Genomic DNA, 55,572 nt, shown 5'->3' on the forward strand with positions numbered 1-55,572 from the left:
GATATCGGCAAGCACATCGTCGAGGCGTGTATCTGATGGATGTTCTAAGCCTTATCGGCATCATCATGGCGTTCGTCGCCATCATCGGCGGCAACTACCTTGAAGGTGGTCACCTCGGCGCGCTGGCCAACGGCCCGGCGGCCCTGATCGTAATTGGCGGCACGGTGGGGGCCGCACTGTTGCAATCGCCGATGAGCGCGTTCAAACGCGCGATGCAGATTCTTGCCTGGATTTTCTTTCCGCCGCGTGTGGACCTGGCGGGCGGCATCGACCGCGTCGTCAACTGGAGCCTCACTGCGCGCAAGGAAGGCTTGCTCGGCCTGGAAGGGGTGGCCGACGCCGAACCCGACAGCTACTCGCGCAAAGGCCTGCAATTGCTGGTCGATGGCGCCGAGCCGGAAGCGATTCGCAGCATCCTGGAAGTGGATTTCTACACCCAGGAAGCGCGCGACATCGAAGCCTCCAAAGTTTTTGAAAGCATGGGCGGCTACGCGCCCACCATCGGCATCATCGGTGCGGTGATGGGCCTGATCCACGTGATGGGCAACCTCGCCGACCCGAGCCAACTGGGCAGCGGCATCGCCGTGGCTTTCGTCGCGACGATTTACGGCGTGGCGAGTGCCAACCTGATCCTGCTGCCGGTGGCGGCCAAGCTGAAGTCAATCGCGTTGCGGCAGTCGCGTTATCGCGAAATGTTGCTGGAAGGAATTCTGTCGATCGCCGAAGGTGAAAACCCTCGTTCCATTGAGTTGAAGCTGCAAGGCTTCATGGATTAAGGGAAGAACCTCATGGCTCGTCGCAGGCATCAGGAAGAGCATGTAAACCACGAACGCTGGCTGGTTTCCTACGCTGACTTCATCACGCTGCTGTTCGCATTCTTCGTGGTGATGTACTCGATCTCGTCGATCAACGAAGGCAAGTACAAGGTCATTTCCGAAGCGCTGATCGGTGTCTTCACCGATTCCGACCGTGCGCTCAAGCCGATTCCGATTGGCGAGGAGCGGCCGAAAACCGTGACCCCGGCCAAGCCGCTGGTCAAGGACGCCGAGCAGGTTGACGCCGGCATTGCCGGGGCCAGCGATCCGCTGAAAAGCATCGCCGATGACATCAGTGCAGCGTTCGGTGACTTGATCAGCTCCAACCAGATGACCGTGCGCGGCAACGAGTTGTGGGTCGAAATCGAACTCAACTCCAGCCTGTTGTTCGGCAGCGGCGACGCCATGCCCAGCGACATCGCTTTCACCATCATCGACAAGGTTGCATCCATTCTGAAACCGTTCGACAACCCGATTCACGTCGAAGGTTTCACCGACGATCAACCGATCCGCACCGCGCAGTACCCGACCAACTGGGAACTGTCTTCGGCGCGTTCGGCGAGCATCGTGCGCATGCTGGCGATGCAGGGCGTGAACCCTGGCCGGCTGGCGTCGGTGGGCTATGGCGAATTCCAGCCCGTGGCCAACAACGCCACGGTGGAAGGTCGCGCGAAAAACCGCCGTGTGGTGTTGGTGGTGTCGCGAAATCTTGATGTGCGCCGTAGCCTCACGGGGACCGGAACCGCCAACGCGAAACCGGACGCCGCTCTGAAGCGCGCTGGCACACAAACTGCACCGACCCCGGTCAAGACGCCGGGACGCGAGAGTGCCGTCAATTCTCCGTCGCCCGCATTAATACGCTGAGCCATGTCTCGGTCGAGCATCTCGACCGGGAGGAACGAACTGAATGAGAGTCTGGGCAGTCGCCAATCAAAAGGGTGGTGTTGGTAAAACCACATCCTCCATCGCTTTAGCCGGATTGCTGGCCGAGGCGGGCAAGCGCGTGGTTGTGGTCGATCTCGACCCGCACGGCTCGATGACCAGCTATTTCGGCTACGACCCCGACAGCCTGGAACACAGCAACTACGACCTGTTTCTGCACAAGGGCAGCGTGCCGCAAGGCCTGCCGGGGCAGTTGCTGTTGTCGACCAGCGACGAGCGCATTTCTTTGCTGCCCTCGAGCACCGCACTGGCCACCCTTGAGCGCCAGTCGCCAGGGCAAAGCGGCCTGGGCCTGGTGATCGCCAAGAGTCTGGCGCAGCTGTGGCAGGACTTCGATTACGCGATCATCGACAGCCCGCCGTTGCTCGGTGTGCTGATGGTCAATGCCCTCGCCGCGAGCCAGCAACTGGTGATCCCGGTGCAGACCGAACACCTGGCCGTCAAAGGGCTGGAACGCATGGTCAACACACTGGCGATGATCAACCGTTCGCGCAAACAGGCGCTGCCGTTCAGCATCGTGCCGACGTTGTTTGACCGCCGCACGCAAGCCTCTATGAGCACCTTGCGCGTGCTGCGCGACAAATTCCCGGACGATATCTGGCACGGTTACATTCCGGTCGATACACGTCTGCGCGACGCCAGCCGAGCCGGCGTCACACCTTCGCAATTCGATGGCAAGAGCCGTGGCGTGCTGGCCTACCGCGCGCTGCTCAAGCACCTGTTGGCGCAACAGCTCGTTCCACAGGTGGCGTGAGATGATTTCGATCCGGTCGCATATTTGCTGCTTGCACGAACCCTGTGGGAGCGAGCCTGCTCGCGAAGCGGACAACGCCGTTTTCCCGTCAGGCGCCAATCACCGATGAACCGCCCAGTGAAACTCACGTCGCGTCCGCAACAGGCCTTGCAGTCTTATCTGGAAGACTTGCTGCAGGACGTGCCCGAAGAACTGGCGCCACCGGTCGAGGCGCTGCCTCAGGTCGTGGAACAGGCGCAGCCTGAAGTGATTGAAAGTGCTGCGGCGCTCGATGAGTTCCAGGCCGCGGTGCTGGAAGAGCAGGCCCGTGACGCGCAGAAGGCGGCCGCTCCGGTTGCCGCGCCTGCCGCCGCCCCCGTCGCCAAGGCCCCCGTCGCGTTGATCGACGAGCCGCGCGCACCGTTGTCGACGCTGGCACCGCTGCTGCAAACGCAATTGTTGACAGTGCCAGAGCCCGCGCCTGCACCCGCGCCGCAAGTGTCGGAACCACAGGTTCTGGTCCCGCCGGTGGTCGAAGTGCACCTGCCACCGAATAACCCGCCGCCACCGGTGGAAACCGATGGTCGTCCGGCCTGGGCTGCCGAAGCCTTCGAATGTCTGCTGTTCGACGTCGCCGGGCTGACACTCGCGGTGCCGCTGGTGTGCCTGGGCTCGATCTATTCGCTGGCCGGCCACGAGCTGACGCCGCTATTCGGTCAGCCGGAGTGGTTCCTTGGCATTCTGCCCAGCCAGGCCGGCAATCTGAAAGTCCTGGACACTGCGCGCTGGGTCATGCCGGATCGTTATCGCGATGACTTCCGTCAGGGCCTGCAGTACGTGATTTCGGTACAAGGTTACGAGTGGGGGCTGGCGGTGCATCAGGTCAGCCGCTCGTTGCGCCTGGACCCGAATGAAATCAAATGGAGAAGTCACCGGGGTCAGCGGCCATGGCTCGCCGGCACCGTGATTGAGCACATGTGTGCATTGCTTGACGTGTCCGCGCTGGCCGAGTTGATCGCCAGCGGCGGGGCAAAGCACCTGGGCGGCAACAAGCCGCTACATAAACCGACATAGCAGCCGACATAACAATCAGGCGATGGCATTTTTCCAATGCCACCACACAGAACACACACCGCCCAGGGCGGTTTTTTCGAGGGGTCAGGGTATGAGTAGTCAGGCGTCGAATGCAAAAGGTTCTGAAGATCCGATCCTGCAATGGGTAACCTTCAAACTGGATAACGAAACCTACGGCATCAACGTGATGCGCGTTCAGGAAGTGTTGCGCTACACCGAGATCGCTCCGGTGCCGGGCGCGCCGAGCTACGTGCTGGGTATCATCAACCTGCGCGGTAATGTGGTCACCGTGATCGACACCCGTCAGCGCTTCGGCCTGACCACCGGTGAGATCAGCGACAACACCCGTATCGTCATCATCGAAGCCGACAAGCAGGTCGTCGGGATCATGGTCGACAGCGTGGCAGAAGTGGTTTATCTGCGTCAGTCGGAAATCGAAACCGCGCCGAACGTCGGTAACGAAGAATCGGCCAAGTTCATTCAGGGCGTTTGCAACAAGAACAACGAGCTGTTGATTCTGGTCGAGCTGGACAAGATGATGAGCGAAGAAGAATGGTCGGAACTGGAGAGCATCTGATTTGATTCTCGAGGTTGCAGTCATTGTCCTGTTCCTGTTCTGGGCAGGCACGCTGGCGATGTTCGTGTCGTACATCAAGGCGCAGCGAGTGATCGCTGCGCAGCAGGCCCAGGGCGATGCGCTGCGTGATCAGCGCATCAAGGAACTGGCCAAGCGCGTCGACGATTACCAGAACGGCAACGTGCGCATGGGCGAAGCGCTGCACGAACTGCGTGCGGTGGTGGGGCCGTTGCCGGACAAGATCGTTGCGCTGGAACAGCGCGATCCATCGAGCCTGTCATTCGCCCAGGCGGCGAAACTGGTGGGCATGGGCGCGAGCGTTGATGAGCTGACTCAGTCCTGCGGGTTGACCCAGGCTGAGGCCGAGCTGATGCGCAAACTTCACAAGAACTGAGTTTTGCGCTGAGGCTAATGGCCTATTCGCGAGCAGGCTCGCTCCCACATTCGACCGTACTCCACAATTGGATCACGGTCTGATGTGGGAGCGAGCCTGCTCGCGAAGGCGTCTTTGAAACCTCAGTAATCATCCCCGCGATCGGTGATGTCTTTCTCGACCATCGGCGCGTCCGGGTCTTGTCCTTCGGGGAATTTGCCCTTCAGATTCCACGCGAACGCGATGATCTCGGCGATTGTGCGATAGAGCTCTTCGGGGATGCTGTCGCCCAGTTCCATTCGCGCCAACAACCGCACCAGTTCAGCGTTCTCGTAGATCGGCACTTCGTAATCGCGGGCGATGCGCAGGATTTCTTCGGCCAGTTCCTCGTCGCCCTTGGCGGTCAGGGTCGGGGCGTGGTTGCCGTCGTACTTGAGAACGATGGCCTGGCGTGGGGCAGTGGAATCGTTCATGCGGTTTCGTCGACCCAGCGGTGTTCGAGGCGGGTTTGGTTGCCTTGCGGCGGAGTGCCGAGGTGGCAGTCGAGGTCGCCGACGTTCAGTCCGGAATCGAGCAGGCGTTGGCGCAGGGCAAACAGATTGTTTTCGATCAGGTCAGCCGTGTATGGCCGTTCGGCCCACAGCTGACTCGACAGGCTGCCTGCGATCAATTGCGCCTGAATCTGCATCGGCCCGAGGGGTTCCAGATCAAAGGCCAGATCGACGCGCCACAGTTGCTGTTTCGGTTCGCGTTCATCACGGCGTTCATGGGGTTGCGGTTCTCGCTCCGGCGCCTCTTCGCGCTGGAACTTGACCTGCAGCGGTACGATATCCTGCAAATTGCGCATAGGGATTTCCAGCTGCCAGGTGCTGAGCAAGCGACCATCGTCGGTGACGCCGGTCTGTTCCAGGCTCGACAGTTGATGGCTCTGCAGGCGCGACACCGCTGCAGCAGCGAGGCGCAGCAACTGTTCGAGGTCACCTTCGCCTTCCAGATTTGCGAGCAGGCGCTCGGGCAGCGGGAAGCTGCTCGGCACGGGTTTCGCGCTGACTTGGCCAAGGGTGCCGAGCGCATTACGGACGAAGCTCGGCAGCGCCTGCGCCAATGTGTTTGCAGCAATGATCGCGTTGAAATTGGTATTGCTCGGCAGGCCCGGGGTCAGTTGCGCGATCAGTTTGAGCAGATCGGCTTTCATGTCCGGGGCTAGCGTCGGGTTTTGTCCGGTCAGCAATTTGGCTTCCAGAAACGCGCCGCTGTTGGCCAGGGCCAGCGCCACGCCTTTGGCGGTGCTCATTTGCTGCACGTCCGGCAGGCTGGCGAGCAGCTTGTCGACCACCGCGCGCAAATTGGCCGAGGTTTGATCGGTAGCCGGCGGCAGGTTCTGCAGGGTTTTCAGCAGACCTTCGAGCGAGGCCTGCCGACTTTGCTGGCCGAGTAGTTGCTGACTCACGGCCAGTTGTTCCTGGCGGCTGCTCAGCGGCACGAATTTGAGGGTTTGCGAGTCCTGCACCTGCGCCGACAGCAGTGTGCCGATGCGCAGCGGTTGCGGGCTGTCAACGGTCAAGGTGCTGCCGCTCAACGCAGTGTTGAGCAGGGTGACCATCGAGCGAAAAACCGCCGCTTGCCCCGGCGTTTGCGGCAGGGCCTGCGAGGTCAGTACTTTGCCTTGCACCAGCGTGCCCGCCGGCAGTTGCGCGGTATCGATGCGGGTGAGGGTGGCGACACTGCTGGCGATCGCTTGCTGCACGGTGATCGCCAGATTGCCGGCAGACGGCTGGGTAATCGCCAGATTCGTGCCCTGTGGCAGCGGCAGATTGCTGCTGGCCTGCACGGTGGTCTGGCGGCCGCTGTCGAGAGTCACCTTCAATAGCAATTCAAAGGTCTGATCCGCCTGTTTGAGCGACAACACCTCGGCCTTGGCGCTTTGCCCGGCGCCAATCAAACCCTCGACCGGCGTCAGCAGCTTGAGCAATTCGCCCATTTGCGGGCGAGCGCTCGCCGGCACGGTGGGCGGCAGCGGGAGGATGTTCATTTCGCCTGTCATACGCGGACACAACCTGAGGAAATTGCACTCTTGAGAGTAAGGCCCGGCATGTATAATGCCGCGCGTCTTGCGCTTCGTTCAAAAAACATAGCAATTGTTTGATCCAGCTCGCCAGATCGGGCGATCAAAGCATCTATGCTGCATCTCTTTAACGGCCGCGTCAGAGCCGACTTGAACCGTATAAGGCCCGTGATCCCTTGACCAGTCCTGTCCTGCAAACCGTTGCCCTGGCGTGTGAACGCGACCTCAGGCTGCTCTTCGAAAACCTCGAATTGCGCCTGGCCAGTGGCGACATGGTGCAGATCAGCGGTCCCAACGGCAGCGGTAAAACCAGTCTTTTACGTCTGCTGGCCGGATTGATGCAACCCACCGATGGCCAGGTGCTGCTCAACGGTCAGCCTTTGGCCGGGCAACGCAGCGGACTTGCCCGCAATCTGTTGTGGATCGGCCATGCCGCCGGGATCAAGGATCTGCTGACCCCGGAAGAAAACCTCTCATGGCTCTGCGCCCTGCATCAGCCCGCCGAACGCGACGCGATCTGGGAAGCGCTGGCAGCAGTAGGATTGCGCGGATTCGAAGACGTTCCCTGCCACAGTCTTTCCGCCGGTCAACAGCGTCGCGTGGCACTGGCGCGGTTGTACCTGGACAGTCCGCCGTTGTGGATCCTTGATGAGCCGTTCACCGCGCTCGACAAGCAGGGCGTGGCACAACTCGAAGAACATCTGGCCGGCCACTGCGAGCGCGGCGGTCTGGTGGTGCTGACCACGCACCATACGCTGACCCGGATGCCGGCCGGTTATCGCGACATCGATCTGGGGAAATGGGCGGTATGAGTGTGTTCGGCCTGCTGCTTGCCCGCGAATCGCGTCTGCTGTTCCGCCGCCCGGCGGAGCTGGCCAATCCGCTGATTTTCTTTGCCATCGTCATTGCGCTGTTCCCGCTGGCCGTCGGCCCGGAAACTCAAGTCTTGCAAAACCTGTCCCCGGGGTTAGTCTGGGTGGCGGCATTGCTGTCGGTCCTGCTTTCATTGGACGGATTGTTTCGCAGTGATTTCGAAGATGGCTCGCTGGAGCAGTGGGTCCTTTCGTCGCACCCGCTGCCTCTTCTGGTCCTGGCCAAGGTGCTGGCACACTGGCTTTTCTCAGGTCTGGCGCTGGTGTTGCTGTCGCCCTTGCTGGCGTTGATGCTCGGTCTGCCCGTCGCGTGTCTGCCGGTGTTGCTGTTGTCGTTGCTGCTGGGCACGCCGGTGCTGAGTTTGCTCGGCGCAGTGGGCGCGGCGCTGACGGTCGGTCTGAAACGCGGTGGCCTGTTGCTGGCGCTGCTGATTCTGCCGTTGTACATCCCGGTGTTGATCCTCGGCAGCGGCGCGTTGCAAGCGGCGTTGCAGGGCATGCCGGCGACCGGATACCTGTTGTGGATGGCCAGCCTGACAGCGTTGGCGATCACCCTGACACCCTTTGCAATAGCCGCTGGCCTGAAGATCAGCGTCGGCGAATAATAATGAGGCCTGGTCAAAAATTGACCACTTCTTTCAGAAGAAAGGCATGACCCTTTGCCAGCTCGCGATGATGAGCGGCAACCGTGATGGAAACAGTATGAACTGGACCTGGTTTCACAAGCTCGGCTCGCCCAAGTGGTTCTACGGCATCAGCGGCAGGTTTCTGCCGTGGTTGAGCCTGGCTGCGTTGCTGCTGATCGGTGTCGGCATCGTTTGGGGCCTGGCATTTGCGCCGCCGGATTATCAGCAAGGCAACAGCTTTCGCATCATCTACATCCACGTTCCCGCCGCGATGCTCGCTCAGTCGATCTACGTGATGCTGGCCGTGTGCGGCGTGGTCGGTCTGGTATGGAAGATGAAACTGGCCGATGTCGCCCTGCAATGCGCCGCGCCGATCGGCGCGTGGATGACCGCCGTGGCGCTGGTCACCGGGGCGATCTGGGGCAAACCGACCTGGGGTTCGTGGTGGGTCTGGGATGCGCGCCTGACCTCAATGCTGATTCTGCTGTTTTTGTATTTCGGCCTGATCGCGCTGGGTAACGCCATCAGCAACCGCGACAGCGCCGCCAAGGCCTGCGCGGTGCTGGCCATCGTCGGTGTGATCAACATTCCGATCATCAAGTATTCGGTGGAGTGGTGGAACACGCTGCATCAGGGCGCGACCTTCACCCTCACGGAAAAACCGGCGATGCCTGCAGAAATGTGGCTGCCGCTGTTGCTGACGGTGTTGGGTTTCTATTGCTTCTTTGGCGCTGTGCTGTTGCTGCGCATGCGCCTTGAAGTGCTCAAGCGCGAAGCCCGTGCCAGTTGGGTCAAGGCCGAAGTGCAGCAGAGTCTGGAGGCGGCGCGATGAGTTTTGCTTCATTCGGCGACTTCCTCGCCATGGGCCATCACGGCCTGTATGTCTGGTCGGCCTACGGCATCTGCCTGGCGGTGCTGGCCCTCAACGTGGTGGCGCCGATTGCGGCCCGCAAGCGTTATCTGCAACAAGAGGCGCGTCGTCTGCGCCGGGAGAACGGCAAGTGAATCCGCTGCGCAAAAAACGTCTGATCATCATCCTGGCGATTCTGGTCGGGGTGGGCGCTGCCGTCGGCCTGGCCCTGAGCGCGTTGCAGGAAAACATCAACCTGTTTTACACGCCGACCCAGATCGCCAACGGCGAAGCGCCGCAAGACACGCGCATTCGCGCAGGCGGCATGGTCGAGGCCGGTTCGCTGCAGCGTTCCCCGGATTCGCTGGACGTGAAATTCGTCGTCACCGATTTCAAAAAATCCGTAACCATCGCCTACCGCGGCATCCTCCCGGATCTGTTCCGCGAAGGGCAGGGCATCGTTGCCCTCGGCAAGCTCAACGCAGACGGCGTGGTCGTGGCTGATGAAGTGCTGGCCAAGCATGACGAGAAGTACATGCCGCCGGAAGTGACCAAAGCGCTGAAAGACAGCGGTCAATCCGCGCCAACGCCTGTGAAGGAGGGTTGATCGATGGCTTCCGCATTGTATGTTCCTGAGTTGGGCCATCTGGCGATGATTCTGGCGCTGTGTTTCGCGCTGGTTCAATCCGTGGTGCCGATGCTCGGCGCCTGGCGCGGCGACCGTTTATGGATGAGCCTGGCGCAACCGGCGGCGTGGGGCCAGTTTGCCTTTCTGCTGTTCGCCTTTGGCTGCCTGACCTACGCGTTCATGGCCGACGACTTTTCTGTCGCCTACGTGGCGATGAACTCCAACAGCGCGCTGCCGTGGTACTACAAGTTCAGTGCCGTGTGGGGAGCGCACGAAGGTTCGTTGCTGTTGTGGGCGCTGATCCTCGGTGGCTGGACCTTCGCCGTGTCGGTGTTCTCGCGCCAGTTACCGCAAGTCATGCTCGCGCGCGTACTGGCGGTGATGGGCATGATCAGCACCGGTTTCCTGCTGTTCCTGATCCTTACCTCGAATCCGTTCTCGCGCATCCTGCCGCAGATTCCGGCCGACGGCCGCGACCTCAATCCACTGCTGCAGGACATCGGCCTGATCGTGCATCCGCCGATGCTGTACATGGGTTACGTCGGCTTCTCCGTGGCGTTCGCTTTCGCGATCGCCGCGCTGCTCGGCGGTCGGCTTGATGCGGCCTGGGCGCGCTGGTCGCGGCCGTGGACCATCGTCGCCTGGGCCTTCCTCGGCATCGGCATCACCCTCGGTTCGTGGTGGGCGTATTACGAACTCGGCTGGGGCGGCTGGTGGTTCTGGGATCCGGTGGAAAACGCCTCGTTCATGCCTTGGCTGGTCGGCACTGCGCTGATCCACTCGCTGGCCGTCACCGAAAAACGGGGTGTGTTCAAGAGCTGGACGGTCTTGCTGGCGATTGCCGCATTCTCGCTGAGCCTGCTCGGCACTTTCCTCGTACGCTCGGGCGTGCTGACGTCGGTGCACGCGTTTGCCTCGGATCCCGAGCGCGGCGTGTTCATTCTGATTTTCCTGCTGTTCGTGGTTGGCGGTTCGCTGACGCTGTTTGCCCTGCGCGCGCCGGTGGTCAAGAGTCAGGTCGGCTTCAACCTCTGGTCACGGGAAACCCTGCTGCTGGGCAACAACCTGGTATTGGTCGTCGCCGCCTCGATGATCCTCCTCGGCACCCTGTATCCGCTGATCCTCGATGCGATCAGCGGCGCCAAGCTGTCCGTCGGCCCGCCGTACTTCAATGCGCTGTTCATTCCGCTGATGGCGCTGTTGATGATGGTGATGGCGGTCGGCGTGATCGTGCGCTGGAAGGACACCCCGGTGAAATGGCTGGCGAGCATGCTCACGCCCGTCTTGTTGGGCAGCGTCGCATTCGCGGTGGTCGCCGGCGTGGCTTACGGCGATTTCAACTGGGCGGTGATCGCGACTTTCCTGCTTGCCGCGTGGGTGTTGCTCGCGGGCGTTCGCGACCTGTTCGACAAGACCCGCCACAAAGGCCTGATCAAAGGCTTGCCGACGCTGACCCGCAGCTACTGGGGCATGCAGATCGCTCACCTCGGCATCGCCGTGTGCGCGCTGGGCGTGGTGTTATCGAGCCAGAACAGTGCCGAACGTGACTTGCGCCTGGCACCGGGCGAGTCGATGGACCTGGGCGGATATCAGTTTGTCTTCGAAGGCGCCAGGCACTTCGAGGGGCCGAATTTCACCTCGGACAAAGGCACCATTCGGGTGATTCGCGACGGCAAGGAAATCAGCGTCCTGCACCCGGAAAAACGTCTGTACACCGTGCAGAACTCAGTGATGACCGAGGCCGGCATCGACGCAGGTTTTACCCGCGATCTTTACGTGGCTCTCGGCGAGCCGCTGGAAAACGGCGCGTGGGCGGTGCGTGTGCACGTCAAACCGTTCGTGCGCTGGATCTGGTTCGGTGGCTTGCTCACCGGGTTCGGTGGTTTGCTGGCAGCGCTGGACCGGCGTTATCGGGTCAAAGTTAAATCCAAGGTGCGTGAAGCACTGGGTATGCCTGCACCGGGAGTTAATTGATGAGTGTGAATGGTAAACGTTGGTTATTAGTCGCATTTATCGCTTTCGTGCTCGGATGTTTTGCCACGATAGTTGTTACGCAGTTGAAGAAGGGCGATCCGAGTGAACTGCCGTCTGCGTTAATAGGAAAGCCATTCCCGGAGTTTTCCCTGCCAAATGTGCAGGGTGACAAGACGCTGACCAAAGCCGACATTCTCGGCAAACCAGCGCTGGTCAACGTTTGGGGCACATGGTGCATCTCCTGCCGGGTCGAGCACCCGGTGCTGAACAAACTGGCCGAGCGCGGTGTGGTGATCTACGGCATCAACTACAAGGACGTCAACGCCGACGCCTTGAAGTGGCTCGCCGAATTTCATAATCCCTACGCGCTGGACATCCGTGACGACGAAGGCTCGCTGGGGCTCAACCTCGGCGTGTACGGCGCACCGGAAACGTTTTTCATCGACGCCAAAGGCATCATCCGCGACAAGTTCGTCGGCGTGATCGACGAGCAGGTCTGGCGCGAAAAGCTCGCGGCCAAGTATCAGGCGCTGGTCGATGAGGCCCAGCCATGAAGCGCTTTGTCGCGGCCATTGTTCTGGGTTTGAGCCTGACCGGCGTGGCACATGCCGCGATCGACACGTATGAATTTGCCAAAGAGGGTGATCGGGAGCGTTTTCGTGAGCTGACCAAGGAACTGCGCTGCCCCAAGTGCCAGAACCAGGATATCGCCGATTCCAACGCGCCGATCGCCGCCGACCTGCGCAAGGAGATTTTCCGCATGCTCGGCGAGGGCAAGGACAATCAGCAGATCATCGACTTCATGGTCGATCGCTACGGTGATTTCGTCCGCTACAAACCGGCGCTGAACGGCAAGACTGCGCTGTTGTGGTTCGGCCCTGCCGGGCTGTTGCTCGGCGGTTTTGTGGTCATCGCAGTGATCGTCCGTCGGCGGCGCGGACAACGTGCCGAGACACCGTCATCGCTGTCCGCCGAAGAACGTCAGCGCCTCGACCAACTGTTGGATAAACCCCAAGAATGATTGATTTCTGGCTTGCCGCAGGGCTGTTGCTTCTGGTCGCCCTGAGTTTTCTGTTGATCCCGGTGCTGCGTGAGCGGCGCGTGCAGCGTGAAGAAGATCGTACTGCCCTGAACGTCGCGCTGTATCAGGAGCGTGTTGCCGAGCTGCAAGCGCAGCAGGCCGAGGGCGTGCTCGATGCCGCGCAACTGGACAGCGGCCGCGCGGAAGCGGCGCGTGAACTGCTCGCCGATACCGAAGGCGTTGCGGCGCCGCGTGTATCGCGACTGGGCAAGCCGTTGCCGTTGTTGGCCGCGATCCTGGTGCCGGTGTTGGGCCTGGGCCTGTACCTGCATTTTGGTGCTGCCGACAAGGTCGAACTGACCCGCGAGTTCGCTCAGGCACCGCGCTCGATGGAAGAGATGACCCTGCGTCTGGAGCGTGCCGTTGCGGCGCAGCCGGATTCGGCTGAAGGCCTGTATTTCCTCGGTCGCACCTACATGGCTCAGGAGCGTCCGGCAGAGGCGGCGAAGTTGTTCGAGCGCGCCGCCAACCTCTCTGGCCGCCAGCCCGAGCTGCTCGGCCAATGGGCGCAGGCGCAGTATTTTGCTGACGGTAAAAAATGGTCGGACAAGATTCAGGCACTGACTGATGAAGCGTTGAAGGCCGATCCGAAAGAAGTCACCAGCCTGGGCCTGCTCGGTATTGCCGCGTTCGAAGGCGAGCGTTATCAAGAAGCCATCGATTACTGGAATCGTCTACTTGCGCAATTGCCGGCGGACGACAAATCCCGCGAGGCGCTGCAGGGTGGCATCGCTCGCGCCGCCGAGAAGCTGCAAGCCAGTGGCGGAAAAGTTGCCCAGGCAATTGCGCCGAAATCCGCCGTGCTGAAAGTCAGCGTCAACCTCGCCAGCGAACTCAAAGGCAAGGTGCAACCGGGCGACAGCGTGTTCATTTTTGCCCGCGCTACATCTGGCCCGCCAGCCCCGCTGGCAGCCAGGCGCCTGACGGTGGCTGACTTGCCGGTGACCTTAGAACTGAGCGATGCGGACGCAATGATGCCGCAGTTGAAACTGTCCAACTTCCCTGAAGTCCAACTGGTGGCGCGCATTTCCCGAGCCGGTCAACCGACCGCCGGCGAATGGATCGGTCGCAGCGGCCCGTTGGCCAGCAGCACCACCGCGCCACAAACCTTGACCATCGACAGCCCGGACAAATAACCGGAACCACAGGAAAGCACCGCCATGCACACCATCGCCCGTATCACAGTCCTCACACTGGCCCTGGGCTTGAGTGCATGTGCGGTGCAACGACCGGAACCGACGACCAATCTGCCCCCGATCCCGCCGTCCCAACCGGGCCCGACGCCGTCGACTTCGCCGACACCGGGCAAAAGCATCCCGGCCAAACCGGCAAAACCGGTTCCGCGTACTTCCGCCAGCTTCGCCCCGCCACCAGGCGGCAACAGTCACTGGGACCAGAAGCTCGGCGTCTACGTACTCGACGACCAGACCAACACTTTTTACCGCCAGCGCACCTACTACCGCTGGAACAACGGCTGGAGCCGCTCGGTCAGCCCCAACGGCCCGTGGGAAGACACCAACATCCACGGCGTCCCGCCGGGGCTGGGCAAGAAATTCGGGCAGTGAATGCGAACGGCGATCTTTGGATCGCCGTTTTTTTTCGATTTGATTCACGCTTTGTAAAACATCCAACCGTCACTCCACCCAATTCTATGCTTGAGTAAAGATAACTCTAGAGTTATCTTAAGGCCGAGGCAGGGAGCATTGGGTGCAAAGCAGGTTACTGATCAAGGAGATGGAGGAGGCCGGCTGGACGCTGGATCGGGTCACCGGCAGTCACCATCTCTTCACTCATCGTTACAACCCGAACACGATCGCCGTTCCGCATCCGAAAAAGGATTTACCGCTGGGGACGGTCAAGAGCATCAGGCGGCGTGCGGGGCTGTTCAGCCCACCGACCCGTCGTGAAGGAGATCCGTAATGCAATATCCAATCTGCATCGAGTGGGGTGACGAGAACACTGCCATCGGTATTCAGATCCCCGATATTCCCGGCGCAGTCACGGCCGGGGACAGTTTTGAGGAAGCGTACAACGCTGCCGTGGAAGTCGCGCACCTCATGTTGCAAGAGATCGCGGCAGCCGGGCAGGCGATTCCGATGCCGGCCTCGGCGGTTGCGCACCGCAACAATCCGGATTTCGCCGAAATGGGCTGGGGCATGCTGGAGCTGGATATCTCGCCATACCTGGGCAAGACCGAAAAGGTCAACGTCACGCTGCCCGGTTATGTCATTCAGCGCATCGACCGCTACGTGCGTGAGCATAACGTCAAAAGCCGTTCCTCCTTTCTGGCGGATGCGGCGATGGAAAAACTGGTTCGGTACTGAGGCGTGCCCACGTGTAGGAGCGAGCCTGCTCGCGAGGGCGTCTGGTCAGGCAATCCATCTGCGGCTGACCCTGCGCTTTCGTGAGCAGGCTCGCTCCCACACTGAAATCATCTCAGGGAGTGATTCTGCGTTCCGCAAGCGAACCGCTTTGAGCCGCACACAAAAACCGCAACAACGCCAACAGCGGAAACACGCTGCCGACAATCACAATCCACAACCAGCCGCCGTGCTCGTACACCGCACTGGCGATCGACGAGCCGAAGGCGCCGCCAATGAAGATGCTGGTCATGTACAGCGCGTTCAGGCGGCCGCGGCTTTTCGCGTCCAGTGAGTAAACGGCGCGCTGGCCGAGGACCATGTTCATCTGCACGCAGAAGTCGAGGACCACGCCGGTCACGGCCAGGCCGATGACGCTGTAGGCGGGGTGGATGAAGGCGGGCAGGAAGCTCAGGCTGGCGAACAGCATGGCCAGCAGCGAGGCAATGCGTGTGTGGCCGGCATCGGCGAGGCGGCCGCTGATTGGTGCGGCGATGGCACCGATGGCGCCGACCAGGGCGAAAATCGCAATTTCGCTTTGCGACAGGCCATGGTTGCGCGCCAGCTCCAGCGGCACGGCGGTCCAGAACAGGCTGAACGTGGCGAACATGCAGCCCTGATAGAACGCACGCTGGCGCAACACCGGTTGCTGGCGCAGCAGCGTCCACAGCGAGCCGATCAACTGGCCGTACGTGGCGCTGTGATCCGGTTGGCGCTTGGGCACGGTCAGCGCCAGCACTACACTGATCGCCGCCATCAACGCGGCGGCGATCATGAACATCGCCCGCCAGCCCAAGTGATCGGCGACCAGGCTCGACACCGGTCGCGCCAGCAGAATACCCAACAGCAGACCGCCCATGATCCCGCCGACCACCCGGCCGCGGGACTCTTCCGGCGCAAGATGTGCGGCCAGCGGAATCAGGATCTGCACCGACACCGAGCTGAACCCCACCAGCAACGAGATCAGCAGAAACACGTTAGGCTGCTCGGTAAACGCCGCACCCAACAGGCTGGCAATCGCCACCACCGTGGTGATGATCATCAACCGACGGTTCTCCAGCAGATCACCCAGCGGCACCAGAAAAAACAGGCCCAGCGCATAGCCGATCTGGGTCAGCGAGACGATGAAACTGGCCATGGTGTCTGAGAGGCCGATGTCGGGCGCGATCAGGCCGATGATAGGTTGGGCGTAGTAAATGTTGGCAACGATGGCGCCGCAGCAGAACGCGAACAGCAAAACCATGCCTCGGGTCATGGCGTGAGGAGTGGTGGTCATAGGAATACTCGGGTCGGGCACAGGGGAAAGCGGTGAGGCTAATTGACAATGCGGATGGGCAGAAGACGCTTTCGGATGATAACTCTTATTACGTTGTGTAATGACTCGACGTGCAATGCACTTCTGGAACGAAAAAAGGCGACTTTTCGGGCCGCCTTTTTCATTGCCGATTACGCCTTACTGCCCGGTGTAAATCTGATCAAATACCCCGCCGTCATTGAAGTGGGTTTTCTGCACCGTGCGCCAGTCACCGAAGGTCTTCTCGACGGACAGGAAATCCACTTTCGGGAAGCGGTCGGTGTACTTCGCCAGCACCGCCGGATCACGCGGACGCAAGTAGTTGGCCGCAGCGATTTCCTGACCTTCCGGCGACCACAGATACTTCAAGTATTCACCCGCCGCCGCGCGCGAGCCTTTTTTGTCGACGACTTTATCGACCACGGTAACCGGCGGTTCGGCCTCGGCGGAAACACTCGGGTAGACCACTTCGAACTGATCGCGGCCAAACTCGCGGGCGATCATTTCCGCTTCGTTTTCGAACGTCACCAGCACGTCACCGATCTGGTTGGTCATGAACGTGGTAGTGGCGGCGCGGCCACCGGTGTCCAGCACGGGCGCCTGCTTGAACAGCTTGCCGACGAAGTCCTTGGCCTTGTTCTCGTCGCCGCCGTTTTTCAGCACGTAGCCCCATGCCGACAGGTAGGTGTAGCGGCCGTTACCCGAGGTTTTCGGGTTCGGCACGATCACCTGCACGCCATCCTTGAGCAGGTCCGGCCAGTCCTTCAGGGCTTTCGGGTTGCCTTTGCGGACGATGAACACAGTGGCCGAGGTGAACGGTGCGCTGTTGTTCGGCAGACGCGTGACCCAGTTCTCCGGCACCAGTTTGCCGTTATCGGCGAGGGCGTTGATGTCGGTGGCCATGTTCATGGTGATGACGTCAGCCGGGAGGCCGTCGATCACCGAACGCGCCTGTTTGCTGGAGCCGCCAAACGACATCTGCACGGTGATGTTTTCGTTGTGCTCGGCTTTCCAGTGTTTCTGGAAGGCAGTGTTGTAGTCCTTGTAGAAATCACGCATCACGTCGTAGGAAACGTTGAGCAGCGTCGGGGCAGCCTGAGCGATGTTGGCCAGCGCCAGGCCAGCGGCGAGAAGTGAGGCGCCAAAGAGTTTTTTCACTGCGCATTCCTTGTTGTTGATCGTGTAAACGGGGGTGATGTTCAATTGCCACCGACTATAACGGGCCACGCATAGTCGCTTAAAGATTAAAAAGCTCTGTGCTTATTCCACTTTCTTGAACAGCGCGTTGCCGCAACGCGAGCAGAACGCAGCGCTTTGTTCGTGACTCTTTTTCTGGCACACCGGGCAGTCGTGCTGCAGCTGTTCGCCGCGCATGGCGTTGGCCAGTTCGGCCGTGAAAATACCCGTCGGTACGGCGATGATCGAGTAGCCGGTGATCATCACCAGCGACGAAATCACCTGGCCCAGCGGCGTCTTCGGCACGATGTCGCCGAAGCCCACGGTGGTCAAGGTAACGATAGCCCAGTAGATGCCTTTGGGGATGCTGGTGAAACCGTGTTCCGGGCCTTCGATCACATACATCAGCGTGCCGAATACCGTCACCAGCGTGCAGACGCTGACCAGAAACACGACGATTTTTTGTTTGCTGCCGCGCAACGCCGACATCAAATAGTTGGCTTGCTTGAGGTACGGGCTGAGCTTGAGCACGCGGAAAATCCGCAGCATCCGGATGATTCGAATGATCAGCAGGTACTGCGCATCGCTGTAATACAGCGCCAGAATCCCGGGCACGATCGCCAGCAAATCCACCAGCCCGTAAAAGCTGAAGGCGTAGCGCAGCGGCTTGGGCGAGCAGTACAGGCGCAGGATGTATTCACCGAGGAAAATCGCCGTGAAGCCCCACTCGATGTACGCCAGCAGACCGGCGTAGTTCTGGTGGATGCTGTCGATGCTGTCGAGCATCACCACCACCAGGCTGGCGAGGATGATTAACAGCAGGATGCCGTCGAAGCGACGCCCAGCGCGGGTGTCGCTCTGGAAAATCATGACGAAAAGCCGTTCACGCCAATTGTTGCTGCTGTCCATGGATAACGCCTGAATCAAAGATCAGCGCAGCCTAGGTTGATTCTCTCCATGAACGCAAGACGCGCGCTCGCCGTCGGCCTTGCCGAGCATTTGCACGCCGGCACGGATCAGCCAGCAAGCGAGAATGAACGGCGCGGTCAGCGTCGCCAATCCAAGAGCAGCAAACAGTGGCGTCACCAGCAGCGCCAGGACAATGCCGAGCAGCGGCAGCCACGGATGTTGTCGCTGGCCGCTGAAGGCGAGCGCGGCGAGCACGGCGTTGTAGCTGCCCAGACCGAGCAAGGCAATGCCGGGTTCGTGTTGCAGCAGGCTGGAGGCCAGACCGATCGCTGAAGCAAGCAGCGCCCAGCAGAAAGCGCGGCGGTCAGCGATCAGCAATCCAGCGGCAATCAACGCGCCGGCCAGTGGATGGTCGAGAAACATCACCTGGCCCAACCCTCGCAATTGCGCCGCCAACAGATTGAGCGTGTTCATCTCCAGATGAACCAGCGCAGGGGACGGTTCGGCGAACAGCAACAGCACCCAGCTCATGCCGACGAACGGCGAGGTGTATGCCGGTATGGCTCGGCTGCGGTACACACGTTTGAGCCATTGCTGAGTGACCATCGCGCTTAACCCCCCGGCGGCGAGAATCAGCGGTGGCAGCAGCGGTGACCACGGGAAATACAGGCTCAGCAGCAAACCGAGCAGCACGCCGTTGTAGCTGAACAGGCCGGCCTGGCGATCAGCCTTGGCGTAGTTGCGCCGTTGCGCGGTGAGCAACCCGGCGACGCCGCCCAGCAGCGCCCCGGCAAACAGCACCGGCGCGGTGAGCAGAATGGCCAGCAGGCACAGCAGACCGCACAGCGGGTGGCGCTGCAGGAAAATCTGACTGAAGCCGTTGAGCAAAGCCTCGGCCCAGTCGGGGCAGTGGGTGGTGAAGTGATTGGCAGGCATGTAAGAAATCTGGGCAGTGGAAAATCAATGGGTCGTGCAGGCAACTGTGGCGAGGGAGCTTGCTCCCGTTGGGCCGCGAAACGGCCCCAAATTGCGATTTCTCTGGGGAAACCGTCATGCCCAAACAGCGACGACCGCTGCGCTGCCGAGCGGGAGCAAGCTCCCTCGCCACAGGTTTTGTAGCGTTTGTTAGATCAACGTCTCGATTCGCAGCGAATTGGTCGACCCAGGTTGCCCGAACGGCACGCCGGCGGTGATCAGCAGCGTGTCGCCACGCTCGGCCATGCCCTGCGCCTGAGCGATCTCCAGCGCGGTCGAGCAGACTTCGTCGACCTGACGCAGGCGATCGTTGACCACCGAGTGAATCCCCCACGCCACGCTCAGGCGCCGTGCGGTCTGCAGGTTCGGCGTCAGGTTGAGGATCGGCGCTTTCGGCCGCTCCCGCGATGCGCGAAGGGTCGATGCGCCTGACTCGCTGTAGTTGACCAGCACCGCCACCGGCAGCACGTTGCTGATACGGCGGATCGCGCAGCTGATCGCGTCGGAAACGGTCGCCTCGGCTTTCGGTCGGCTGACGTCGAGTTGCGTCTGATAATCCGGGCCGTTTTCCACCTGACGGATGATCTTGCTCATCATCTGCACGGCTTCCAGCGGGTACTCGCCGGAAGCGGTTTCCGCCGACAGCATCACCGCATCGGCGCCTTCGGCGACTGCGTTGGCGACGTCAGTCACCTCGGCGCGGGTCGGGGCAGGGGAGAAGCGCATCGACTCCAGCATCTGCGTGGCCACCACTACCGGTTTGCCGAGCTCACGGCAGGTGCTGATGATGTTTTTCTGAATCTGCGGCACGCTCTCGGCGGGCACTTCGACGCCCAGATCGCCGCGCGCTACCATGATCGCGTCGCTCAGTTCGGCGATTTCACGCAGTTGCTCGACCGCTGAAGGCTTCTCGATTTTCGCCATCAAAAAGGCTTTATCACCGATCAGCGCGCGGGCTTCGACGATGTCTTGCGGACGCTGCACGAACGACAGCGCAACCCAGTCCACGCCCAGCTCCAGACCGAAGCTCAGATCACGGCGATCCTTGGCGGTCAGCGGGCTGAGGTCGAGCACGGCTTGGGGCACGTTCACGCCTTTGCGATCCGACAGTTCGCCGCCGTTGAGCACCGTGGTCTCGATCGCATCAGCGTATTGGGTGACCACGCGCAGGCGCAGTTTGCCGTCGTCGAGCAGTAGATCCATGCCGGCTTCCAGCGCCGCGATGATCTCCGGATGCGGCAGGTTCACCCGGCGCTCGTCGCCCGGTGTCGCATCGAGATCGAGACGGAACGCCTGGCCGCGATGCAACTGCACTTTGCCGTCGGCGAACTTGCCGACGCGCAGTTTCGGCCCTTGCAGATCCATCAAAATGCCCAGCGGATAGTTGAGCTGACGCTCGACTTCGCGGATCCACTGATAGCGCTTGGCGTGGTCGGCATGGTCGCCGTGGCTGAAGTTCAGGCGGAAAATATTCACCCCCGCCTCGACCAGCGCGCGGATGTCGTCGATGTCATCGACCGCCGGCCCGAGGGTGGCGAGGATTTTGACCTTTTTATCAGGCGTCATGATTTGGAACTCTCGAGGATCAGAATGGCGCGGAAGTCGTTGACGTTAGTGCGCGTCGGCTCGGTGACGATCAATGCATCGAGCGCCTGGAAGTAGCCGTAGCCGTTGTTGTTATCCAGTTCGTCGCTGGCGCTCAGGCCGAGGGCGACAGCGCGGGCGTAGCTGTCCGGGGTCATGATTGCACCGGCGTTGTCTTCCGAGCCGTCGATGCCGTCGGTATCACCGGCCAGTGCGTAGACGCCGGGCTGGCCTTTCAGGCTGTCGGTTAGGCTGAGAAGGAATTCGGCGTTGCGCCCGCCACGGCCATTGCCGCGCACGGTCACCGTGGTTTCGCCACCGGAGAGAATCACGCACGGCGCTGCCAGAGGCTGGCCGTGGTTGATGATCTGACGGGCGATGCCGGCATGCACTTTCGCCACTTCGCGGGACTCGCCTTCGAGATCGCCGAGGATCAGTGTGCTGAAACCGGCCTGACGGCATTTCACCGCCGCCGCATCCAGCGATTGCTGAGGGCGGGCGATCAATTGGAAATGGCTGCGCGCCAGACTCGGGTCGCCGGGTTTTACGGTCTCTGACTCAGGGCTTTGCAGCCAGGTGCGCACCGAGGCCGGGATGTCGATGCCGTAGCGTTTGATGATCGCCAGGGCTTCGGCCGAGGTGCTCGGATCGGCCACGGTCGGGCCGGAGGCGATGACCGCGGCGAGGTCGCCCGGTACATCGGAAATGGCGTAGGTGTACACAGTGGCTGGCCAGCAGGCCTTGCCGAGACGGCCGCCCTTGATCGCCGAAAGGTGCTTGCGCACACAGTTCATCTCGCCGATGGTGGCGCCGGATTTGAGCAGGGCTTTGTTGATCGATTGCTTATCGGCGAGGGTGATGCCTTCGGCCGGAAGCGCCAGCAGGGCAGAACCGCCGCCGGAGAGCAGGAAGATCACCCGGTCGTCTTCGGTCAGGTTGCTGACCAGTTCCAGCACGCGTTTGGCGACCGCCAGACCGGCTGCGTCCGGCACCGGGTGCGCGGCTTCGACCACTTCGATTTTTTCGCACGGGGCGCCGTGACCGTAACGGGTCACCACCAGGCCTGAGACTTCACCTTCCCAGCTGCGCTCGACCACTTGCGCCATCGCGGCGGCGGCTTTGCCTGCGCCGATGACGATCACTCGACCGCTGCGGTCGGCGGGCAGGTGGGCTTCGAGGACTTGCTGCGGATGGGCCGCGTCAATGGCTGTGGCAAACAGCTCGCGCAGCAGTTGTTGCGGATCGACCGACATGGCGGGCTCCCGGAATTCTTGTTATTCGAAAGGGCAACTCAGGTCCCTGTGGGAGCGAGCCTGCTCGCGAATGCGGTATTTCAGCCAACAGGGATGTTGAGTGTGAAATCGCTTTCGCGAGCAGGCTCGCTCTCACGGGATTTTGCGCAGGGCTTAGTTTTTCTCGCGAATCGAGAAGTTGGCCATGTGCTCCAGGCCCTTGATCAGCGCCGAGTGGTCCCAGTTGCTGCCACCGATCGCCGCGCAGGTGCTGAACACTTGCTGGGCGTTGGCGGTGTTCGGCAGGTTGATGTTCAGTTCTTTGGCGCCTTGCAGGGCCAGGTTCAGGTCCTTCTGGTGCAGGCTGATACGGAAGCCCGGATCGAACGTGCCCTTGATCATCCGCTCGCCGTGCACTTCAAGGATCTTCGAGGAGGCGAAACCACCCATCAGCGCTTCACGCACCTTGGCGGGATCGGCACCGTTTTTCGAGGCGAACAACAGGGCTTCAGCCACCGCTTGAATGTTCAGCGCGACGATGATCTGGTTGGCGACCTTGGCGGTCTGACCGTCGCCGTTGCCGCCGACCAGCGTGATGTTTTTACCCATGGCCTGGAACAGCGGCAGGGCGCGTTCGAAGGCATCGGGGTCGCCACCGATCATGATGCTCAGGGTCGCGGCCTTGGCGCCGACTTCACCGCCGGACACTGGCGCGTCGAGGTATTGCGCGCCTTTTTCGTTGATCTTCGCCGCGAAAGCCTTGGTGGCGGTTGGCGAAATCGAGCTCATGTCGATGACGATTTTGCCTTTGCCGATACCGGCTGCCACGCCGTCGGCGCGGAACAGCACGTCATCGACTTGCGGGGTGTCCGGCACCATGACGATGATGAATTCGGCTTCCTGCGCCACTTCGCGCGGGTTGGCCAGGGCGACGGCGCCAGCGGCGACCAGATCAGCCGGGGCGGCGTCGTGATGCTGCGACAGGAACAGGCTGTGACCGGCTTTCTGCAGGTTCGCCGCCATTGGGTGGCCCATGATGCCGGTGCCGATAAATCCGATTTTAGCCATGAGAAAATCCTCTTGTTTTTATTGCTGCTTCAAGCAAAAAGGGAGCTGTTTTTAATGTGGGAGCGAGCCTGCTCGCGAATGCGGTTTGCCAGGCAATGTTGATGTTGAATGTGCTGGCCTCTTCGCGAGCAGGCTCGCTCCCACAGGGTTCTTGCAGTGTTCTTAAATTGCGTTGTGGGTTTTCAGCCAGCCCAGACCCGCTTCGGTGGTGGTCAGCGGCTTGTATTCGCAACCGACCCAGCCCTGATAACCGATGCGGTCGAGGTGTTCGAACAGGAAGCGATAGTTGATCTCGCCGGTGCCGGGCTCGTTGCGCCCCGGGTTGTCCGCGAGCTGCACATGGTTGATCTCGCCCAGGTGCGATTGCAGGGTGCGGGCCAGATCGCCTTCCATGATTTGCATGTGATAGATGTCGTATTGCAGGAACAGATTGGCGCTGCCGACCTGCTCGCGAATCGACAGGGCCTGCGCCGTGTTGTTCAGGTAGAAACCCGGGATGTCGCGGGTGTTGATCGCTTCCATCACCAGCTTGATGCCCACCGCCTGCAGCTTGTCGGCGGCGTATTTCAGGTTGGCGACGAAGGTCTTTTCCACCGTGGCATCGTCGATGCCTTGCGGACGGATACCGGCCAGACAGTTGACCTGGGTGTTGCCCAGCACTTGCGCATAAGCGATCGCCAGATCGACGCCGCCACGGAACTCTTCAACCCGGTCCGGCAGGCACGCGATCCCGCGCTCGCCTTTGGCCCAGTCACCGGCCGGCAGGTTGAACAGCACTTGGGTCAGGCCGTTGGCGTCCAGTTTTGCCTTGATTTCGGCAGAGCTGAAGTCATACGGGAACAGGTATTCCACGCCACTGAAACCGGCCTTGGCGGCGGCGTCGAAACGGGCAAGGAAATCCTGTTCGGTGAACAGCATGGACAGGTTGGCTGCGAAACGCGGCATGGTGGTCTCCCGTTTTGGATGCTCGTTCCCACGCTCTGCGTGGGAATGCCTCTATGGACGCTCTGCGTCCGCTTTGGGACGCAGAGCGTCCCGGGCTGCGTTCCCACGCAGAGCGTGGGAACGATCAAACGATCAGCAGTCAGCAGTCAATCAAGCAACGAAATCGCCGTCGGCGCGTCGTTGCCGACCAGCGCCAGGTCTTCGAACTCGTTGACCGCGTTGATCTCGGTGCCCATGGAGATGTTGGTGACACGCTCCAGAATGATCTCGACGATCACCGGCACCTTGAACTCTTCGATCATCTGTTCGGCCTTGCGCAGGGCAGGGGCGATTTCCGATGGCTCGAACACACGCAGCGCCTTGCAGCCGAGGCCTTCGGCAACCGCGACGTGGTCGACACCGTAACCGTTGAGTTCCGGCGCGTTCAGGTTATCGAAGGACAACTGCACGCAGTAGTCCATCTCGAACCCGCGCTGCGCCTGACGGATCAGGCCCAGGTACGAGTTATTTACCACGACGTGGATGTAAGGCAGTTTGAACTGAGCGCCGACCGCCAGTTCTTCGATCATGAACTGAAAATCATAGTCCCCCGACAGGGCCACGACTTTCCGTTTCGGATCGGCCTTCACCACGCCCAGCGCTGCCGGAATCGTCCAGCCCAACGGGCCGGCCTGACCACAGTTGATCCAGTGACGCGGCTTGTAGACGTGCAGGAACTGCGCGCCGGCAATCTGCGACAGACCAATGGTGCTGACGTAGCAGGTGTCCTTGCCGAACACCTGGTTCATTTCTTCATAAACGCGTTGCGGCTTGACCGGCACGTTGTCGAAGTGGGTCTTGCGATGCAGGCTGGCCTTGCGCTGCTGGCAATCCTGTAGCCAGGCGCTGCGGTTTTTCAGCTTGCCGGCCGCTTGCCATTCACGGGCGACTTCGATGAACACGGTCAGCGCGGCGGCCGCATCCGACACGATGCCCAGATCCGGCGTGAACACGCGGCCGATCTGCGTACCTTCGATATCGACGTGAATGAACTTGCGACCTTCGGTGTACACCTCCACCGAACCGGTGTGGCGGTTGGCCCAACGGTTGCCGATGCCCAGCACCACGTCGGATTTGAGCATCGTCGCGTTGCCGTACCGGTGCGACGTCTGCAGACCGACCATGCCGACCATCAGTGGGTGGTCGTCCGGGATGGTGCCCCAGCCCATCAGCGTCGGGATGACTGGAATGCCGGTCAGCTCGGCGAATTCAACCAGCAAGTCGCTGGCGTCGGCATTGATGATGCCGCCACCGGCCACCAGCAACGGGCGCTCGGCCTGATCGAGCAGGGCCAACGCCTTCTCGACCTGAACGCGGGTCGCGGTCGGTTTGGCCAGCGGCAGTGGCTGATAAGCATCGATATCGAATTCGATTTCGGCCATCTGTACATCGAATGGCAAGTCGATCAGCACCGGGCCCGGGCGGCCGGAGCGCATTTCGAAGAAGGCTTTCTGGAACGCGTAAGGCACCTGACCCGGCTCCAGAACAGTGGTTGCCCACTTGGTGACTGGCTTGACGATGCTGGTGATGTCGACGGCCTGGAAGTCTTCCTTGTGCATACGGGCGCGGGGTGCTTGCCCTGTGATGCAGAGGATTGGAATCGAGTCGGCCGAGGCGCTGTAGAGCCCGGTGACCATGTCGGTGCCGGCCGGGCCGGAAGTACCGATGCACACGCCGATGTTGCCGGCCTTGGTGCGGGTGTAGCCCTCGGCCATGTGCGAGGCGCCTTCAACGTGGCGAGCAAGGACGTGATCGATGCCACCGACCTTTTGCAGGGCGGAGTACAGCGGGTTGATCGCTGCGCCCGGGATGCCAAAAGCGGTATCAACCCCTTCACGGCGCATCACCAGAACGGCGGCTTCGATTGCTCTCATTTTGCTCATGTTTTGTGCCTCTTTACGTTTTGTAATTGTATACAAGTGGCTTTGCGCAGAGTGTATTCACGGCGGACGGCGCAGGTCAATCCATTTTCTCAAGCGTCTGTTTCATTCGTCGGAAGCCAGTTGTGCTGTGGCTTTTCGTCGCATGCAGCGCTTTTCGATAATTATTGTATACAAAAAAATAGCTCATTGTGTTCTATTTGTGTGATCGGCCTGTGGCAGAAATGCACAGTTCCACGACTTTCCCTATAACAAAATGAGGACGGCACCATGAGCGCTTTAACCTTGAAAGTCGCAGTCAACCTGGTCAGCGAAGCCATCAATGCAGGGCGCGGCATCAACGCCGCACCGCTGACCATCGCGGTACTCGATACCGGCGGCCACCTGATCGCCCTGCAACGCGAAGACGGCGCCAGCCTGTTGCGCCCCGACATCGCCATCGGCAAAGCCTGGGGCGCCATCGCGCTCGGCAAAGGCTCACGGCTGCTCGCCCAGGACGCCCAGCAACGCCCAGCCTTTTTTTCTTCGTTGAACAGCATGGGGCAGGGCAGCGTTGTGCCGGCACCGGGTGGTGTGTTGATTCGCAATCAGGCGGGTGAAGTGCTGGGCGCGATTGGGATCAGTGGGGATTTGTCGGATGTGGATGAGCAAGTGGCGATCAGGGCGGTTGAGGCGCTGGATTTGAGGGCGGATGGCGGGGTGGCTGTTTGAATGTCAGCGTTTGAATAACCGCTTTCGCGAGCAGGCTCGCTCCCACATTGGTTTGTGGCCGGACACAAAATGTCTGAATCCGTTAAGCCCCCTGTGGGAGCGAGCCTGCTCGCGAATACGATCTTCGCTACACATCCTGCTATAACCCTGACGCTCCCTTTGTCATCTCCACAGCTAGCCTTCTCATGATCAAAATATGAGAAGGCAACGGAATGCCGGGTCTATCTGCTTCACATCGCTTGCGCATCGGACGCTATTCAGAACACAACCGCATCTATCTTTTGACTGCCAATACCGCCGGGAGAGAACCCATATTCAGCGATTTTTTCCTTGGCAGATTGCTTGTAAGTCAATTCCGCGCGGCTGAAGAAATGGGATCGGCCAATTCTCTGGCCTGGGTGGTCATGCCAGATCATTTTCATTGGCTGATCGAACTGAAAAGAGGCTCGCTCGGCGAGTTGATGCAGCGAACCAAGTCTTTCAGTACCAAAGCGGTAAAGCTTTCGACCGGTCGCAAGGCCAGCCTTTGGCAGCCGGGTTTCCATGACCGGGCACTGCGCAAAGAGGAGAATCTGGAGAAGATGGCTCGGTATGTCATTGCCAACCCGTTGCGGGCAGGGCTGGTCGATAGACTTGGCGACTATCCGTTGTGGGATTCGATCTGGTTATGAATCGAGGTTTGAGTTGCCGCCATTCGCGAGCAGGCTCGCTCCCACAGGTGATCTGAGAGCACCATAGATCCCAATGTGGGAGCGAGCCTGCTCGCGAAGCGGTCGCCCCGATATCACTGATCCGGCTCACACCCTCTAAGCACTAACCGAATGATCGTCTGCGCCGCCGCTTCGTAGTCCTCTTCATCCAGCTTGTCCTTGCCGGTGACGGCAGAAATCTGCCAGTCGAAGTCGGCGTAGGTCTGGGTGGCCGCCCAGATGCTGAACATCAGGTGGTTGGGGTCGATCGGGGCGATCTGGCCGCGGTCGATCCAGCTCTGGATGCAATCGATGTTGTGCCGGGCCTGCGCGTTCAGCTGCTCTACCAGGTCGGCGCTCAGGTGCGGGGCGCCGTGCATGATTTCGCTGGCGAATACCTTGGAGGCGTAGGGCAAATCGCGGGAAATGCGGATTTTCGAGCGGATGTAGCCGCTGAGCACTTCACTCGGCACGCCGTCCAGGTTGAACGGGGTCGAGGCTTGCAGGATCGGCTCGATGATGCTTTCCAGGACCTCGCGGTAGAGGTTTTCCTTGGATTTGAAGTAGTAGTAGACGTTGGGTTTCGGCAATCCTGCCTTGGCGGCGATGTCGCTGGTTTTGGTCGCCGCGAAGCCTTTGTCGGCAAACTCTTCGCTGGCGGCGCGCAGGATCAATTGTTTGTTACGCTCGCGGATCGTGCTCATAAACCCGGTGATTCCTTGCCTGTTCTGGCGGTTGCGCATGGTAGCACCGGCCTTGAGCGGCGCTCAACAATGCACCCTGTGGCCTGCGGTCGCGTTATGCTTGGCAACATTCATACACAGAAGGAACAGGATTCATGGCAGGAAGCAGTTTGCTGGTGCTGATCGACGATATCGCCACCGTTCTGGACGATGTTGCGTTGATGACCAAAATGGCTGCCAAGAAGACCGCTGGCGTGCTCGGCGACGACTTGGCGCTCAACGCCCAGCAGGTCTCCGGCGTGCGCGCCGAGCGGGAAATTCCCGTGGTCTGGGCGGTGGCCAAGGGCTCGTTCGTCAACAAACTGATCCTGGTGCCGTCGGCATTGGCGATCAGTGCCTTCGTGCCATGGCTGGTGACGCCGCTGTTGATGGTCGGTGGTGCTTACTTGTGTTTCGAAGGGTTCGAGAAGCTCGCGCACAAATTCTTGCACAGCAAAGAGGAAGACGAGGCCGGGCATGCGCAACTGACCGAAGCCGTGGCCGATCCGGCTACCGATCTGGTGGCGTACGAGAAGGACAAGATCAAAGGCGCGATCCGCACTGACTTCATTCTGTCCGCAGAAATCATCGCGATCACCCTGGGCACGGTGGCAGATGCTCCGCTGACTCAGCAAGTGACTGTCATGTCCGGCATCGCCATTGTCATGACCGTCGGCGTTTACGGTCTGGTGGCGGGCATCGTCAAACTCGACGACCTGGGTCTGTGGCTGACACAGAAGCCCGGGCAGATGGCCAAAAAAATCGGCGGCGGCATCCTCAGCGCAGCGCCCTACATGATGAAAACCCTGTCGGTGGTCGGCACGGCGGCGATGTTCCTGGTGGGCGGCGGCATCCTCACCCATGGCGTGCCGGTGCTGCATCACTGGATCGAAGGCGTGGGCGCTGCGGCGGGCAGCGTCGGGTTTGCGGTGCCGATGTTGCTCAATGGCGTGGCGGGGATTATCGCGGGGGCGGTGGTGTTGGCGGTTGTTTCTGTGGTCGGCAAGGTCTGGCGCGCAATCAAAGGTTGAACACAGCCCCTCTGTAGGAGTTGTGTCAGTAAAAAGGGCCATTCAGTTTTCACTGAATGGCCCTTTTTTTTGTACCCGCCGAAATTTACTCGGCGATCTGCAACTTGCGCGCTTCGGTATACACGTAACGCACTTTCTCGTACTCGAACGGCGAGTTCATCTGACCGTAGCGGAAGCTGGTCTGGTAGCGCTTGTCGATCGCGCGCAGGGCCCAGACTTCCGGGTGGTTGGAGCTGACTTCCGCAACGTTGAGGAAGTTGATTGCAGTGTCGGCGGTGTAGTCCACGGCCAGGCCTGCAGTGTCACGGATGTTCGACGGGCCGAAGATCGGCAGCACGAAATAGGCGCCGCCCGGTACGCCGTAGAAACCCAAGGTCTGACCGAAGTCTTCGTTCTGGCGCGGCAAGCCCATGGCGGTGGCCGGGTCCCACAGGCCGGCGATGCCGATCGTGGTGTTGAGCAACAGGCGCGCGGTGGTTTCCATCGAGCGCTGGCCTTTGAACTGCAGCAGGCTGTTGACCAGGTTCGGCACGTCGCCAATGTTGTTGAAAAAGTTGCTCACGCCGGTGCGCAGAAAGCTTGGCGTGATATAGCGGTAGCCATCGACCACCGGCAGGAAGACCCATTGGTCGAACCGGTAGTTGAAGTGATAGACCCGGCGGTTCCACGACTCCAATGGGTCGTAGACGTTCAACGCATTGAGCGTCGAGCGTTCGAACTCACGCTGGTCCAGGCCCGGGTTGAACTTGAGTTTGGTCAGCGGCTGCTTGAAGCCGTCGCTGTCGACCACCACCGGTGCATCGGCTTTACTGTTGTCGGCCTGGGCCACGCCTGCACAGAGGAACGCTGCAATCAGCAGGAGATATTTAGCCACGGAAGAACTCCAGCATGGCGTCGCTGTTGACGCGGTAGTTAAGGTTGCCGCAGTGGCCGCCCAGTGGGTAAACGGTCAGACGATCACCGAATGTCTTGCGCAGAAAGCCCAGGTCGCCAGGGCCGAGGATCACGTCGTCGGCGTTGTGCATCACGGCAATTTTCTTGCTTTCGTGCAGGTAATCCTTGAGGGCGTACAGGCTGACCTGATCGATCAGTTGCAGCAGGCTGCCGCCGTCGGTGCGCGCACGCCACATCGGAATCACTTGCTCGGTGATGTAGCAGTCGAAGTCGCATTGCAGCGCACGCTTGAGGAACGGCGTGAGGCTGGTGCCTTCGGTGATCGGGAATTTCGGCGGAGTGATCAGGCCGCGACGGTTGACCAGGTCCGACGTGTAGGCAATGTCGGCCGCCGAGAAGCGGAACGAAGTGCCGATCAGCATGGCCATCTGTTCGTTGGTCAGGTGCTGCTTGGACTGCTGGAAGTCATACAGAAGCGCATCGTTGAGGTCGATGTAGCCTTTTTGCTGGAAGTATCGGGTCAGCTTGGTCAGTACCAATTCATAGAAGGTGGTGCTGCTGTTGATGCCCTTCACCTCGGTCTGTACCAGCTTGTCGAGGTTGGTCACTGAGGTATAGAGGTTCACCGGCGGGTTAAGCAGCAGCACTTTCTTGAAATTGAAGCTGCGACGGGTCTCGTCCAGGTGCGCAACGAACGCGGCGTCGAGGGCGCCGAGGCTGTAACCGGTCAGGTAGTACTCGGTAACCGGCAGTTTCGGGTTTTGCGCCCGCACGGCCTGCATCACCCGATACATGTCTTCGGCGTCTTCCTTGGTGACGCCCGGCGTGGCGAAACGCGAAGCGGCGCTGATGAAGTCGAAACTGGTCGGCGACGACAGTTGCACGACGTGATAGCCGGCCTTGTAATAAAGCTTTTTCAGGTATTCGTTGAGCGTGCTGTCAAAGCGCGCGCCGGTTCCGGCAATCAGGAAAATCAGCGGTGCCGGTTTGTCCTGGGTGGCGATGCGATAGGTGAGTTTCTTCACTGCCCAGAAATTGTCCGGCAGCTGGAACTCGCGCTCCGGACGCAGCGTAAGGCTCTTGTCCGACTGGTTGATGTCGTCGTCCAGCGGCAACTCCGGACGCAGGTCCGGCGGAGTCGTGGCGATGGTCGCCTCGAACGGGTTGGTCAGCGGGTAGCCATAACTGGCGGCGTCGATATCCACCGCCAGTGCGGACGCACTCAAAATAAGGCCGCTGAACAGCGCGGCGAAGCGCAAGGAACGGAGCATGACTAGATCCCTTAGAGGAAGGTACCGATTGAAGTTCGCAGGCTATGACCACCGGCCGTGCACCAAAGTGCCATGCTGCGGCACTAAACAGGCGGAATTCGGGGTAATAGTAGCTGGACGATACACGTTGCGAGGGCTCGCTGAACAGTTAACAGTTGTTAGTGCTTGCCAACGAGGGTTGGCAGATTAAGCTGGCCGCCGATTTCTGTAGATTGGAGTGGTCCATGTCCTGCCGTTTCCCCCTGATTGTGCTGCTCCTTTTGATGCCTTTGTGGCTGGCCGCCAGTTATGGCGCGCGTTATGGCTTTATGGAAGATGGGCGCTGGGTGGGCATCTGCGTGGATGAGGCCAGCCGCTGGGAATGTCTGGTGCGCTCGAACCTTGGGCTGATGATTCATTTCAAGGTGCTGGGCTGGGCAGCGGTGGCCGCAGCGGTGTCGGCTTTCGTCGTGCCGGGACGGGCAGGGTGGTGGCTGGCGGTGCTGGCGCTGATGCTCGGGTTGCCCGCATTGGCGCTGTACAACACAACGTTGGCTGTGTTTGCAGTGGTGATTGCCGGGTTGCGGTTGGTCAGATCCTCACGCAGCATCTGATAGCGAGTCTTCGCGAGCAGGCTCGCTCCCACAGGAGCATGCATACCAACTGTGGGAGCGAGCCTGCTCGCGAAGAAGCCGGTATGGCCAAAACTACTGTGGCCGCACCCGCAGGCAGCGCCATAACGCCGCCACCATCAACCCGCTGACAACCGCCCAACCCCATGCCTGCTGATTCAGCAATCCTTCCTGATATAACTGCGGCGCGATCCCCGCTCCGACGATAAAGGTCAGCAGCGCAATCTCCCGACGCGGCACGTTTACCGGGCGGCACAGGTAAACCAGCGCCGGCAGTACGAACGCCATACTGGCGAAACTGCGATAACGCGGATCGAAGACCATCTCCAGCATCATGACTGCCGCCGCAAAGCCTGCCGCCGCGACCAGCCAGCCGGCACGGCGCTCAAGGAAATCGAATGCGCGTGAGCGCCAACCCGTACGCGCGCTGAGCGTCAGCGCGGCATGCGCGAGCACCGACAGGTTCAACGCGGTCAGCAAGCCGACCCACAGCCACTCGCTGGGAAACCGCGTGGTCAGTCGCGCCAAGTCACCCCAGGCGCCAATCGAACAAGCGGCCAGTGCGCCCAGTAATGGCAATATCAATGCCGAGCGCGTTGTGCGCACGCGACCGCCAAGGATCAGCGTGCCAAGGAAAATCACGCCACCGACCGCCAGCCATTCTTTCCAGTAGGGCACATTGGACACCGGTCCGGCGAGCACGCCTTTGTCTTGGCGATCCGCGTCGAACAATCCCCAATAGCCGCCTACAGCGCCTTCACTCCCGCGTTTCCACGGCTGGTCGAAGGCTTCGATCAAGTTGTAATGCCAGCCTTCCTGCTCGGCCATCGCGACAAAGCCCCGAATGAACTTCGCCTCATTGACCCGGCTCGGCACGGCCGTTTCGCGCTGGCGGCCCTCGCTCGGCCAGCCGGTTTCGCCAATCATCACGTCTTTCGGGGCGAATTTGTTGCCGAACACCTGGCGTACATTGGCCACATGTTGCAGGGCGACGTCGATGTTCGACGGATCATCTTCCCAGTAAGGCAGCAAGTGAATGGTCAGGAAATCCACGGCCGGTGCGACTTCAGGGTGCTTGAGCCAGAATTCCCAGACGTCGGCGTAAGTCACCGGTTGCCTGATCTGGCTTTTGACCTTGCTGATCAGGCTGACCAGTTGCGCGCCGGTGACCTCTTTGCGAAGCAAGGCCTCGTTGCCGACGATCACTGCGCTGACGACATCCGGGTTGGCGTTGGCCGAGGCAATCAACAGGTCGACCTCTTTCTCGCTGTCCACCGGGTTGCTGTTGACCCAGGCGCCGATCATCAGCTTCAGACCATGCTTGCGCGCAAGGCCCGGCAGCGCTTCCAGGCCGGTCATCGAGTAGGTGCGGATGCATTCGAAACGCGTCGCCAGCAGCGCGAGGTCGGCGTCCATGCGCTCGGGGCGCAATTTGAGCGGCACATCGAAAGGCGATTGGTCTTTGTCGAACGGTGTATAGGAGGCGCATTGCAGCTTGTGCGTCGGCGTGGCGGCGTCCGGCAGTACCACCGGTTTACCGAGGCCGTACCAAAAACCGCTGAGGGCAAACAGCCCGAGCAGGCAGGCGAATAGATAAGGCAGAAGAGGCAAACGGGAGGTCGCGGGCATGGTCAGGTCGAGTGGCTGCAAAGCGACGCATGTTACCTGCATTTATAGAGGGGCAGGTGGGTCGCACGCTTTGCCCATGCAAAGTTCGGGCGGATTGTCCGGCGCCAATTATTCAGGCGTGATTAATGGCTTTCTGATGTCGTTTCTCGTTGCCTTGAGGTCGCTGACAGAGCAGGTCGCCTGCGGCGTGAGGTTGATGATCAGGCATCAGTACCCTTTCTGAAAAATCGGCTGATGATCGAGTGTGTTTGCGGTTCGGCGTGATGGGGGCGCTGAGCACCATAACAATACGTTGACGATGCCCGGCATCCGTCGGGCGCAGTATTTCGGGGAAGTAACGATGAAGATGCGACGACTTTTAGGCGCAGGTGCCGCGCTGGCGCTTGCGATGAGTGCCACTTTCGCCAACGCTGAAAAACAGACCCTGAACATCGGTTACGTTGACGGCTGGTCCGACAGCGTCGCGACCACCCACGTGGCGGCCGAAGTGATCAAGCAGAAACTCGGCTATGACGTGAAGCTGCAAGCGGTCGCCACCGGGATCATGTGGCAGGGCGTGGCCACCGGCAAACTCGACGCCATGCTCTCGGCCTGGCTTCCAGTGACCCACGGCGAATACTGGACGAAGAACAAGGATCAGGTCGTCGATTACGGCCCGAACTTCAAGGATGCAAAAATCGGCCTGATCGTGCCGGAGTACGTCAAGGCCAAGTCGATTGAAGACCTGAAAACCGACGACACCTTCAAAAATCGCATTGTCGGCATCGACGCCGGTTCAGGCGTGATGCTCAAGACCGATCAGGCGATCAAGGATTACGGTCTCGACAAATACAACCTCAAGGCCAGTTCCGGCGCCGGCATGATTGCCGAGCTGACCCGTGCCGAGAAGAAAAACGAATCCATCGCCGTTACCGGTTGGGTGCCGCACTGGATGTTCGCCAAATGGAAACTGCGCTTCCTCGACGACCCGAAAGGTGTTTACGGCGCGGCTGAAACCGTGAACAGCATCGGCAGCAAGGGCCTGGAAGCCAAGGCACCGGAAGTCGCCAAATTCCTGAAAAACTTCCAGTGGGCTTCCAAGGATGAAATCGGCGAAGTGATGCTGGCGATTCAGGACGGCGCCAAACCCGATGCCGCCGCCAAGGCCTGGGTCGCCAAACACCCGGAGCGCGTGGCTGACTGGACTAAATAACCACCACACGGCCTGACCCACTGTGGGAGCGAGCCTGCTCGCGAAGACGATCTGTCAGTTGCTGTGATATCGACTGACACGACGCCTTCGCGAGCAGGCTCGCTCCCACAGTTTTTTGTTGTGCACTCAAGAATGGCAAAAACATCATGGCCATCTACTACTAAGGTCGTCTGGAACCTCTCTCGCAGCCGCATACATTAGCTACGTTCCAACAATAATCTGTGCTGCGAGGATAAAAACAATGAACGACAGCATTTACCTCTCGATTCAAAACAGTCCCCGATTCAAGGAGCTGGTGCGAAAAAGGGAAAAGTTCGCCTGGATACTCTCGGCGATCATGCTTGGGCTGTACTCCGGATTCATCCTTCTGATTGCTTACGGGCCGCATGTTCTGGGCGCGAAGATCAGTCCCGAGTCTTCTATCACCTGGGGCATTCCGATCGGTGTCGGGCTGATCATCTCGGCATTCATCCTGACCGGTATCTACGTGCGCCGCGCCAATGGCGAGTTTGACGACCTGAACAATGCGATTCTCAAGGAGGCTCAGCAATGATCCGGCGTCTACTTTCTGTATTGAGCATTGCAGCGTTCGCGCCGGGTGCCTGGGCGGCTGACGCCCTGACCGGTGAGGTGGCCAGGCAGCCGCTGAACATTCCGGCGATCCTGATGTTCGTGGCCTTCGTCGGCGCGACGCTGTACATCACGTACTGGGCTTCGAAGAAAAACAACTCGGCTGCCGACTACTATGCGGCGGGCGGCAAGATCACCGGTTTCCAGAACGGTCTGGCAATTGCCGGTGACTACATGTCGGCGGCGTCCTTCCTGGGGATTTCCGCGCTGGTGTTCACCTCCGGTTACGATGGCTTGATCTACTCGATCGGCTTCCTGGTGGGCTGGCCGATCATCCTGTTCCTGATCGCCGAGCGTCTGCGTAACCTGGGCAAGTACACCTTCGCCGATGTGGCGTCCTACCGCCTCGGGCAAACCCAGATTCGCACCTTGTCTGCCTGCGGTTCGCTGGTCGTGGTGGCGTTCTACCTGATCGCGCAAATGGTCGGTGCGGGCAAGCTGATCCAGTTGCTGTTCGGTCTGGACTACCACGTTGCGGTGATTCTGGTCGGTGTGCTGATGTGCCTGTACGTGCTGTTCGGCGGCATGCTGGCGACTACCTGGGTGCAGATCATCAAGGCCGTGTTGCTCCTGTCTGGCGCATCGTTCATGGCGTTGATGGTGATGAAGCACGTCGGCTTCGACTTCAACATGCTGTTCTCCGAAGCTATCAAGGTTCACGCCAAAGGCGAGGCGATCATGAGCCCGGGCGGTCTGGTCAAGGACCCGATCTCGGCCTTCTCGCTGGGTCTGGCCTTGATGTTCGGTACTGCGGGCCTGCCACACATTCTGATGCGCTTCTTCACCGTGAGTGATGCAAAAGAAGCCCGCAAGAGTGTGCTGTACGCGACCGGTTTCATTGGTTACTTCTACATCCTGACCTTCATCATCGGCTTCGGCGCGATTCTGCTGGTGAGCACCAATCCTGCGTTCAAAGACGCGGCCGGCGCTCTGCTCGGTGGTAATAACATGGCGGCAGTGCACCTGGCCAACGCGGTGGGTGGCAGCATCTTCCTCGGCTTCATCTCGGCAGTGGCTTTCGCGACCATCCTCGCGGTGGTGGCAGGCCTGACGCTGGCCGGTGCTTCGGCGGTTTCTCACGACCTGTACGCCAGCGTGATCAAGAAGGGTAAGGCGAACGAGAAGGACGAGATTCGCGTCTCGAAGATCACCACCATCGCCCTGGCGGTGCTGGCGATTGGTCTGGGCATCCTGTTCGAAAGCCAGAACATCGCCTTCATGGTGGGCCTGGCGTTCTCGATCGCGGCGAGTTGCAACTTCCCGGTGCTGCTGCTTTCGATGTACTGGAAGAAGCTGACCACCCGTGGCGCGATGATCGGCGGCTGGCTGGGTCTGTTGAGTGCAGTGGGCCTGATGGTGCTTGGCCCGACCATCTGGGTGCAGATTCTGCATCATGAGAAGGCGATTTTCCCTTATGAGTATCCGGCTTTGTTCTCGATGATCATTGCTTTTGTGGGGATCTGGTTCTTCTCGATCACGGACAAGTCGGCGGCCGCGGACAAAGAGCGGGCGCTGTTCTTCCCGCAATTTGTGCGTTCGCAGACTGGGTTGGGGGCGAGTGGGGCGGTTTCGCACTAAGGCTTCTGGATCGATTGGGTAAGTGGGTTAGACAGAAATGCCCCGGTTGAGAGATCGGGGCATTTTTTGTGGGCGGTTATCGCGCAGACTGTATTTTTGGTGTGGATCGTGTACATATCCGTTGCTGCGGTGACGGCGGCTTAGGGTTCCGCCCTTACGGCGGGTCACTTTTGACAAACGCCTCAAAAGTAACCAAAAACGCTTGCTCCTACGTACGGCCCGCTCGCTGGGGCTCGGGATTCCTTCGCTGCGGGATCGATCCGGGCGCAGCGTTTCCGGTTGGCTTCGCTGCACCTCCTTCCGCTGTGTCTGGCTGCGCCAGACGGTCGCTGCGCTCCCACGCCCGGATCAATCCCTCCACTCAGCCTTCCGACGTCGCCCGTGGATCAAGATCAAGAGCAGTACTCGAGCTAACGCTCATTGTGTTGAGTGGTGAGAAGCAAAGGCGGTTTGCTTTTGTTTCTCTGTGGGAGCGAGCCTGCTCGCGAAGACGGCCTGACAGCCGACCTGTTCTTGAGGTGGCACGCGATCCCAATGTAGGAGCTGCCGAAGGCTGCGATCTTTTGATCTCGCTCCTGATTTGGCTTTTGCTTCGGCTTTTGATCTTTCGCCCCTTCGGCAGGCTTCGTTACGGGATCGATCCGGGTGTGGGAGCGCAGCGACCGTACGACGCAGTCGTACACAGCGAGTGTAGGTGCAGCGAAGCCAACCGGAGCCGCTGCGCCCGGATCGGTCCCGTAACGAAGGTACCCCGAGCCCCAGCGAGCGGGCCGTACGCCGGGGCAAAGCCTTTTGGGTTACCTTTCGCTGGGCCGGCATTCCGGCGTTTGGAAAAGGTGACTCGCTGTAAGAGCGAAACCGCCAGCGGCACCACCCGCAGAAACGGATATGCCCCCAATCCCCAATCCCAATCCCAAACCACGCACAAACAAAAACGGCCCCTACATAAATAGAGGCCGTTCCCGGTACAACTCAAAACTTCATCGCAAGACAGAGCTTATTTGCGATCTTCCAGCGAAGTAATGTCACGCGACTCGTAACCCGTATAAAGCTGGCGCGGACGGCCAATCTTGTAGGGGCTCGAAAGCATTTCCTTCCAGTGCGAAATCCAGCCAACAGTACGTGCCAGCGCGAAAATCACGGTGAACATGCTGGTCGGAATGCCGATCGCTTTAAGGATGATCCCCGAATAGAAATCGACGTTCGGGTACAGCGAGCGTTCGATGAAATACGGGTCGGTCAGGGCGATCTCTTCCAGGCGCATGGCCAGTTCGAGTTGTGGATCGTTGTTGATGCCCAGTTCCTTCAACACTTCATCGCAGGTCTGCTTCATCACGGTCGCGCGTGGGTCACGGTTCTTGTAAACCCGGTGACCGAAGCCCATCAACTTGAACGGATCGTTCTTGTCCTTGGCCTTGGCGATGAACTTGTCGATGTTCGACACATCGCCAATCTCGTCGAGCATGGTCAGCACGGCTTCGTTCGCACCGCCGTGGGCAGGGCCCCACAGTGCGGCGATACCGGCGGCGATGCAGGCGAACGGGTTGGCACCCGAAGAGCCGGCCAGGCGTACGGTGGAGGTCGAAGCGTTCTGCTCGTGGTCGGCGTGGAGGATGAAGATCCGGTCCATGGCCTTGGCGAGTACCGGGCTGATCGGTTTGATCTCGCACGGGGTGTTGAACATCATGTGCAGGAAGTTTTCCGCGTACGTCAGGTCGTTGCGCGGGTACATCATGGGTTGGCCCATGGAGTACTTGTAAACCATCGCTGCCAGGGTCGGCATCTTGGCAACCAGACGGATCGCGGAAATTTCGCGATGCTGCGGGTTATTGATGTCCAGGGAGTCGTGGTAGAAGGCCGAGAGGGCGCCGACTACACCGCACATGACCGCCATCGGGTGGGCGTCGCGACGGAAGCCGTTGAAAAAGGTTTTCAGCTGCTCGTGAACCATGGTGTGGTTTTTCACGGTGCTGACAAACTGGGCCTTCTGTTCTGCGGTCGGCAGCTCGCCATTGAGCAGCAGGTAGCAGGTTTCCAGATAGTCCGACTTTTCAGCCAGCTGTTCGATCGGGTAGCCGCGGTGCAACAAAATGCCGTTGTCGCCGTCGATATAGGTAATCTTCGATTCGCACGAGGCGGTCGACATGAAACCCGGGTCGAAAGTGAAGCGGCCCGTGGCCGTCAGGCCCCGAACATCGATTACATCGGGACCAACGGTGCCGGTTAAAATGGGCAGCTCGACGGGGGCTGCGCCCTCGATGATCAACTGCGCTTTTTTGTCAGCCATGTGGCCTCCTATTTATGCTTGAACCATCAGACAGACCCCCCACGCAGGGCCCGCACCACTATAGTGAGATAAATTCGAATGTCAATTTGCCTAAAGTCTTGCTCCAGAAGGCTTTAAGCCGACTTTTTCCTCGAAATTGCCTGCCATTTACGCCTTTTATGCAACTTGTGCAATCCGCTATTGGGGGTAGGTGAACGCGTTGTCATTAGTAGCCTAACTGTCTATACTCGGCCACCGACCGCCAAGGGCTTTTGGGCTTGCTTTCATTGGGGGTCGCATCCCTGGGTGGTGGTTACCTGACCAGTGCACTCCCCAACAACTTTGCCCTGATTGTTAGGGGCTCTTCAGTGTGAAAAAAAAGCCGTGAAAAGCCAACGACCTGTAAACCTAGACCTAAGGACCATCAAACTCCCAGTCACTGCTTACACGTCCATTCTTCACCGTATCTCCGGTGTCATCCTCTTCGTGTGCCTTGCCATCATGCTTTACGCATTGGACAAGTCGCTGAGCTCCGAGGAAGGCTTCGGCCAGGTGAAAGCGTGTCTGACCAGTCCGCTAGCCAAGCTAGTGATTTGGGGCATCCTGTCCGCTCTGCTGTATCACCTGGTAGCCGGTGTGCGCCACTTGATCATGGACATGGGCATCGGTGAGACGCTGGAAGGCGGCAAACTGGGCTCGAAAATCGTTATCGCCGTTTCCGTGGTGGTAATCGTTCTGGCAGGAGTCTGGATATGGTAACTAACGTCACTAACCTGTCGCGTTCGGGCCTCTATGACTGGATGGCACAGCGTGTGTCTGCGGTCGTTCTCGCGGCTTACTTCATCTTTCTGATCGGATACATCGTCGCCAACCCTGGCCTCGAGTATGCCCAGTGGCATGAACTGTTCGCCCACAACGGAATGCGTATTTTCAGCCTGCTGGCCCTTGTTGCTCTGGGCGCTCACGCCTGGGTCGGCATGTGGACCATCGCGACCGACTACCTGACGCCAATGGCGTTCGGCAAGTCCGCAACGGCGATACGTTTCCTTTTCCAGGCAGTATGCGGCGTTGCGATGTTCGCTTACTTCGTCTGGGGTGTGCAGATTCTCTGGGGTATCTGAGTCATGGCTAACATTCCAACGATTTCTTTTGACGCCATCATTATTGGTGGTGGCGGTGCCGGCATGCGCGCTGCGCTGCAGCTGGCACAGGGCGGCCACAAGACTGCGGTGATCACCAAGGTTTTCCCGACCCGTTCGCACACTGTGTCCGCACAGGGCGGCATCACGTGCGCAATCGCGTCCGCTGACCCGAACGATGACTGGCGCTGGCACATGTACGATACCGTCAAGGGTTCCGACTACATCGGTGACCAGGACGCTATCGAATACATGTGTCAGGAAGGCCCGGCTGCCGTGTTCGAGCTGGACCACATGGGTCTGCCATTCTCGCGTACCGAGCAGGGCCGCATCTATCAGCGTCCGTTCGGTGGTCAGTCCAAGGACTACGGCAAGGGCGGTCAGGCTGCACGTACTTGCGCTGCTTCCGACCGTACCGGTCACGCGCTGCTGCACACCCTTTATCAGGGCAACCTGAAAGCCGGTACCACGTTCCTGAACGAGTACTACGCGGTTGATCTGGTGAAAAACCAGGAAGGCGAATTTGTCGGTGTGATCGCAATCTGCATCGAAACCGGCGAAACCTCTTACATCCGCGCCAAAGCCACCGTATTGGCTACAGGCGGCGCCGGTCGTATCTACGCTTCCACCACCAATGCCCTGATCAACACCGGTGACGGCGTCGGCATGGCTCTGCGTGCTGGCGTACCGGTACAAGACATCGAAATGTGGCAGTTCCACCCGACCGGCATCGCCGGCGCCGGTGTACTGGTAACCGAAGGTTGCCGTGGTGAAGGTGGTTACCTGATCAACAAGCACGGCGAGCGTTTCATGGAGCGTTATGCTCCGAACGCCAAAGACCTTGCCGGTCGTGACGTGGTTGCCCGTTCGATGGTGAAGGAAATCATCGCCGGCAACGGTTGCGGTCCGAATGGCGACCACGTAATGCTCAAGCTCGACCATTTGGGCGAGGAAGTGCTGCACAGCCGTCTGCCTGGCATCTGCGAACTGTCGAAGACTTTTGCGCACGTGGACCCGGTGGTTGCGCCGGTTCCGGTTGTTCCGACCTGCCACTACATGATGGGTGGCGTTGCCACCAATATTCATGGTCAGGCAATCACCCAGAACGCCGAAGGCGTTGATCAGATCATTCCTGGTCTGTTCGCGGTAGGTGAAGTGGCTTGCGTATCGGTACACGGTGCCAACCGTCTGGGCGGCAACTCGCTGCTCGACCTGGTGGTATTCGGTCGCGCTGCCGGCCTGCACCTGGAAAAGGCGCTGACCGACGGCATCGAATACGACGACGCTACCGAGTCCGACATCGAAGCTGCACTGTCGCGTCTGAACGCGCTGAACAACCGTACCGACGGTGAAGACGTTGCTACCCTGCGTCGCGAGCTGCAAAGCTGCATGCAGAACTACTTCGGTGTGTTCCGGACTGGCGAATACATGCAGAAGGGCATCGCTCAGCTGGCCGATCTGCGCAAGCGTATCGCCAACGTGAAGATCAACGATAAATCGCAGGCGTTCAACACTGCACGTATCGAAGCGCTGGAGCTGCAAAACCTGCTGGAAGTGGCTGAAGCTACCGCCATTGCGGCCGAAGTACGTAAAGAGTCCCGCGGCGCTCACGCCCGTGAAGACTTCGAAGACCGCGATGACGAAAACTGGCTGTGCCACACCCTGTACTTCCCGGGTGACAAGCGAGTCACCAAACGTGCCGTGAACTTCTCGCCGAAAACTGTTCCGACTTTCGAACCTAAAGTCCGGACTTATTAAGGGTGACCGCCATGTTGCAAGTCAGTGTTTATCGCTACAACCCTGATCAGGACGCTGCGCCGTTCATGCAGGATTTCCAGGTCGATACCGGTGGTAAGGACCTGATGGTGCTGGACGTGCTGGCCCTGATCAAAGAGCAGGACGAGGGTTTCTCCTATCGTCGCTCTTGCCGTGAAGGCGTCTGCGGTTCCGACGGCATGAATATCAACGGCAAGAACGGCCTGGCGTGCATCACGCCGCTGTCCGCCGTTGTGAAAGGTAACAAGCTGATCGTTCGTCCGCTGCCAGGTTTGCCGGTTATCCGTGACCTGGTTGTCGATATGAGCATCTTCTACAAGCAATACGAGAAGGTGAAGCCTTACCTGCAGAACGACACGCCGGCCCCGGCCATCGAGCGTCTGCAGTCGCCAGAAGAGCGCGAAAAGCTCGACGGTCTGTACGAGTGCATCCTGTGCGCCTGCTGCTCGACCTCTTGCCCGTCCTTCTGGTGGAACCCGGACAAGTTCCTGGGTCCTGCTGCGCTGCTGCAAGCCTATCGCTTCCTGGCAGACAGCCGTGACACCAAGACCAGCGAGCGTCTGGCTTCACTTGACGACCCCTTCAGCGTTTTCCGCTGCCGGGGCATCATGAACTGCGTCAACGTATGTCCGAAAGGCCTGAACCCGACTAAGGCCATCGGTCACATCCGTAACATGTTGCTTTCAAGCGGCGTGTGATTCAGCTGCTGTAACCGTTGCACCGTAGAGGCTGTGGCGCGGGCTTCAACCCGCGTCATGGCTATAACCAGAGTCGTAGCCAAAAGCTGCAGCTCTTCTTTTGAAGAAATGAGACAAGCAGGGGCATCCGGGCTGGTACCCGGACTATCAGTGTGATCCTAGGTGGCTTGTTTTAGTCGCTGCATTCGGACTTCTGCAAGTTTGCTCGGTGTCGACACCGATGGTGTTCCCCTAACCGAGGGTGACCAAGCATGCAAGAAAGCGTGATGCAGCGCATGTGGAACAGCGCCTACCTTTCAGGTGGAAACGCTGCCTATGTGGAAGAGCTTTATGAGCTCTACCTGCACGACCCTAACGCTGTGCCAGAAGAGTGGCGCACCTACTTTCAGAAGTTGCCCGCCGACGGCAGCTCTGCCACTGATGTTTCGCACTCGACGATTCGCGATCATTTCGTGCTGCTGGCAAAGAACCAGCGCCGCGCCCAACCGGTTTCCGCCGGCAGCGTGAGCAGTGAGCACGAGAAGAAGCAAGTTGAAGTGCTGCGATTGATCCAGGCCTACCGTATGCGTGGCCACCAGGCAGCTCAGCTTGACCCGCTGGGGCTGTGGCAGCGTCCTGCACCTGCAGACCTGTCGATCAATCATTACGGCTTGACCAATGCCGATCTTGATACGACCTTCCGTGCCGGCGACCTGTTCATCGGCAAAGAGGAAGCGAGCCTACGCGAAATTCACGAAGCGTTGCAGCAGACATATTGCCGCACCATCGGCGCTGAATTTACGCACATCACCGATTCCGAGCAGCGCCAGTGGTTCCAGCAGCGTCTGGAAAGCGTGCGGGGTCGTCCGACGTACTCCGCCGACATCAAGAGCCATCTGCTTGAGCGCGTGACTGCCGGTGAAGGCCTGGAAAAATACCTGGGCACCAAATACCCGGGCACCAAGCGTTTCGGTCTGGAAGGCGGCGAAAGCCTGATTCCGATGCTCGACGAACTGATCCAGCGTTCCGGTTCCTACGGCACCAAGGAAGTCGTCATCGGCATGGCCCACCGTGGCCGTCTGAACGTTCTGGTCAACACCTTCGGCAAGAACCCGCGTGAGCTGTTCGACGAGTTCGAAGGCAAGAAGAAGGTCGAGCTGGGTTCCGGTGACGTCAAATACCACCAGGGCTTCTCGTCCAACGTGATGACCACCGGCGGTGAAGTTCACCTCGCCATGGCATTCAACCCGTCCCACCTGGAAATCGTTTCTCCGGTGGTCGAAGGTTCGGTGCGCGCCCGTCAGGACCGTCGTAACGACCTGACCGGTGAGAAGGTGCTGCCGATCTCCATCCACGGTGACGCTGCGTTCGCAGGTCAGGGCGTGGTCATGGAAACCTTCCAGATGTCGCAGACCCGCGGTTTCAAGACCGGCGGTACCGTGCACATCGTGATCAACAACCAGGTCGGTTTCACCATCAGCAACCCGCTGGACTCGCGCTCCACCGAGTACGCCACCGACGTTGCCAAGATGATCCAGGCGCCGATTCTCCATGTGAATGGCGATGATCCGGAAGCCGTATTGTTCGTGACCCAGCTGGCCATCGATTACCGCATGCAGTTCAAGCGTGACGTGGTGATCGATCTGGTCTGCTACCGTCGTCGCGGCCACAACGAGGCCGACGAGCCAAGCGGCACCCAGCCGCTGATGTATCAGCAGATCACCAAGCAGCGCACTACCCGTGAGCTGTACGCTGAACGCCTGACCCAGGCCGGTGTGCTCGACGCTGAACGTGTTCAGGCCAAGGTCGACGAATATCGCAACGCGCTGGACAACGGTCTGCATGTTGTGAAAAGCCTGGTCAAAGAGCCGAACAAAGAGCTGTTCGTGGACTGGCGTCCGTACCTGGGCCACGCCTGGACTGCGCGTCACGACACACGCTTTGATCTCAAGACCCTGCAGGAACTGTCCGCCAAGCTGCTGGAAATTCCGGACGGCTTCGTGGTTCAGCGTCAGGTCGCGAAGATCTACGAAGACCGTCAGAAGATGCAAGCCGGCGGCCTGCCGATCAACTGGGGTTACGCCGAAACCATGGCGTACGCGACCCTGGCGTTCGAAGGTCACCCGATCCGCATGACCGGCCAGGACATCGGCCGCGGTACGTTCTCGCACCGTCACGCTGTGCTGCACAACCAGAAAGACGCGGGCACCTACATTCCGCTGCAGAACCTGTACGACGGTCAGCCACGTTTTGACCTGTACGACTCGTTCCTCTCTGAAGAAGCGGTCCTGGCGTTCGAATACGGTTACTCGACCACCACGCCAAACGCGCTGGTGATCTGGGAAGCCCAGTTCGGCGACTTCGCTAACGGTGCACAGGTTGTAATCGACCAGTTCATCACCAGTGGCGAGCACAAGTGGGGCCGTCTCTGCGGTCTGACCATGCTGTTGCCGCACGGTTACGAAGGTCAGGGCCCTGAGCACAGCTCGGCACGTCTTGAGCGTTACCTGCAGCTGTGCGCCGAGCACAACATTCAGGTGTGCATGCCGACCACGCCGGCACAGATCTACCACTTGCTGCGTCGTCAGGTGATTCGCCCGCTGCGCAAGCCGCTGGTCGTTCTGACGCCGAAGTCGCTGCTGCGCCACAAGCTGGCCATCTCGACGCTGGAAGATCTGGCCGAAGGTTCGTTCCAGACCGTGATCCCGGAAATCGACGCACTGGACCCGAAAAAGGTCGAGCGTGTGGTTCTGTGCAGCGGCAAGGTCTACTACGACCTGCTGGAAAAACGCCGTGCCGAAGGCCGCGAAGATATCGCCATCGTGCGTATCGAGCAGCTGTATCCGTTCCCTGAGGACGACTTGAAAGAAGTCCTGGCTCCGTACACCAACGTCAAACATGCCGTCTGGTGTCAGGAAGAGCCGATGAACCAGGGCGCCTGGTACTGCAGTCAGCACCACTTGCGTCGCAGCATCGCTAACCTCGACAAGACTCTCGTACTTGAGTACGCGGGCCGTGAGGCTTCGGCTGCACCTGCCTGTGGTTACGCATCGATGCACGCCGAGCAGCAGGAACAACTGCTGCAAGCCGCGTTTACCGTTTAATGCCTTCGCGCACCTGAAACCGAATTTAAGGAACCACAGATAATGGCTATCGAGATCAAAGCCCCCACTTTCCCGGAATCGGTTGCCGATGGCACCGTTGCCACCTGGCACAAAAAACCGGGCGAAGCCGTCAAGCGTGACGACCTGATCGTCGACATCGAAACTGACAAGGTCGTGCTGGAAGTTCTGGCTACCGCTGACGGCGTGCTGGGCGCAATCGTCAAGAACGAAGGCGACACCGTTCTGTCCGACGAAGTCCTGGGCTCGATCGAAGAGGGCGGCGCTGCTGCCGCTGCTCCGGCTGCCGCTGCTGCTCCGGCCGCTGCCGCCGCTGCCCCGGCTGCTGCCGACGGCGAAGATGACCCGATCGCTGCTCCGGCCGCGCGCAAGCTGGCCGAAGAAAACGGCATCAACATCGCTTCCGTTGCCGGCACCGGCAAAGGCGGTCGTGTGACCAAGGAAGACGTGGTTGCAGCGGTTGCTGCCAAGAAAGCCGCTCCGGCTGCCGCGCCTGCCAAGGCTGCTGCCCCTTCGGCTGCCGCTCCTGTGTTCGCCGCCGGCGACCGCATCGAGAAGCGCGTACCGATGACCCGCGTTCGCGCCACCGTGGCCAAGCGTCTGGTTGAAGCTCAGTCGAACATGGCGATGCTGACTACTTTCAACGAAGTCGACATGACCGAAGTCATGGCCCTGCGTTCGAAGTACAAGGATCTGTTCGAGAAGTCCCACAACGGCGTACGCCTGGGCTTCATGTCGTTCTTCGTCAAGGCTGCCACCGAAGCGCTGAAACGCTTCCCGGCGGTCAACGCTTCGATCGACGGCGCCGACATCGTTTACCACGGCTACGCTGACATCGGCGTTGCCGTTTCCAGCGACCGTGGCCTGGTGGTACCGGTTCTGCGTAACGCCGAGCTGATGAGCCTGGCCGAAATCGAAGGCGGCATCGCAACATTCGGCAAAAAAGCCCGTGACGGCAAACTGTCGATGGACGAGATGACCGGTGGTACCTTCACCATCACCAACGGTGGTACCTTCGGTTCCATGATGTCGACCCCGATCGTCAACCCGCCACAGGCAGCGATTCTGGGCATGCACAACATCATCCAGCGTCCGATGGCCATCAACGGTCAGGTCGTTATCCGTCCGATGATGTACCTGGCACTGTCCTACGATCACCGTCTGATCGATGGCAAAGAAGCTGTGACCTTCCTGGTGACCATCAAGAACCTGCTGGAAGATCCGGCTCGTCTGTTGCTGGATATTTGATAGAAGCAGCTGCAAGTCTCAAGCTGCAAGCTGCAAGTAAACGCAGTTTGGCTTGAGGCTTGCGGCTTCACGCTTGCTGCAAAAAAGAGGATTTTTGAATGTCGCAGAAATTTGACGTAGTAGTGATCGGTGCTGGCCCTGGTGGCTATGTGGCTGCCATCAAGGCCGCACAGCTGGGTCTGAGCACTGCCTGCATCGAGAAGTACACCGACGCCGAAGGCAAGCAAGCCTTGGGCGGTACCTGCCTGAACGTTGGCTGCATTCCTTCCAAGGCGCTGCTCGACAGCTCCTGGAAATACAAGGAAGCGAAAGAGAGCTTCAACGTTCACGGTATCTCGACTGGCGAAGTCAAAATGGACGTCGCTGCGATGGTTGGCCGCAAGGCCGGTATCGTCAAGAACCTGACCGGCGGTGTTGCCACCCTGTTCAAGGCCAACGGCGTTACTTCGATCCAGGGCCACGGCAAGCTGCTGGCCGGCAAGAAAGTCGAAGTCACCAAGCCCGACGGCTCGGTAGAAGTCATCGAAGCTGAAAACGTCATCCTGGCGCCAGGTTCGCGTCCGATCGACATTCCACCGGCTCCGGTTGATCAGAATGTCATCGTCGATTCGACTGGCGCACTGGAATTCCAGTCCGTACCGAAGCGTCTGGGCGTGATCGGCGCTGGCGTGATCGGTCTGGAACTGGGTTCGGTATGGTCGCGTCTGGGTGCGGAAGTGACCGTTCTCGAAGCGCTGGATACCTTCCTGATGGCAGCGGACACCGCTGTTTCCAAGGAAGCATTCAAAACCCTGACCAAACAGGGTCTGGACATCAAGCTGGGCGCTCGCGTAACCGGTTCGAAAGTGAACGGCGACGAAGTCGTTGTGAACTACACCGATGCCAACGGCGAACAGACCATCACTTTCGACAAGCTGATCGTAGCCGTTGGTCGCCGTCCGGTGACCACTGATCTGCTGGCTGCCGACTGCGGCGTGGAAATCGACGAGCGTGGTTTCATCGCGGTCGATGACCAGTGCGTAACAGCCGTGCCGGGCGTTTTCGCCATCGGCGACGTGGTTCGCGGCATGATGCTGGCTCACAAGGCCTCGGAAGAGGGCATCATGGTTGTCGAGCGCATCAAGGGCCACAAGGCTCAGATGAACTATGACCTGATCCCTTCGGTTATTTATACTCACCCGGAAATCGCGTGGGTTGGCAAAACCGAGCAGGCCTTGAAAGCCGAAGGCGTTGAAGTTAACGTCGGCACCTTCCCGTTCGCTGCGTCCGGCCGTGCCATGGCTGCCAACGATACCGGTGGTTTCGTCAAAGTCATCGCCGATGCCAAGACCGACCGCGTATTGGGCGTGCACGTGATTGGCCCGAGCGCTGCGGAACTCGTTCAGCAGGGCGCGATCGGTATGGAATTCGGCACCAGCGCTGAAGACCTGGGCATGATGGTTTTCTCCCATCCAACCCTGTCTGAAGCCTTGCACGAAGCTGCTCTGGCAGTGAATGGCGGCGCCATCCACATTGCCAACCGCAAGAAGCGTTAACAGACAATAAGAAACCACGGCGGCAACGGCCCGTCGTGAGCCTTGCGAGCAAGACTCACCGCGGAATGTCCGCCGGACGCAGTCTTGCGTAGCTGAACCGGTTGTCCGGAAAGCTGCGCAAGCAGCAGTCACAGGTGGCGCGGCACTCATCACGAGCGCAGCGCCGAATGCGCAGTACCTAACGAAGACGGTAAAAAGCATGAATCTTCACGAGTATCAGGGTAAGCAGCTGTTCGCTGAATACGGCCTGCCAGTTTCCACTGGTTACGCAGTAGACACCCCGGAAGCAGCAGCAGAAGCTTGCGACAAAATCGGCGGCAACGAGTGGGTTGTCAAAGCCCAGGTTCACGCCGGTGGTCGCGGTAAAGCGGGCGGCGTCAAGCTGGTTCGCAGCAAAGAAGACGCCAAAGCCTTCGCACAGCAGTGGCTGGGCAAGCGTCTGGTGACTTACCAGACTGACGCCAATGGCCAGCCAGTCACCAAGATCCTGGTTGAATCGTGCACTGATATCGCTAAAGAGCTGTACCTGGGCGCTGTCGTTGACCGTTCGAGCCGTCGCATCGTGTTCATGGCTTCCACCGAAGGTGGCGTGGACATCGAGAAAATCGCTCACGACACGCCAGAAAAAATTCTCAAGGCCACTATCGATCCACTGGTTGGCGCTCAGCCATTCCAGGGGCGCGAGCTGGCATTCCAGCTGGGTCTGGAAGGCAAGCAGGTTGCTCAGTTCGCCAAGATCTTCGTAGGTCTGGCCAAGCTGTTCAAGGATCACGACCTGGCTCTGCTGGAAGTGAACCCGCTGGTGATCAAGGCTGACGGCGATCTGCACTGCCTCGATGCCAAGATCAACATCGACGCCAACGCCATGTACCGTCAGCCTAAGTTGAAGACTTTCCACGATCCGTCCCAGGACGATCCGCGCGAAGCGCACGCTGCCAAGTTCGAACTGAACTACGTCGCACTGGAAGGCAACATCGGCTGCATGGTCAACGGTGCTGGCCTGGCCATGGGCACCATGGACATCGTCAACCTGCATGGCGGCAAGCCGGCCAACTTCCTCGACGTAGGTGGTGGTGCTACCAAGGAACGCGTTACTGAAGCGTTCAAGATCATTCTGTCCGACACCAACGTCGCTGCAGTACTGGTCAACATCTTCGGCGGCATCGTTCGTTGCGACATGATTGCCGAAGGCATCATTGGCGCCGTGAAAGAAGTCGGCGTGAAAATCCCGGTTGTTGTTCGCCTTGAAGGCAACAACGCTGAGCTGGGCGCTAAAGTACTGGCAGAAAGCGGTTTGAACATCATCGCTGCTACCAGCCTGACCGACGCTGCTCAACAAGTTGTCAAAGCTGCGGAGGGCAAATAATGAGCGTCCTGATCAATAAAGACACCAAAGTTATCTGCCAGGGTATTACCGGTTCGCAAGGTAGTTTCCACACCCAGCAAGCCATCGAATACGGCACCAAGATGGTTGGTGGCGTAACGCCGGGCAAAGGCGGCACCGAGCACCTGGGTCTGCCAGTGTTCAACACCGTCAAGGACGCAGTAGCAGCCACTGGCGCTACCGCCAGCGTGATCTACGTTCCGGCTCCTTTCTGCAAGGACTCGATCCTGGAAGCGGCCTTCGGCGGCATCAAGCTGATCGTCTGCATCACCGAAGGCATTCCTACCCTGGACATGCTGGACGCCAAGGTCAAATGCGACGAGCTGGGCGTAGTCCTGATCGGCCCTAACTGCCCAGGCGTGATCACCCCAGGCGAATGCAAGATCGGCATCATGCCAGGTCACATTCACTTGCCAGGCAAGGTCGGTATCGTTTCCCGTTCCGGCACCCTGACCTACGAAGCTGTGAAGCAGACCACTGATGCCGGTTTCGGTCAGTCGACGTGCGTCGGCATCGGCGGTGACCCGATCCCGGGTTCGAACTTCATCGACATCCTGAAACTGTTCCAGGAAGACCCTAAGACCGAAGCGATCGTCATGATCGGCGAGATCGGCGGTTCGGCTGAAGAAGAAGCGGCTGCCTACATCAAGGCACACGTGACCAAGCCGGTTGTTTCCTACATCGCTGGTGTGACTGCTCCTCCGGGCAAGCGCATGGGCCATGCTGGCGCAATCATTTCTGGCGGCAAAGGCACTGCAGACGAGAAATTCGCTGCGCTGCAGGACGCAGGCGTAAAAACCGTGCGTTCGCTGGCAGACATCGGCAAGGCCCTGGCCGAGCTGACCGGTTGGGCTGTCAAGTAAGCCTCGTGCTTAGCTGACGCTTCACCAAACAAAGGCCACCTTCGGGTGGCTTTTGTCGTTTTTGCAGATCAAAAGATCGCAGCCTTCGGCAGCTCCTACAGAGGAGCGCGTTCTCCTTTGAGAGCTGCCGAAGGCTGCGATCTTTTGGTCTTGCTGCTCCCACGAAAAATAAATACGTAAACGCGACACCGAAACGTCGCGTATCGGATAGTTCGCCCTCTAACAGTGCGTTCCCAGGCCAAATTCGTTAGGCTAGCAGCCATTTTTGCGTTCGCCGCCCACAAGGCAGCGCCGCGCTGCAAGGGTCAGTCCCATACGGATCGACAGCATTTCCCTAATCCCAAAGGGCAATCCCCCTCTAAATTCCGATTTCAGTAGTGTGGTATTACCTTAATGAAAGTTTTGAAAGGTCAGGACATCCTGGCACTTGGTTTTATGACGTTTGCCCTGTTCGTCGGGGCTGGCAACATCATCTTCCCGCCTATCGTCGGTTTGCAGGCCGGACCTCACGTCTGGATGGCGGCGCTGGGCTTTCTGATCACGGCGGTCGGTTTGCCGGTGATCACCGTGGTCGCGCTTGCCAAGGTTGGCGGTGCCATGGACGCGCTGAGCAGTCCGATCGGCAAGATCGCCGGCGGCATCCTGGCGGCTGCGTGCTATCTGGCGGTGGGGCCGCTGTTCGCTACCCCGCGTACCGCGACCGTATCGTTTGAAGTGGGCCTGGCGCCGCTGACCGGCGAAAGCCCGCTCGCGCTGTTCCTCTACAGCTCGGTATATTTCCTGCTGGTGTTCTTCATCTCGCTCTACCCTGGGCGTTTGCTGGACACCGTGGGTCGCTTTCTCGCACCGCTGAAGATCATCGCGCTGGCGGTACTCGGTATCGCGGCGTTCATGTTGCCAGCGGGCGATATCGGCCACGGTACGCCAGAGTATGTCGCGGCTCCGTTCTCCCAGGGCTTCATTAATGGTTACCTGACCATGGATACCCTGGGTGCGCTGGTGTTCGGCATCGTCATCGTCAACGCAATCCGCTCCCGTGGCGTCGAATCGCCGGCGTTGATCACTCGCTATGCAATCATCGCCGGCCTGATTGCCGGCGTCGGTCTGGCGCTGGTGTATGTCAGCCTGTTCCGCCTCGGTTCGGGCAGCCATGAAGTCGCGGTGGGCGCCACCAATGGCGCGGCGGTTCTGCACGCTTACGTGCAACATACCTTCGGTTCGCTGGGCAGCGGCTTTCTCGCAGTGCTGATTTCGTTGGCGTGCCTGGTGACAGCAGTGGGTCTGACTTGTGCTTGTGCCGAATACTTCAGCCGGGTGCTGCCACTGTCTTATAAGACTTTGGTGATCATTCTGGCTGCGTTCTCGCTGCTGGTTTCCAATCTGGGCCTGACCAAGTTGATCGCCTTCTCCATCCCGGTGCTGACGGCGATCTATCCGCCTTGCATCGTTTTGGTCGCATTGAGCTTCTGCAAGGATTTCTGGCATGAACACGGGCGCATTCTCGGGCCAGTGATGCTGGTGTCCTTCGTTTTCGGCACCATCGACGCGTTGAAAGGCGCCGGTTTGGCTGGCTGGATGCCAACGCAGCTCACCCACCTGCCGCTGAGCGAGCAGGGTCTGGCATGGCTGGTGCCTTGCGCGATGACCCTGGTGGTTGCGGTGGTGTGTGATCGCCTGCTGGGCAAGCGCAGCGAAGTCACTGCCTGATGTGATTTGATCCGCCACAAGCGGGTCAAGCACGGTTAAACAGAAATGCCCCGTATCAATCGATACGGGGCATTTTTTATGGGTTTCCAGCCGTGTCTTTTTTCCTGAGCTAACGTCGAAGGGTTGCCAAAAATTAAAATGTGGGAGCGAGCCTGCTCGCGAAGGCGTGCGTCAGCCGCCATGAGTATTGTGTGTTATGCCGCGTTCGCGAGCAGGCTCGCTCCCACGAAAAATGCGCACAGCGTTCACATCTCACAGGGAATTGCATGTCGTTCATCCAAGCCAACCTGATCCACTTGCTCGCTGCCGTCTGGCTTGTCATCTGCTGGGGCGGTTACACCCGTTATGCCAGTTGGAAAGCTCGCGACACCGCCTGCCTGGCCAGCGTCTTGCACCTTTACCGTGAAGACTGGATGCGCCGCATGCTGCTGCGTGACAACCGCATCGCCGACGCCAGCGTGATCGGCAACCTGGAGCGCAACGCCTCGTTCTTCGCCTCCAGCACCCTGATCATCCTCGCCGGTATCCTCACGGTGCTGGGCGCGTCAGATCGAGCGGTGTCGTTGCTGGCAGACATTCCGATGGTGCAGCAGGCATCGCAAGGCATGTCGGAAATCAAACTGTTGTGCCTGGCGATGGTGTTCGTCTACGCGTTCTTCACCTTTAGCTGGTGCATGCGCCAGTACAACTTTGCGGCGATTCTGGTGGGTTCGGCGCCAATGATCGGCGAGCGACAGGTCTCGGAACAGGAACGCAAAGCCTTCGCTTCCCGTGCGGCGCGGGTTATTTCGATGGCGGCCAACCAGTTCAACTTTGGCCTGCGCTCCTATTACTTCGGCATGAGCATGCTGGCATGGTTCGTCAGCCCTTGGCTGTTCATGCTGATGAGTGCCGGCGTGGTCGTGGTCCTGTACCGCCGCGAGTTTCATTCCGACGTTCTTCACGTAATGGTGTATACCCCTACAGAAGCGCCAATCCCTGAGGCGAACAAAGAGGCTGTTTGATGAGTATTCCGTTCTGGTGTGTGTTTATCAGTGCATTGTTGATCTACATCGCGCGTCTGCCGGTGGGCAAGGCGATGAAAGAGCAGGGCGGTTACAACAATCATCTGCCACGCCAGCAACAGGCGCAGCTCACGGGTTACGGTGCCAGAGCGCTGGCGGCGCATCAGAACAGCATTGAGGCGTTCGTATTGTTTGCGGCCGGCGTGCTGATGGCGCACACCACGCAAACAGCGGGATGGCTGATCGATACACTGGCGATCGTGTTCGTCGTCGCGCGGATTATCTACGTGGGGTTCTACCTGGCTGATCTTGCGGCGTTGCGAAGTCTGGCGTGGCTGGTCGGCCTGATCTGCTCATTGTTGCTGATGGTCAGTCCAACGTTTAGAACGGTCATGCTCTAAGCCGGCAACGGCCCAATCGCAGGCAAAAGAAAACCCGCACTTGGCGGGTTTTCTTTTCACACCGAAAGCAGGTTATTGCTTTTTGGCGGCTTCTTCTTGAGCAGCGGCGTTCGATTCAGCCTGAGCTTTGGCAGCATCGGCGTTTTCTTTCGCGGCGTCGTTCACTTTATCCTGAGCTTTGTTCATATCCTGCTGAGCCTGCTCAGCATGTTGGTTGGCATCTTGAGCTTTGTCCTCGGATTTTTTATCGCAGGCAGCGAGACCGAGGGAAGCGGTCAACATCAAGGCAACAGCTAAAGTCTTACGCATGGGGTGTTTCTCCTTATGGAAAATAACTACTGGCCTTAAGAACTCAGCGCTACGGGTTAAGTTCCTCATTTGTTTCAGATATATAAGTTTGTTTTATCACGGAACTTTTGCCGTCTTTCTCACTACTGGCAAAAGGCTTTAACGCGAGTAATTATCAAATGGCTGAAAACTCTGTTTTTGAGCGTGCCACGCGCTTTTTATCCGCGTTGCGTCATTGCCAGGTATTGGGCCTGCAAGTGCACAGCGCTTCCAGCGAAGGCCTGACGGTTATGCTGCCGTACAGTCAGAAAATCGTCGGTAATCCCGAGACCGGGGTCATCCACGGCGGTGCGATTACCTCGTTGATGGACACGGCCTGCGGCATGTCGACCTTGTGCGTGCTCCCTGAGTTCGAAGTCTGTCCGACCCTCGATTTGCGCATCGATTACATGCACGCCGCTGAGCCAAATAAAGACGTCTTCGGCTTCGCCCAGTGCTATCGCGTCACCACCGACGTGATCTTCGCTCGCGGTTTCGCCTATCAGGATGATCCCGAGCAGACGATCGCCCACGTCGTCGGCACGTTCATGCGCCTGGGTAAAAGCGCCAGAGGCACCAAGGGTTTCGGCGGCGCCCTCAAGGGAGAAACCCGGTGAGCAATAATTTGAAGGATCAGTTGCAACGGGCCCACGAACAGGGCGATTACGCGCCGCTGCTTGAGTTGATCCCCTACGCCGGCCTGATCGGCATTGAATGTTCGCGTGTCGGCGATGATTTGCTGTTCAAGTTGCCGGCGAACAAGGACAACATTGGTAACCCTTTATTGCCGGCTATTCACGGCGGGGTGATTGCCGGGTTCATGGAGCTCGCGGCGGCTCTTCATTTATTGATTTTTACGGGCGCGCCAGACGTGCCGAAGATCATCGATTTTTCCCTCGATTATCTGCGCGCCGGCCAGTTTCGCGACACTTGGGCAAGGTGTCAGGTGTGCCGCCAGGGGCGCCGCGTTGCCAACGTGGCCGTCACCGCCTGGCAGAGTACCGAGGGCGAACCGATCGCCACGGCCCGTGCGCACTTCAAAATCGATGACCCCTTGAAATCCTGAACACTGCCCCCAACTCAGATGACAACC

General features: G+C 59.6%; 57 protein-coding genes (1 of these 57 only partly in view). 40 read left to right on the plus strand and 17 right to left on the minus strand.

What is annotated here, in order from left to right; all coding sequences use genetic code 11:
* The 7 genes from HU727_RS01360 to HU727_RS01390 form a co-directional block, all read left to right on the plus strand.
* Positions 1-36: the 3' portion of a protein-glutamate methylesterase/protein-glutamine glutaminase gene (locus HU727_RS01360; protein ID WP_186532009.1), read on the plus strand. Its footprint begins 1,110 nt before the window's first position; 36 of the gene's 1,146 nt are visible here — the last part of the coding sequence; its start codon lies off the left edge, out of view; its stop codon occupies positions 34-36.
* The gene (locus tag HU727_RS01365; protein ID WP_186532008.1) at positions 36-776 is read left to right on the plus strand and encodes a flagellar motor protein; all 741 of its coding nucleotides are present in this window, start codon (positions 36-38) and stop codon (positions 774-776) included. Before HU727_RS01360 ends, HU727_RS01365 begins: the two co-directional genes overlap by 1 nt.
* A 12-nt stretch (positions 777-788) precedes the next feature.
* Positions 789-1,679: a flagellar motor protein MotD gene (gene motD, locus HU727_RS01370; RefSeq protein ID WP_186532006.1), complete on the plus strand. Its 891-nt coding sequence runs from the start codon at positions 789-791 to the stop codon at positions 1,677-1,679.
* A 43-nt stretch (positions 1,680-1,722) separates the two neighbouring features.
* A complete protein-coding gene (locus tag HU727_RS01375) occupies positions 1,723-2,511 on the plus strand; it encodes a ParA family protein (protein WP_186532005.1) in 789 nt (262 codons plus the stop codon).
* Positions 2,512-2,616: 105 nt separating this feature from the next.
* A complete protein-coding gene (locus HU727_RS01380) occupies positions 2,617-3,564 on the plus strand; it encodes a CheW domain-containing protein (protein WP_186532003.1) in 948 nt (315 codons plus the stop codon).
* A 91-nt stretch (positions 3,565-3,655) separates the two neighbouring features.
* On the plus strand, positions 3,656-4,141 hold the full coding sequence (locus tag HU727_RS01385) for a chemotaxis protein CheW (RefSeq protein WP_186532001.1): 486 nt from the start codon (positions 3,656-3,658) through the stop codon (positions 4,139-4,141).
* Position 4,142: 1 nt separating this feature from the next.
* Entirely contained in the window at positions 4,143-4,535 is a 393-nt protein-coding gene (locus HU727_RS01390) for a DUF2802 domain-containing protein (RefSeq protein WP_141128996.1), read from the plus strand.
* 122 nt (positions 4,536-4,657) lie between these two features.
* Here HU727_RS01390 and HU727_RS01395 read toward each other — a convergent pair whose 3' ends face one another.
* Both HU727_RS01395 and fliK read right to left on the minus strand, forming a co-directional pair.
* A complete protein-coding gene (locus HU727_RS01395) occupies positions 4,658-4,987 on the minus strand; it encodes an EscU/YscU/HrcU family type III secretion system export apparatus switch protein (protein ID WP_186531999.1) in 330 nt (109 codons plus the stop codon).
* A complete protein-coding gene (fliK, locus tag HU727_RS01400; RefSeq protein WP_186531997.1) occupies positions 4,984-6,558 on the minus strand; it encodes a flagellar hook-length control protein FliK in 1,575 nt (524 codons plus the stop codon). Before fliK ends, HU727_RS01395 begins: the two co-directional genes overlap by 4 nt.
* Before the next feature lie 197 nt (positions 6,559-6,755).
* Here fliK and ccmA point away from each other — a divergent pair, with 197 nt between their 5' ends.
* From ccmA to HU727_RS01460, 12 genes are all read left to right on the plus strand, one after another.
* A complete protein-coding gene (ccmA, locus tag HU727_RS01405; protein WP_186531995.1) occupies positions 6,756-7,391 on the plus strand; it encodes a cytochrome c biogenesis heme-transporting ATPase CcmA in 636 nt (211 codons plus the stop codon).
* Complete coding sequence (gene ccmB, locus HU727_RS01410) at positions 7,388-8,056, plus strand: heme exporter protein CcmB (RefSeq protein ID WP_186531993.1); 669 nt, start codon at positions 7,388-7,390, stop codon at positions 8,054-8,056. The genes ccmA and ccmB overlap by 4 nt, the downstream gene beginning before the upstream one ends.
* A gap of 97 nt (positions 8,057-8,153) precedes the next feature.
* Positions 8,154-8,909, plus strand: coding sequence for a heme ABC transporter permease (locus tag HU727_RS01415; RefSeq protein WP_186531992.1), 756 nt, complete (start codon positions 8,154-8,156; stop codon positions 8,907-8,909).
* Complete coding sequence (gene ccmD, locus HU727_RS01420) at positions 8,906-9,082, plus strand: heme exporter protein CcmD (RefSeq protein ID WP_016771045.1); 177 nt, start codon at positions 8,906-8,908, stop codon at positions 9,080-9,082. Before HU727_RS01415 ends, ccmD begins: the two co-directional genes overlap by 4 nt.
* Complete coding sequence (gene ccmE, locus HU727_RS01425) at positions 9,079-9,534, plus strand: cytochrome c maturation protein CcmE (protein ID WP_186531991.1); 456 nt, start codon at positions 9,079-9,081, stop codon at positions 9,532-9,534. The genes ccmD and ccmE overlap by 4 nt, the downstream gene beginning before the upstream one ends.
* Before the next feature lie 3 nt (positions 9,535-9,537).
* The gene (locus HU727_RS01430; RefSeq protein ID WP_186531990.1) at positions 9,538-11,529 is read left to right on the plus strand and encodes a heme lyase CcmF/NrfE family subunit; all 1,992 of its coding nucleotides are present in this window, start codon (positions 9,538-9,540) and stop codon (positions 11,527-11,529) included.
* Positions 11,529-12,083, plus strand: coding sequence for a DsbE family thiol:disulfide interchange protein (locus HU727_RS01435; protein ID WP_186531989.1), 555 nt, complete (start codon positions 11,529-11,531; stop codon positions 12,081-12,083). Before HU727_RS01430 ends, HU727_RS01435 begins: the two co-directional genes overlap by 1 nt.
* Entirely contained in the window at positions 12,080-12,550 is a 471-nt protein-coding gene (locus HU727_RS01440) for a cytochrome c-type biogenesis protein (protein WP_186531988.1), read from the plus strand. Before HU727_RS01435 ends, HU727_RS01440 begins: the two co-directional genes overlap by 4 nt.
* Positions 12,547-13,746 carry a c-type cytochrome biogenesis protein CcmI gene (ccmI, locus tag HU727_RS01445; RefSeq protein WP_186531987.1) on the plus strand — a complete coding sequence of 400 codons (1,200 nt, stop codon included), beginning with the start codon at positions 12,547-12,549 and terminating at the stop codon, positions 13,744-13,746. The genes HU727_RS01440 and ccmI overlap by 4 nt, the downstream gene beginning before the upstream one ends.
* Before the next feature lie 24 nt (positions 13,747-13,770).
* On the plus strand, positions 13,771-14,175 hold the full coding sequence (locus tag HU727_RS01450; protein ID WP_186531985.1) for a hypothetical protein: 405 nt from the start codon (positions 13,771-13,773) through the stop codon (positions 14,173-14,175).
* Positions 14,176-14,317: 142 nt separating this feature from the next.
* Positions 14,318-14,530 carry a type II toxin-antitoxin system HicA family toxin gene (locus tag HU727_RS01455; protein ID WP_186531984.1) on the plus strand — a complete coding sequence of 71 codons (213 nt, stop codon included), beginning with the start codon at positions 14,318-14,320 and terminating at the stop codon, positions 14,528-14,530.
* Positions 14,530-14,934 (plus strand): type II toxin-antitoxin system HicB family antitoxin, encoded by a 405-nt coding sequence (locus HU727_RS01460; protein ID WP_186531983.1) that lies wholly within the window; start codon positions 14,530-14,532, stop codon positions 14,932-14,934. Before HU727_RS01455 ends, HU727_RS01460 begins: the two co-directional genes overlap by 1 nt.
* Positions 14,935-15,046: 112 nt before the next feature.
* Here HU727_RS01460 and HU727_RS01465 read toward each other — a convergent pair whose 3' ends face one another.
* The 9 genes from HU727_RS01465 to gcl form a co-directional block, all read right to left on the minus strand.
* Positions 15,047-16,246 (minus strand): MFS transporter, encoded by a 1,200-nt coding sequence (locus HU727_RS01465; protein ID WP_186531982.1) that lies wholly within the window; start codon positions 16,244-16,246, stop codon positions 15,047-15,049.
* Positions 16,247-16,423: 177 nt separating this feature from the next.
* Complete coding sequence (locus HU727_RS01470; RefSeq protein WP_186531981.1) at positions 16,424-17,422, minus strand: sulfate ABC transporter substrate-binding protein; 999 nt, start codon at positions 17,420-17,422, stop codon at positions 16,424-16,426.
* A 102-nt stretch (positions 17,423-17,524) separates the two neighbouring features.
* Positions 17,525-18,349: an ion transporter gene (locus tag HU727_RS01475; protein ID WP_186531980.1), complete on the minus strand. Its 825-nt coding sequence runs from the start codon at positions 18,347-18,349 to the stop codon at positions 17,525-17,527.
* 21 nt (positions 18,350-18,370) lie between these two features.
* Entirely contained in the window at positions 18,371-19,285 is a 915-nt protein-coding gene (locus HU727_RS01480; RefSeq protein WP_186531979.1) for an urea transporter, read from the minus strand.
* 189 nt (positions 19,286-19,474) lie between these two features.
* Positions 19,475-20,890, minus strand: a complete 1,416-nt coding sequence (gene pyk / locus HU727_RS01485; protein ID WP_186531978.1) for a pyruvate kinase — start codon at positions 20,888-20,890, stop codon at positions 19,475-19,477.
* Positions 20,887-22,161, minus strand: a complete 1,275-nt coding sequence (locus tag HU727_RS01490) for a glycerate kinase type-2 family protein (protein ID WP_186531977.1) — start codon at positions 22,159-22,161, stop codon at positions 20,887-20,889. Before HU727_RS01490 ends, pyk begins: the two co-directional genes overlap by 4 nt.
* Positions 22,162-22,314: 153 nt before the next feature.
* Positions 22,315-23,208, minus strand: coding sequence for a 2-hydroxy-3-oxopropionate reductase (locus HU727_RS01495; protein WP_186531975.1), 894 nt, complete (start codon positions 23,206-23,208; stop codon positions 22,315-22,317).
* A gap of 162 nt (positions 23,209-23,370) precedes the next feature.
* Entirely contained in the window at positions 23,371-24,153 is a 783-nt protein-coding gene (gene hyi / locus HU727_RS01500) for a hydroxypyruvate isomerase (protein WP_186531974.1), read from the minus strand.
* A 146-nt stretch (positions 24,154-24,299) separates the two neighbouring features.
* Complete coding sequence (gene gcl, locus HU727_RS01505) at positions 24,300-26,075, minus strand: glyoxylate carboligase (protein WP_186531973.1); 1,776 nt, start codon at positions 26,073-26,075, stop codon at positions 24,300-24,302.
* Positions 26,076-26,342: 267 nt separating this feature from the next.
* Between gcl and HU727_RS01510 the strand changes: the two genes are divergently transcribed.
* Together HU727_RS01510 and HU727_RS01515 are read left to right on the plus strand one after the other, a co-directional pair.
* Positions 26,343-26,783 carry a GlcG/HbpS family heme-binding protein gene (locus HU727_RS01510; protein ID WP_130927505.1) on the plus strand — a complete coding sequence of 147 codons (441 nt, stop codon included), beginning with the start codon at positions 26,343-26,345 and terminating at the stop codon, positions 26,781-26,783.
* A 212-nt stretch (positions 26,784-26,995) separates the two neighbouring features.
* Positions 26,996-27,454, plus strand: coding sequence for an REP-associated tyrosine transposase (locus tag HU727_RS01515; protein WP_186531972.1), 459 nt, complete (start codon positions 26,996-26,998; stop codon positions 27,452-27,454).
* A gap of 113 nt (positions 27,455-27,567) precedes the next feature.
* Here the strand turns inward: HU727_RS01515 and HU727_RS01520 are convergent, their stop codons facing one another.
* Positions 27,568-28,176 (minus strand): TetR/AcrR family transcriptional regulator, encoded by a 609-nt coding sequence (locus tag HU727_RS01520; RefSeq protein WP_186531971.1) that lies wholly within the window; start codon positions 28,174-28,176, stop codon positions 27,568-27,570.
* A 134-nt stretch (positions 28,177-28,310) separates the two neighbouring features.
* On the opposite strand from HU727_RS01520, the gene HU727_RS01525 reads away from it, so the two are divergent.
* Positions 28,311-29,225 carry a DUF808 domain-containing protein gene (locus HU727_RS01525; RefSeq protein WP_186531970.1) on the plus strand — a complete coding sequence of 305 codons (915 nt, stop codon included), beginning with the start codon at positions 28,311-28,313 and terminating at the stop codon, positions 29,223-29,225.
* 85 nt (positions 29,226-29,310) lie between these two features.
* On the opposite strand, the gene HU727_RS01530 is transcribed toward HU727_RS01525, so the two are convergent.
* Positions 29,311-30,099, minus strand: a complete 789-nt coding sequence (locus HU727_RS01530) for an MlaA family lipoprotein (RefSeq protein WP_056783881.1) — start codon at positions 30,097-30,099, stop codon at positions 29,311-29,313.
* A complete protein-coding gene (locus HU727_RS01535) occupies positions 30,092-31,390 on the minus strand; it encodes a serine/threonine protein kinase (RefSeq protein WP_186531969.1) in 1,299 nt (432 codons plus the stop codon). Before HU727_RS01535 ends, HU727_RS01530 begins: the two co-directional genes overlap by 8 nt.
* A 224-nt stretch (positions 31,391-31,614) precedes the next feature.
* On the opposite strand from HU727_RS01535, the gene HU727_RS01540 reads away from it, so the two are divergent.
* Entirely contained in the window at positions 31,615-31,983 is a 369-nt protein-coding gene (locus HU727_RS01540; protein ID WP_186531967.1) for a hypothetical protein, read from the plus strand.
* 93 nt (positions 31,984-32,076) lie between these two features.
* On the opposite strand, the gene HU727_RS01545 is transcribed toward HU727_RS01540, so the two are convergent.
* On the minus strand, positions 32,077-33,672 hold the full coding sequence (locus tag HU727_RS01545; protein WP_186531965.1) for a glycoside hydrolase family 17 protein: 1,596 nt from the start codon (positions 33,670-33,672) through the stop codon (positions 32,077-32,079).
* Between the two features lie 298 nt (positions 33,673-33,970).
* Here HU727_RS01545 and HU727_RS01550 point away from each other — a divergent pair, with 298 nt between their 5' ends.
* From HU727_RS01550 to HU727_RS01560, 3 genes are all read left to right on the plus strand, one after another.
* Positions 33,971-34,822, plus strand: coding sequence for a glycine betaine ABC transporter substrate-binding protein (locus tag HU727_RS01550; RefSeq protein WP_186531963.1), 852 nt, complete (start codon positions 33,971-33,973; stop codon positions 34,820-34,822).
* 241 nt (positions 34,823-35,063) lie between these two features.
* A complete protein-coding gene (locus HU727_RS01555) occupies positions 35,064-35,375 on the plus strand; it encodes a DUF485 domain-containing protein (protein ID WP_186531961.1) in 312 nt (103 codons plus the stop codon).
* Positions 35,372-37,030, plus strand: coding sequence for a cation acetate symporter (locus HU727_RS01560; protein ID WP_186531959.1), 1,659 nt, complete (start codon positions 35,372-35,374; stop codon positions 37,028-37,030). The genes HU727_RS01555 and HU727_RS01560 overlap by 4 nt, the downstream gene beginning before the upstream one ends.
* A 997-nt stretch (positions 37,031-38,027) precedes the next feature.
* On the opposite strand, the gene gltA is transcribed toward HU727_RS01560, so the two are convergent.
* Positions 38,028-39,317, minus strand: a complete 1,290-nt coding sequence (gene gltA, locus HU727_RS01565) for a citrate synthase (RefSeq protein WP_101158686.1) — start codon at positions 39,315-39,317, stop codon at positions 38,028-38,030.
* A 363-nt stretch (positions 39,318-39,680) separates the two neighbouring features.
* Here gltA and sdhC point away from each other — a divergent pair, with 363 nt between their 5' ends.
* From sdhC to HU727_RS01625, 12 genes are all read left to right on the plus strand, one after another.
* Entirely contained in the window at positions 39,681-40,055 is a 375-nt protein-coding gene (sdhC, locus tag HU727_RS01570) for a succinate dehydrogenase, cytochrome b556 subunit (protein ID WP_016773673.1), read from the plus strand.
* On the plus strand, positions 40,049-40,417 hold the full coding sequence (gene sdhD / locus HU727_RS01575) for a succinate dehydrogenase, hydrophobic membrane anchor protein (RefSeq protein WP_008049683.1): 369 nt from the start codon (positions 40,049-40,051) through the stop codon (positions 40,415-40,417). Before sdhC ends, sdhD begins: the two co-directional genes overlap by 7 nt.
* 3 nt (positions 40,418-40,420) lie before the next feature.
* Positions 40,421-42,193, plus strand: coding sequence for a succinate dehydrogenase flavoprotein subunit (sdhA, locus tag HU727_RS01580; RefSeq protein ID WP_186534249.1), 1,773 nt, complete (start codon positions 40,421-40,423; stop codon positions 42,191-42,193).
* Between the two features lie 11 nt (positions 42,194-42,204).
* Positions 42,205-42,909, plus strand: a complete 705-nt coding sequence (locus tag HU727_RS01585) for a succinate dehydrogenase iron-sulfur subunit (RefSeq protein ID WP_016773675.1) — start codon at positions 42,205-42,207, stop codon at positions 42,907-42,909.
* Positions 42,910-43,160: 251 nt separating this feature from the next.
* A complete protein-coding gene (locus HU727_RS01590) occupies positions 43,161-45,992 on the plus strand; it encodes a 2-oxoglutarate dehydrogenase E1 component (RefSeq protein ID WP_186534250.1) in 2,832 nt (943 codons plus the stop codon).
* A 42-nt stretch (positions 45,993-46,034) separates the two neighbouring features.
* Positions 46,035-47,258 carry a 2-oxoglutarate dehydrogenase complex dihydrolipoyllysine-residue succinyltransferase gene (odhB, locus tag HU727_RS01595; RefSeq protein WP_186534251.1) on the plus strand — a complete coding sequence of 408 codons (1,224 nt, stop codon included), beginning with the start codon at positions 46,035-46,037 and terminating at the stop codon, positions 47,256-47,258.
* Positions 47,259-47,356: 98 nt separating this feature from the next.
* A complete protein-coding gene (gene lpdA, locus HU727_RS01600; RefSeq protein ID WP_186534252.1) occupies positions 47,357-48,793 on the plus strand; it encodes a dihydrolipoyl dehydrogenase in 1,437 nt (478 codons plus the stop codon).
* Positions 48,794-48,992: 199 nt separating this feature from the next.
* Complete coding sequence (sucC, locus tag HU727_RS01605; protein ID WP_085732277.1) at positions 48,993-50,159, plus strand: ADP-forming succinate--CoA ligase subunit beta; 1,167 nt, start codon at positions 48,993-48,995, stop codon at positions 50,157-50,159.
* Positions 50,159-51,040, plus strand: coding sequence for a succinate--CoA ligase subunit alpha (gene sucD, locus HU727_RS01610; protein WP_007919877.1), 882 nt, complete (start codon positions 50,159-50,161; stop codon positions 51,038-51,040). Before sucC ends, sucD begins: the two co-directional genes overlap by 1 nt.
* Positions 51,041-51,433: 393 nt before the next feature.
* The gene (gene brnQ / locus HU727_RS01615) at positions 51,434-52,747 is read left to right on the plus strand and encodes a branched-chain amino acid transport system II carrier protein (protein WP_186534253.1); all 1,314 of its coding nucleotides are present in this window, start codon (positions 51,434-51,436) and stop codon (positions 52,745-52,747) included.
* A 266-nt stretch (positions 52,748-53,013) separates the two neighbouring features.
* Positions 53,014-53,751, plus strand: coding sequence for a DUF599 domain-containing protein (locus HU727_RS01620; protein ID WP_186534254.1), 738 nt, complete (start codon positions 53,014-53,016; stop codon positions 53,749-53,751).
* Positions 53,751-54,152 (plus strand): MAPEG family protein, encoded by a 402-nt coding sequence (locus tag HU727_RS01625; RefSeq protein WP_186534255.1) that lies wholly within the window; start codon positions 53,751-53,753, stop codon positions 54,150-54,152. Before HU727_RS01620 ends, HU727_RS01625 begins: the two co-directional genes overlap by 1 nt.
* Before the next feature lie 72 nt (positions 54,153-54,224).
* Here the strand turns inward: HU727_RS01625 and HU727_RS01630 are convergent, their stop codons facing one another.
* Positions 54,225-54,461, minus strand: a complete 237-nt coding sequence (locus HU727_RS01630; protein ID WP_186534256.1) for a hypothetical protein — start codon at positions 54,459-54,461, stop codon at positions 54,225-54,227.
* A gap of 158 nt (positions 54,462-54,619) precedes the next feature.
* Between HU727_RS01630 and HU727_RS01635 the strand changes: the two genes are divergently transcribed.
* Together HU727_RS01635 and HU727_RS01640 are read left to right on the plus strand one after the other, a co-directional pair.
* On the plus strand, positions 54,620-55,096 hold the full coding sequence (locus tag HU727_RS01635) for a PaaI family thioesterase (protein ID WP_186534257.1): 477 nt from the start codon (positions 54,620-54,622) through the stop codon (positions 55,094-55,096).
* On the plus strand, positions 55,093-55,545 hold the full coding sequence (locus tag HU727_RS01640; protein WP_186534258.1) for a PaaI family thioesterase: 453 nt from the start codon (positions 55,093-55,095) through the stop codon (positions 55,543-55,545). The genes HU727_RS01635 and HU727_RS01640 overlap by 4 nt, the downstream gene beginning before the upstream one ends.
* Positions 55,546-55,572: the final 27 nt, after the last annotated feature.

The sequence above is a fragment of the Pseudomonas khorasanensis genome, from assembly GCF_014268505.2.
In the GTDB taxonomy this organism is placed as follows: Bacteria; Pseudomonadota; Gammaproteobacteria; order Pseudomonadales; family Pseudomonadaceae; genus Aquipseudomonas; species Aquipseudomonas khorasanensis.

Excerpts from the sequence above, each read along its gene's own strand:
- HU727_RS01630 (WP_186534256.1), bottom strand. The coding sequence starts at position 54,461 with ATGCGTAAGACTTTAGCTGTTGCCTTGATGTTGACCGCTTCCCTCGGT.
- motD (WP_186532006.1), top strand. The coding sequence starts at position 789 with ATGGCTCGTCGCAGGCATCAGGAAGAGCATGTAAACCACGAACGCTGG.
- HU727_RS01555 (WP_186531961.1), top strand. The coding sequence starts at position 35,064 with ATGAACGACAGCATTTACCTCTCGATTCAAAACAGTCCCCGATTCAAG.
- HU727_RS01385 (WP_186532001.1), top strand. The coding sequence starts at position 3,656 with ATGAGTAGTCAGGCGTCGAATGCAAAAGGTTCTGAAGATCCGATCCTG.
- HU727_RS01625 (WP_186534255.1), top strand. The coding sequence starts at position 53,751 with ATGAGTATTCCGTTCTGGTGTGTGTTTATCAGTGCATTGTTGATCTAC.
- HU727_RS01440 (WP_186531988.1), top strand. The coding sequence starts at position 12,080 with ATGAAGCGCTTTGTCGCGGCCATTGTTCTGGGTTTGAGCCTGACCGGC.
- hyi (WP_186531974.1), bottom strand. The coding sequence starts at position 24,153 with ATGCCGCGTTTCGCAGCCAACCTGTCCATGCTGTTCACCGAACAGGAT.
- HU727_RS01430 (WP_186531990.1), top strand. The coding sequence starts at position 9,538 with ATGGCTTCCGCATTGTATGTTCCTGAGTTGGGCCATCTGGCGATGATT.
- sdhA (WP_186534249.1), top strand. The coding sequence starts at position 40,421 with ATGGCTAACATTCCAACGATTTCTTTTGACGCCATCATTATTGGTGGT.
- HU727_RS01365 (WP_186532008.1), top strand. The coding sequence starts at position 36 with ATGGATGTTCTAAGCCTTATCGGCATCATCATGGCGTTCGTCGCCATC.
- HU727_RS01550 (WP_186531963.1), top strand. The coding sequence starts at position 33,971 with ATGAAGATGCGACGACTTTTAGGCGCAGGTGCCGCGCTGGCGCTTGCG.
- HU727_RS01515 (WP_186531972.1), top strand. The coding sequence starts at position 26,996 with ATGCCGGGTCTATCTGCTTCACATCGCTTGCGCATCGGACGCTATTCA.
- HU727_RS01585 (WP_016773675.1), top strand. The coding sequence starts at position 42,205 with ATGTTGCAAGTCAGTGTTTATCGCTACAACCCTGATCAGGACGCTGCG.
- brnQ (WP_186534253.1), top strand. The coding sequence starts at position 51,434 with ATGAAAGTTTTGAAAGGTCAGGACATCCTGGCACTTGGTTTTATGACG.
- HU727_RS01560 (WP_186531959.1), top strand. The coding sequence starts at position 35,372 with ATGATCCGGCGTCTACTTTCTGTATTGAGCATTGCAGCGTTCGCGCCG.
- HU727_RS01510 (WP_130927505.1), top strand. The coding sequence starts at position 26,343 with ATGAGCGCTTTAACCTTGAAAGTCGCAGTCAACCTGGTCAGCGAAGCC.
- ccmB (WP_186531993.1), top strand. The coding sequence starts at position 7,388 with ATGAGTGTGTTCGGCCTGCTGCTTGCCCGCGAATCGCGTCTGCTGTTC.
- gcl (WP_186531973.1), bottom strand. The coding sequence starts at position 26,075 with ATGAGCAAAATGAGAGCAATCGAAGCCGCCGTTCTGGTGATGCGCCGT.
- HU727_RS01480 (WP_186531979.1), bottom strand. The coding sequence starts at position 19,285 with ATGCCTGCCAATCACTTCACCACCCACTGCCCCGACTGGGCCGAGGCT.
- HU727_RS01465 (WP_186531982.1), bottom strand. The coding sequence starts at position 16,246 with ATGACCACCACTCCTCACGCCATGACCCGAGGCATGGTTTTGCTGTTC.
- sdhD (WP_008049683.1), top strand. The coding sequence starts at position 40,049 with ATGGTAACTAACGTCACTAACCTGTCGCGTTCGGGCCTCTATGACTGG.
- HU727_RS01620 (WP_186534254.1), top strand. The coding sequence starts at position 53,014 with ATGTCGTTCATCCAAGCCAACCTGATCCACTTGCTCGCTGCCGTCTGG.
- HU727_RS01495 (WP_186531975.1), bottom strand. The coding sequence starts at position 23,208 with ATGGCTAAAATCGGATTTATCGGCACCGGCATCATGGGCCACCCAATG.
- HU727_RS01415 (WP_186531992.1), top strand. The coding sequence starts at position 8,154 with ATGAACTGGACCTGGTTTCACAAGCTCGGCTCGCCCAAGTGGTTCTAC.
- gltA (WP_101158686.1), bottom strand. The coding sequence starts at position 39,317 with ATGGCTGACAAAAAAGCGCAGTTGATCATCGAGGGCGCAGCCCCCGTC.
- sucD (WP_007919877.1), top strand. The coding sequence starts at position 50,159 with ATGAGCGTCCTGATCAATAAAGACACCAAAGTTATCTGCCAGGGTATT.
- ccmD (WP_016771045.1), top strand. The coding sequence starts at position 8,906 with ATGAGTTTTGCTTCATTCGGCGACTTCCTCGCCATGGGCCATCACGGC.
- lpdA (WP_186534252.1), top strand. The coding sequence starts at position 47,357 with ATGTCGCAGAAATTTGACGTAGTAGTGATCGGTGCTGGCCCTGGTGGC.
- HU727_RS01545 (WP_186531965.1), bottom strand. The coding sequence starts at position 33,672 with ATGCAGGTAACATGCGTCGCTTTGCAGCCACTCGACCTGACCATGCCC.
- HU727_RS01520 (WP_186531971.1), bottom strand. The coding sequence starts at position 28,176 with ATGAGCACGATCCGCGAGCGTAACAAACAATTGATCCTGCGCGCCGCC.
- fliK (WP_186531997.1), bottom strand. The coding sequence starts at position 6,558 with ATGACAGGCGAAATGAACATCCTCCCGCTGCCGCCCACCGTGCCGGCG.
- HU727_RS01525 (WP_186531970.1), top strand. The coding sequence starts at position 28,311 with ATGGCAGGAAGCAGTTTGCTGGTGCTGATCGACGATATCGCCACCGTT.
- HU727_RS01590 (WP_186534250.1), top strand. The coding sequence starts at position 43,161 with ATGCAAGAAAGCGTGATGCAGCGCATGTGGAACAGCGCCTACCTTTCA.
- pyk (WP_186531978.1), bottom strand. The coding sequence starts at position 20,890 with ATGACGCCTGATAAAAAGGTCAAAATCCTCGCCACCCTCGGGCCGGCG.
- HU727_RS01535 (WP_186531969.1), bottom strand. The coding sequence starts at position 31,390 with ATGCTCCGTTCCTTGCGCTTCGCCGCGCTGTTCAGCGGCCTTATTTTG.
- HU727_RS01475 (WP_186531980.1), bottom strand. The coding sequence starts at position 18,349 with ATGGACAGCAGCAACAATTGGCGTGAACGGCTTTTCGTCATGATTTTC.
- HU727_RS01540 (WP_186531967.1), top strand. The coding sequence starts at position 31,615 with ATGTCCTGCCGTTTCCCCCTGATTGTGCTGCTCCTTTTGATGCCTTTG.
- ccmI (WP_186531987.1), top strand. The coding sequence starts at position 12,547 with ATGATTGATTTCTGGCTTGCCGCAGGGCTGTTGCTTCTGGTCGCCCTG.
- HU727_RS01450 (WP_186531985.1), top strand. The coding sequence starts at position 13,771 with ATGCACACCATCGCCCGTATCACAGTCCTCACACTGGCCCTGGGCTTG.
- odhB (WP_186534251.1), top strand. The coding sequence starts at position 46,035 with ATGGCTATCGAGATCAAAGCCCCCACTTTCCCGGAATCGGTTGCCGAT.
- HU727_RS01395 (WP_186531999.1), bottom strand. The coding sequence starts at position 4,987 with ATGAACGATTCCACTGCCCCACGCCAGGCCATCGTTCTCAAGTACGAC.
- HU727_RS01635 (WP_186534257.1), top strand. The coding sequence starts at position 54,620 with ATGGCTGAAAACTCTGTTTTTGAGCGTGCCACGCGCTTTTTATCCGCG.
- HU727_RS01375 (WP_186532005.1), top strand. The coding sequence starts at position 1,723 with ATGAGAGTCTGGGCAGTCGCCAATCAAAAGGGTGGTGTTGGTAAAACC.
- HU727_RS01380 (WP_186532003.1), top strand. The coding sequence starts at position 2,617 with ATGAACCGCCCAGTGAAACTCACGTCGCGTCCGCAACAGGCCTTGCAG.
- HU727_RS01460 (WP_186531983.1), top strand. The coding sequence starts at position 14,530 with ATGCAATATCCAATCTGCATCGAGTGGGGTGACGAGAACACTGCCATC.
- sucC (WP_085732277.1), top strand. The coding sequence starts at position 48,993 with ATGAATCTTCACGAGTATCAGGGTAAGCAGCTGTTCGCTGAATACGGC.
- HU727_RS01490 (WP_186531977.1), bottom strand. The coding sequence starts at position 22,161 with ATGTCGGTCGATCCGCAACAACTGCTGCGCGAGCTGTTTGCCACAGCC.
- HU727_RS01435 (WP_186531989.1), top strand. The coding sequence starts at position 11,529 with ATGAGTGTGAATGGTAAACGTTGGTTATTAGTCGCATTTATCGCTTTC.